At 66.5% G+C, this 57,042-nt stretch carries 52 protein-coding genes and 1 pseudogene (1 of these 53 only partly in view); 27 read left to right on the plus strand and 26 right to left on the minus strand.

Annotation, left to right across the window (positions count from 1 at the left end):
• The 3 genes in view from ACYVDA_RS12355 to ACYVDA_RS12365 are tightly spaced (each overlapping or abutting the next) and all read left to right on the plus strand, a layout consistent with a single transcriptional unit that may run on beyond the window.
• Positions 1-339 carry the 3' portion of a hypothetical protein gene (locus tag ACYVDA_RS12355; RefSeq protein ID WP_460818662.1) on the plus strand. It extends 108 nt beyond the left edge of the window, so only the last 339 of its 447 coding nucleotides appear in the window; its start codon lies beyond the left edge, outside the window; it ends in the stop codon at positions 337-339.
• A complete protein-coding gene (locus ACYVDA_RS12360; protein WP_460818663.1) occupies positions 339-635 on the plus strand; it encodes a hypothetical protein in 297 nt (98 codons plus the stop codon). Before ACYVDA_RS12355 ends, ACYVDA_RS12360 begins: the two co-directional genes overlap by 1 nt.
• A complete protein-coding gene (locus ACYVDA_RS12365; RefSeq protein WP_460818664.1) occupies positions 632-1,942 on the plus strand; it encodes a hypothetical protein in 1,311 nt (436 codons plus the stop codon). Before ACYVDA_RS12360 ends, ACYVDA_RS12365 begins: the two co-directional genes overlap by 4 nt.
• A 491-nt stretch (positions 1,943-2,433) precedes the next feature.
• On the opposite strand, the gene ACYVDA_RS12370 is transcribed toward ACYVDA_RS12365, so the two are convergent.
• Positions 2,434-3,342: a GIY-YIG nuclease family protein gene (locus tag ACYVDA_RS12370; protein WP_460818665.1), complete on the minus strand. Its 909-nt coding sequence runs from the start codon at positions 3,340-3,342 to the stop codon at positions 2,434-2,436.
• Between the two features lie 80 nt (positions 3,343-3,422).
• On the opposite strand from ACYVDA_RS12370, the gene ACYVDA_RS12375 reads away from it, so the two are divergent.
• From ACYVDA_RS12375 to ACYVDA_RS12395, 5 genes are all read left to right on the plus strand, one after another.
• A complete protein-coding gene (locus tag ACYVDA_RS12375; protein WP_460818666.1) occupies positions 3,423-4,997 on the plus strand; it encodes a type I restriction-modification system subunit M in 1,575 nt (524 codons plus the stop codon).
• Positions 4,994-6,250: a restriction endonuclease subunit S gene (locus tag ACYVDA_RS12380; protein ID WP_460818667.1), complete on the plus strand. Its 1,257-nt coding sequence runs from the start codon at positions 4,994-4,996 to the stop codon at positions 6,248-6,250. The genes ACYVDA_RS12375 and ACYVDA_RS12380 overlap by 4 nt, the downstream gene beginning before the upstream one ends.
• Positions 6,247-9,303, plus strand: a complete 3,057-nt coding sequence (locus ACYVDA_RS12385; protein WP_460818668.1) for a type I restriction endonuclease subunit R — start codon at positions 6,247-6,249, stop codon at positions 9,301-9,303. Before ACYVDA_RS12380 ends, ACYVDA_RS12385 begins: the two co-directional genes overlap by 4 nt.
• A 238-nt stretch (positions 9,304-9,541) precedes the next feature.
• Entirely contained in the window at positions 9,542-12,934 is a 3,393-nt protein-coding gene (locus ACYVDA_RS12390) for an NACHT domain-containing protein (protein WP_460818669.1), read from the plus strand.
• Between the two features lie 229 nt (positions 12,935-13,163).
• Positions 13,164-14,096, plus strand: a complete 933-nt coding sequence (locus ACYVDA_RS12395; RefSeq protein ID WP_460818670.1) for a tyrosine-type recombinase/integrase — start codon at positions 13,164-13,166, stop codon at positions 14,094-14,096.
• Between the two features lie 94 nt (positions 14,097-14,190).
• Here the strand turns inward: ACYVDA_RS12395 and ACYVDA_RS12400 are convergent, their stop codons facing one another.
• From ACYVDA_RS12400 to ACYVDA_RS12425, 6 genes are all read right to left on the minus strand, one after another.
• Positions 14,191-14,493, minus strand: coding sequence for a MerC family mercury resistance protein (locus tag ACYVDA_RS12400; protein ID WP_460818671.1), 303 nt, complete (start codon positions 14,491-14,493; stop codon positions 14,191-14,193).
• Positions 14,494-14,733: 240 nt separating this feature from the next.
• Positions 14,734-15,627 carry a cytochrome c biogenesis CcdA family protein gene (locus ACYVDA_RS12405; protein ID WP_460818672.1) on the minus strand — a complete coding sequence of 298 codons (894 nt, stop codon included), beginning with the start codon at positions 15,625-15,627 and terminating at the stop codon, positions 14,734-14,736.
• Positions 15,624-16,226 carry a TlpA family protein disulfide reductase gene (locus tag ACYVDA_RS12410; protein WP_460818673.1) on the minus strand — a complete coding sequence of 201 codons (603 nt, stop codon included), beginning with the start codon at positions 16,224-16,226 and terminating at the stop codon, positions 15,624-15,626. Before ACYVDA_RS12410 ends, ACYVDA_RS12405 begins: the two co-directional genes overlap by 4 nt.
• Before the next feature lie 441 nt (positions 16,227-16,667).
• A complete protein-coding gene (locus ACYVDA_RS12415; RefSeq protein ID WP_460818674.1) occupies positions 16,668-17,330 on the minus strand; it encodes an alkylmercury lyase family protein in 663 nt (220 codons plus the stop codon).
• 83 nt (positions 17,331-17,413) lie between these two features.
• Positions 17,414-18,766 (minus strand): dihydrolipoyl dehydrogenase family protein, encoded by a 1,353-nt coding sequence (locus ACYVDA_RS12420; protein ID WP_460818675.1) that lies wholly within the window; start codon positions 18,764-18,766, stop codon positions 17,414-17,416.
• Complete coding sequence (locus tag ACYVDA_RS12425; RefSeq protein ID WP_460818676.1) at positions 18,763-19,077, minus strand: thioredoxin family protein; 315 nt, start codon at positions 19,075-19,077, stop codon at positions 18,763-18,765. The genes ACYVDA_RS12420 and ACYVDA_RS12425 overlap by 4 nt, the downstream gene beginning before the upstream one ends.
• Positions 19,078-19,132: 55 nt before the next feature.
• Here ACYVDA_RS12425 and ACYVDA_RS12430 point away from each other — a divergent pair, with 55 nt between their 5' ends.
• From ACYVDA_RS12430 to ACYVDA_RS12450, 5 genes are all read left to right on the plus strand, one after another.
• Positions 19,133-19,543 (plus strand): heavy metal-responsive transcriptional regulator, encoded by a 411-nt coding sequence (locus ACYVDA_RS12430; protein ID WP_460818677.1) that lies wholly within the window; start codon positions 19,133-19,135, stop codon positions 19,541-19,543.
• Positions 19,544-19,646: 103 nt separating this feature from the next.
• The gene (locus ACYVDA_RS12435; protein WP_460818678.1) at positions 19,647-19,898 is read left to right on the plus strand and encodes an SHOCT domain-containing protein; all 252 of its coding nucleotides are present in this window, start codon (positions 19,647-19,649) and stop codon (positions 19,896-19,898) included.
• Positions 19,899-20,543: 645 nt separating this feature from the next.
• Positions 20,544-21,719 carry an MFS transporter gene (locus ACYVDA_RS12440; protein ID WP_460818679.1) on the plus strand — a complete coding sequence of 392 codons (1,176 nt, stop codon included), beginning with the start codon at positions 20,544-20,546 and terminating at the stop codon, positions 21,717-21,719.
• A 135-nt stretch (positions 21,720-21,854) separates the two neighbouring features.
• Entirely contained in the window at positions 21,855-22,595 is a 741-nt protein-coding gene (locus tag ACYVDA_RS12445) for a DUF3105 domain-containing protein (RefSeq protein ID WP_460818680.1), read from the plus strand.
• A gap of 95 nt (positions 22,596-22,690) precedes the next feature.
• A complete protein-coding gene (locus tag ACYVDA_RS12450) occupies positions 22,691-24,646 on the plus strand; it encodes a copper resistance CopC/CopD family protein (protein ID WP_460818681.1) in 1,956 nt (651 codons plus the stop codon).
• Between the two features lie 5 nt (positions 24,647-24,651).
• Here ACYVDA_RS12450 and ACYVDA_RS12455 read toward each other — a convergent pair whose 3' ends face one another.
• Complete coding sequence (locus ACYVDA_RS12455) at positions 24,652-25,326, minus strand: TlpA family protein disulfide reductase (protein ID WP_460818682.1); 675 nt, start codon at positions 25,324-25,326, stop codon at positions 24,652-24,654.
• Between the two features lie 258 nt (positions 25,327-25,584).
• Here ACYVDA_RS12455 and ACYVDA_RS12460 point away from each other — a divergent pair, with 258 nt between their 5' ends.
• The 3 genes from ACYVDA_RS12460 (at position 25,585) to ACYVDA_RS12470 (ending at position 26,633) form a co-directional block, all read left to right on the plus strand.
• Positions 25,585-26,061, plus strand: coding sequence for a TlpA family protein disulfide reductase (locus ACYVDA_RS12460; protein WP_460818683.1), 477 nt, complete (start codon positions 25,585-25,587; stop codon positions 26,059-26,061).
• Positions 26,062-26,163: 102 nt separating this feature from the next.
• Complete coding sequence (locus tag ACYVDA_RS12465) at positions 26,164-26,406, plus strand: hypothetical protein (RefSeq protein ID WP_460818684.1); 243 nt, start codon at positions 26,164-26,166, stop codon at positions 26,404-26,406.
• A gap of 41 nt (positions 26,407-26,447) precedes the next feature.
• Complete coding sequence (locus tag ACYVDA_RS12470; protein ID WP_460818685.1) at positions 26,448-26,633, plus strand: hypothetical protein; 186 nt, start codon at positions 26,448-26,450, stop codon at positions 26,631-26,633.
• Positions 26,634-27,139: 506 nt separating this feature from the next.
• Here the strand turns inward: ACYVDA_RS12470 and ACYVDA_RS12475 are convergent.
• The 6 genes and pseudogenes from ACYVDA_RS12475 to ACYVDA_RS12500 form a co-directional block, all read right to left on the minus strand.
• Positions 27,140-28,498 (minus strand): sensor histidine kinase, encoded by a 1,359-nt coding sequence (locus ACYVDA_RS12475; protein ID WP_460818686.1) that lies wholly within the window; start codon positions 28,496-28,498, stop codon positions 27,140-27,142.
• The gene (locus tag ACYVDA_RS12480) at positions 28,491-29,186 is read right to left on the minus strand and encodes a response regulator transcription factor (RefSeq protein WP_460818687.1); all 696 of its coding nucleotides are present in this window, start codon (positions 29,184-29,186) and stop codon (positions 28,491-28,493) included. Before ACYVDA_RS12480 ends, ACYVDA_RS12475 begins: the two co-directional genes overlap by 8 nt.
• 6 nt (positions 29,187-29,192) lie before the next feature.
• A pseudogene (locus ACYVDA_RS12485) lies at positions 29,193-29,957 on the minus strand (prolipoprotein diacylglyceryl transferase); the annotation flags it as partial.
• A gap of 91 nt (positions 29,958-30,048) precedes the next feature.
• Positions 30,049-30,384: a hypothetical protein gene (locus ACYVDA_RS12490; protein WP_460818688.1), complete on the minus strand. Its 336-nt coding sequence runs from the start codon at positions 30,382-30,384 to the stop codon at positions 30,049-30,051.
• 242 nt (positions 30,385-30,626) lie between these two features.
• Entirely contained in the window at positions 30,627-31,583 is a 957-nt protein-coding gene (locus ACYVDA_RS12495; protein ID WP_460818689.1) for a M56 family metallopeptidase, read from the minus strand.
• Positions 31,580-31,972 carry a BlaI/MecI/CopY family transcriptional regulator gene (locus ACYVDA_RS12500; RefSeq protein WP_460818690.1) on the minus strand — a complete coding sequence of 131 codons (393 nt, stop codon included), beginning with the start codon at positions 31,970-31,972 and terminating at the stop codon, positions 31,580-31,582. The genes ACYVDA_RS12495 and ACYVDA_RS12500 overlap by 4 nt, the downstream gene beginning before the upstream one ends.
• Positions 31,973-32,106: 134 nt before the next feature.
• Between ACYVDA_RS12500 and ACYVDA_RS12505 the strand changes: the two genes are divergently transcribed.
• Positions 32,107-32,937, plus strand: coding sequence for a cytochrome c biogenesis CcdA family protein (locus ACYVDA_RS12505; RefSeq protein WP_460818691.1), 831 nt, complete (start codon positions 32,107-32,109; stop codon positions 32,935-32,937).
• Positions 32,938-33,122: 185 nt separating this feature from the next.
• Here ACYVDA_RS12505 and ccsB read toward each other — a convergent pair whose 3' ends face one another.
• The 5 genes from ccsB to ACYVDA_RS12530 all read right to left on the minus strand — a co-directional run bounded on the left by ccsB (position 33,123) and on the right by ACYVDA_RS12530 (position 37,751).
• The gene (gene ccsB, locus ACYVDA_RS12510) at positions 33,123-34,133 is read right to left on the minus strand and encodes a c-type cytochrome biogenesis protein CcsB (protein ID WP_460818692.1); all 1,011 of its coding nucleotides are present in this window, start codon (positions 34,131-34,133) and stop codon (positions 33,123-33,125) included.
• Complete coding sequence (gene resB, locus ACYVDA_RS12515; RefSeq protein ID WP_460818693.1) at positions 34,130-35,764, minus strand: cytochrome c biogenesis protein ResB; 1,635 nt, start codon at positions 35,762-35,764, stop codon at positions 34,130-34,132. The genes ccsB and resB overlap by 4 nt, the downstream gene beginning before the upstream one ends.
• Before the next feature lie 51 nt (positions 35,765-35,815).
• Positions 35,816-36,073 (minus strand): hypothetical protein, encoded by a 258-nt coding sequence (locus tag ACYVDA_RS12520; RefSeq protein ID WP_460818694.1) that lies wholly within the window; start codon positions 36,071-36,073, stop codon positions 35,816-35,818.
• Positions 36,074-36,093: 20 nt separating this feature from the next.
• Positions 36,094-36,714: a peroxiredoxin family protein gene (locus ACYVDA_RS12525; protein ID WP_460818695.1), complete on the minus strand. Its 621-nt coding sequence runs from the start codon at positions 36,712-36,714 to the stop codon at positions 36,094-36,096.
• 107 nt (positions 36,715-36,821) lie between these two features.
• On the minus strand, positions 36,822-37,751 hold the full coding sequence (locus tag ACYVDA_RS12530) for a cytochrome c biogenesis CcdA family protein (RefSeq protein ID WP_460818696.1): 930 nt from the start codon (positions 37,749-37,751) through the stop codon (positions 36,822-36,824).
• 583 nt (positions 37,752-38,334) lie between these two features.
• On the opposite strand from ACYVDA_RS12530, the gene ACYVDA_RS12535 reads away from it, so the two are divergent.
• From ACYVDA_RS12535 to ACYVDA_RS12545, 3 genes are read left to right on the plus strand one after another with little or no spacing between them, the layout of a single operon-like run.
• Positions 38,335-39,030, plus strand: coding sequence for a DUF4956 domain-containing protein (locus ACYVDA_RS12535; protein WP_460818697.1), 696 nt, complete (start codon positions 38,335-38,337; stop codon positions 39,028-39,030).
• Positions 39,027-39,854: a polyphosphate polymerase domain-containing protein gene (locus ACYVDA_RS12540; protein ID WP_460818698.1), complete on the plus strand. Its 828-nt coding sequence runs from the start codon at positions 39,027-39,029 to the stop codon at positions 39,852-39,854. Before ACYVDA_RS12535 ends, ACYVDA_RS12540 begins: the two co-directional genes overlap by 4 nt.
• Positions 39,854-40,306 (plus strand): lamin tail domain-containing protein, encoded by a 453-nt coding sequence (locus ACYVDA_RS12545; RefSeq protein ID WP_460818699.1) that lies wholly within the window; start codon positions 39,854-39,856, stop codon positions 40,304-40,306. Before ACYVDA_RS12540 ends, ACYVDA_RS12545 begins: the two co-directional genes overlap by 1 nt.
• A 508-nt stretch (positions 40,307-40,814) precedes the next feature.
• Here ACYVDA_RS12545 and ACYVDA_RS12550 read toward each other — a convergent pair.
• The 3 genes from ACYVDA_RS12550 to ACYVDA_RS12560 form a co-directional block, all read right to left on the minus strand.
• Positions 40,815-41,786 carry an aldo/keto reductase gene (locus tag ACYVDA_RS12550; RefSeq protein ID WP_460818700.1) on the minus strand — a complete coding sequence of 324 codons (972 nt, stop codon included), beginning with the start codon at positions 41,784-41,786 and terminating at the stop codon, positions 40,815-40,817.
• The gene (locus ACYVDA_RS12555; RefSeq protein ID WP_460818701.1) at positions 41,753-42,532 is read right to left on the minus strand and encodes a tyrosine-type recombinase/integrase; all 780 of its coding nucleotides are present in this window, start codon (positions 42,530-42,532) and stop codon (positions 41,753-41,755) included. Before ACYVDA_RS12555 ends, ACYVDA_RS12550 begins: the two co-directional genes overlap by 34 nt.
• A gap of 469 nt (positions 42,533-43,001) precedes the next feature.
• Positions 43,002-43,385: an ArsR/SmtB family transcription factor gene (locus tag ACYVDA_RS12560; RefSeq protein WP_460818702.1), complete on the minus strand. Its 384-nt coding sequence runs from the start codon at positions 43,383-43,385 to the stop codon at positions 43,002-43,004.
• A 185-nt stretch (positions 43,386-43,570) separates the two neighbouring features.
• On the opposite strand from ACYVDA_RS12560, the gene ACYVDA_RS12565 reads away from it, so the two are divergent.
• From ACYVDA_RS12565 to chrA, 4 genes are all read left to right on the plus strand, one after another.
• The gene (locus tag ACYVDA_RS12565; RefSeq protein WP_460818703.1) at positions 43,571-44,485 is read left to right on the plus strand and encodes a cation diffusion facilitator family transporter; all 915 of its coding nucleotides are present in this window, start codon (positions 43,571-43,573) and stop codon (positions 44,483-44,485) included.
• Between the two features lie 274 nt (positions 44,486-44,759).
• Positions 44,760-45,257 (plus strand): Chromate resistance protein ChrB, encoded by a 498-nt coding sequence (locus tag ACYVDA_RS12570; protein WP_460818704.1) that lies wholly within the window; start codon positions 44,760-44,762, stop codon positions 45,255-45,257.
• A complete protein-coding gene (locus ACYVDA_RS12575) occupies positions 45,254-45,685 on the plus strand; it encodes a chromate resistance protein ChrB domain-containing protein (protein ID WP_460818705.1) in 432 nt (143 codons plus the stop codon). Before ACYVDA_RS12570 ends, ACYVDA_RS12575 begins: the two co-directional genes overlap by 4 nt.
• Entirely contained in the window at positions 45,682-47,058 is a 1,377-nt protein-coding gene (gene chrA / locus ACYVDA_RS12580) for a chromate efflux transporter (protein WP_460818706.1), read from the plus strand. The genes ACYVDA_RS12575 and chrA overlap by 4 nt, the downstream gene beginning before the upstream one ends.
• A 1,074-nt stretch (positions 47,059-48,132) precedes the next feature.
• Here chrA and ACYVDA_RS12585 read toward each other — a convergent pair.
• From ACYVDA_RS12585 to ACYVDA_RS12595, 3 genes are all read right to left on the minus strand, one after another.
• The gene (locus ACYVDA_RS12585) at positions 48,133-50,457 is read right to left on the minus strand and encodes an MMPL family transporter (RefSeq protein WP_460818707.1); all 2,325 of its coding nucleotides are present in this window, start codon (positions 50,455-50,457) and stop codon (positions 48,133-48,135) included.
• 160 nt (positions 50,458-50,617) lie between these two features.
• Entirely contained in the window at positions 50,618-51,496 is an 879-nt protein-coding gene (locus tag ACYVDA_RS12590; protein ID WP_460818708.1) for an NAD-dependent epimerase/dehydratase family protein, read from the minus strand.
• Positions 51,493-53,190 (minus strand): MFS transporter, encoded by a 1,698-nt coding sequence (locus ACYVDA_RS12595; RefSeq protein WP_460818709.1) that lies wholly within the window; start codon positions 53,188-53,190, stop codon positions 51,493-51,495. Before ACYVDA_RS12595 ends, ACYVDA_RS12590 begins: the two co-directional genes overlap by 4 nt.
• Before the next feature lie 181 nt (positions 53,191-53,371).
• Between ACYVDA_RS12595 and ACYVDA_RS12600 the strand changes: the two genes are divergently transcribed.
• The 3 genes from ACYVDA_RS12600 to ACYVDA_RS12610 all read left to right on the plus strand — a co-directional run bounded on the left by ACYVDA_RS12600 (position 53,372) and on the right by ACYVDA_RS12610 (position 54,863).
• Positions 53,372-53,902 (plus strand): TetR/AcrR family transcriptional regulator, encoded by a 531-nt coding sequence (locus tag ACYVDA_RS12600; RefSeq protein WP_460818710.1) that lies wholly within the window; start codon positions 53,372-53,374, stop codon positions 53,900-53,902.
• Between the two features lie 276 nt (positions 53,903-54,178).
• A complete protein-coding gene (locus ACYVDA_RS12605; protein WP_460818711.1) occupies positions 54,179-54,511 on the plus strand; it encodes a DUF433 domain-containing protein in 333 nt (110 codons plus the stop codon).
• Between the two features lie 109 nt (positions 54,512-54,620).
• The gene (locus ACYVDA_RS12610; protein WP_460818712.1) at positions 54,621-54,863 is read left to right on the plus strand and encodes a hypothetical protein; all 243 of its coding nucleotides are present in this window, start codon (positions 54,621-54,623) and stop codon (positions 54,861-54,863) included.
• A 135-nt stretch (positions 54,864-54,998) separates the two neighbouring features.
• Here the strand turns inward: ACYVDA_RS12610 and ACYVDA_RS12615 are convergent, their stop codons facing one another.
• Positions 54,999-56,162 (minus strand): tyrosine-type recombinase/integrase, encoded by a 1,164-nt coding sequence (locus ACYVDA_RS12615; RefSeq protein ID WP_460818713.1) that lies wholly within the window; start codon positions 56,160-56,162, stop codon positions 54,999-55,001.
• Between the last annotated feature and the right edge of the window lie 880 nt (positions 56,163-57,042).

The raw sequence follows: 57,042 nt of genomic DNA on the forward strand, positions 1-57,042 counted from the left end.
CGTGGAGCGCGAATCAAGGACACGGCGCGGCTCGCCCGCCGGAAGTGCCGGGATCTCACCGCCGCCCGGCAGTCAGTAGCAGCCATCGAGCTCGACCTCGGTCAAGCCCTTCTTCGCCTTCTCGGCCAAGGGATGTCGCGAAATGAGGCGTTCGAGCTGGTCGGGCTCAGCCGTCACTTTGGCCGGCGCTACCTCGAGCTCGCGATGTCTCCCCCGCCCCCACAGCAGACCGGCTTCTCCACAGAACTGGCCGGAGACGGAGGGGCCGGCCCTGCCGCAACGGATCTTGATGTCAACGGCAACCGCCCGAGCGCTGCCACGCCAGGAAGGAAACGCTGATGCTGATCTCTCACGCCGTCACCCTCGCCGAGGCCCGCTCGTATGTCGCCGCCCTCGCCGACAACGCCCACACGTTCGACGCCTCGGTGGAGTACGAGCACGTCCTCCTCGAGCTCGACACGATCCACGGCGGGGAGGTCCCGCCGCTCACCGAGGTCCTCACCGACGAGCGCGACGTCCTCTACACCGTCGCTGAGGCCGCCATCGAGGAGCTCGTCGAGCACGGCGTCGACGGGCTCCAGGTCGAGCTCGTCCTCGCCAGGCTGGAGGACGCCCGAGCGCTGGATCGGCCATGACCTACGGCGAGAACGGCCACCAACTTCGGTCCGAGCTGACCACATTGCTTCGCCAGCACCGCATCCAGCAGCGACTCGGCGGCTCGGGGACATACACCGTGCCCGCGTCGACTACCGCTGAACAGCGCGAGCTACTCGGCGAGCAGATCCAGCGGTATCGCTACGCGGCTCTTACGTGGTCCCTGCACGCGGTCGTCGCCGCGAACCCTGGGATGAACCTCGAACGGCCAGCCGAGAGGTCTCGCGGGCCGGCCGGGGAACTACGGTACCGACTCGCGCAGTCCATCAAAGCGTCGCATGCGGGCCTGCCACCTCTCCCCGAGCTGACCACGCCACAGGAGTTCCCGATGGTGGAGAGCTGGCGCCAGGTCGCCAAGGCCGCCGTTCTTGGCGAACACGACTTCGGCGGTCTCATGGACCACGGCCGACTCACGCCCGCGCAGTCCAGCACTGTCCTGAAGGACGCCGCCGAGGTCGCCAGGGCTCTCGTCGTCCTCGACAAGCGATACGAGAACATCCCCGGCTGGATCCCCATCCGCGAGCGCGGGCGGCTCGACCGTGCCGCCCAGGTGTGCGGTGTCTTCGCCGGGTACGGCGAGTCTGACTACTCGGTGGACCACAAGGGCTGGCGTCCTCCGCTGGCGACGATCGACGGTGGCCCGCTCCCAGGGATCGGCGGGGTCCTGCAAGCCGAGCACAACATGCTCGTCCATCTGAGCAGCTTCCCGAACACTCTCAACCTGCGCCGGGTACTGGACGGCCAGCGGATCCTGTCGCACGAGGCGGCCCGCCGCGGGCCCAACGCTGCGCCCGACCTGATCGACAAGTGGCTCTACCGGGAGCAGGTCTATAGGAAGCTAATCGACGAGACCCGAGACGTAGGCGGACTGGTCGGCAGCGGGGGATCGGCGGCTGCTGAAGCCGCCAACGCAGTCGGCCGACTTCGTCACATCCAAGCCCGCAAACTGACGATGGCCGAGCCGCTCCGAGACCTGAACAAGCTCTTCACTCGCGTCGACGCCCGGGTTGCGGCGATCATCGAGCAGGGCGTCGACGATCGGCTCTATTTCGCAAGCGTGAAGGTGCCCCGGATCGTCGATTCGGGCAGCGATCTGGTGAGCCCGGTCCGCGAGCGTTACGTCCCCATCGCGGCGCCGATGAACACTGGCCTAATCGCCATCACGCGCCAGGAGCTGCGACCGCCGCCCGTGGCACCGCCCGTGCCGGCCGGTGCTGCCAGTAGTCGGGAGGAGCTACGCGAGTCGATCGACCATCGACCCGAGAGACGAGCTGGACCGAGCATCTGAGGGAGAGTCTCAGAAGAGCGCTGCGAACTCCGGAAAGCCCCGGCCTGGCCGAGCGCTTGCCAGAAGATCTGGAAGACAGGATTCGGGCATGGCCCCTGTGTGAGGGAACTGGCCTGATGTGACCCCCGGCACTCGGCCGGATGGCATCAGACATGCGTCAGACGCTCGACGAGCGCCGCAACTTGATCGAACAGCGCGCTCGAACCTTGCTGACGAGGCGATTCGGGGGAAGGCGCCGTGATCGAGGGCACTCTGTCTGCGGCCCGCCGATCGAGCCTCATGCACCCGCTGGGATCAGGCCGCGATCAAACGTCGCCGCCTACCGCGACGGGTACAGCGTTGAGGACCGCACGCTCCTCGGCCCCAAGCCCGCAACCGACAGCCAGAGCCTCGACCGCGCACGAGCCCTCGCCTCGACACGTCGCGCCGAGCCGGAGGCCGCACCGGCGGCGCGAAACGATCCCGTCGCCGCGATGAGGCTCTGACCGTCCCTACGCATCCTGTGGGTCGACGCCGCGACTCTCCCAAGAGCCGAAGGCGGTGCCGTCATCGGCGATCCAGGAAATCCGCCCGTTGCACGATCGCCCTTGTGCGATAGCACCCGCCGTGGACGGGGAACCGAAGACGATGTCCTTGACCACCCGACCGAGACCGTTCTCGACAATGATCGAGCCGTCAGCGATGAGTTTGAGGTGCTGTGCTCGGTATGACTCGTACGCCTTGATCGTGCTGTCAGCTTTCCCGACGCCGTGCCAGTCGGCGACGACGGTGGACCCGGCGAGCATCGTGAACTCGCCGTCGATCTGCTGGGCGGTCGCGCCCACACCGAGCTTCTTGTTGACGAGGTGGAACACAGGGGAGACAAGCGCCTCCTGGCGTGTCGCCGGGAGCGCGACCGTCTCGCGCCCGCGGATGGCGTCGACGCCGAGGACAGGCAACACGATCTGGAGTTGATCGATGAAGTAGTCCATGTCGGAGGCGTGCGCTTCGGGCAGCGACTGAGGAGGCGGCGTCGTGCCGTTGTCGAGGACGACGCGTCCGGCCTGGAGGGCCAGGGAGACGAGTCGGGACTCCAGGTATCGCCCGTGGGCCTTGGTCAGGTTGGCGTCCTTCGACGTGACCACCACGACCCTGCGCCAGAACTCCTTGTTGGCGTCATGGTTGCGAAGTCGCGACCTGAAGTCATCCGTCTCGCCGATGTAGCAGCGGGTGCCACCCTGCTCGTCCGGACCCAAGAGCAGGTAGATGCAGGTGCCGGCGACCTCAGGTCGCCGAACGAGCGTGCTCATCTCGGAGCGGGGTGCGCTAAGGACCTGGCCGGTCCAGTTGAGGATCTCGGCCGTCGTCAACCCGCCAGGCGTGCCGTCGACAAGGAAGAGTTCGATGTGTTTGCCGCTCACAGCACGATCCTGTCAGCCAGGACCGACACGAAGCGGGCTGTTCGTCAGGAATCGTCGGATGGTGCTGGAAGAATGCCCCGGTGAGCGTTACGAGCAAGGAGTCCGAGCGGGCAGAACTCCACAAGACCATCTGGCGGATCGCCAACGACCTGCGCGGCAGCGTCGACGGGTGGGACTTCAAGACCTACGTGCTCGGGATGCTCTTCTACCGCTTCATCTCCGAGAACCTGACGGTCTACCTCAATGAGCAGGAGCGGTTGGCGGGCAACGAAGGCTTCGACTACCGCAACCTGGCAGGTGCCGACGCGGAGTTCGGTCGTGACGAGACGATCAAGGAGAAGGGGTTCTACATCCTCCCGCATGACCTCTTCGCGAACGTCCGCGAGAAGGCCCGCCACGACGAGAACCTCAACGAGACCCTGAGCCGCGTCTTCAAGAGCATCGAAGGCTCCGCCATCGGCGCGAACTCCGAGGAAGACATCAAAGGACTCTTCGACGACCTCGACGTCAACAGCAGCAAGCTTGGTCCGACTGTGGCCAAGCGCAACGAGAAGCTCGTCAAGCTGCTCGACGCCATCGGCGACCTTCCGCTCGGTGGTGCCTTCAGGGAAAACAACAACGATCTCTTCGGCGACGCCTACGAGTACCTGATGCAGATGTACGCATCGGCGGCCGGCAAGTCGGGTGGCGAGTACTACACGCCGCAGGAGGTCGCCGAGCTCCTGGCCAGGATCACCGTCGTCGGCAAGACCGAGGTCAACAAGGTCTACGACCCGGCGTGTGGCTCCGGGTCGATGCTGCTGAAGTACGAGAAGGTCCTCGGCCACGGCAAGGTGCGCCAGGGCTACTTCGGCCAGGAGGTCAACCTGACCACGTACAACCTGTGCCGGATCAACATGTTTCTACACGACATCCCGTACGAGAAGTTCGAGATCGCCCACGGCGACACGCTGATTGACCCGGCCCACTGGGATGAAGAGCCGTTCGAGGCGATCGTGTCCAATCCGCCCTACTCGATCAAGTGGGAGGGCGACGCCAACCCGCTACTGATCAACGACCCGCGATACGCACCAGCCGGCGTGCTCGCGCCCAAGTCGAGGGCCGACCTCGCGTTCACCATGCACATCCTAAGCTGGCTCGCCGTCAACGGCACGGCTGCGATCGTCGAGTTCCCCGGCGTGCTCTATCGCGGAGGAGCAGAGCAGAAGATCCGCAAATGGCTCGTCGACAACAACTACGTCGACACCGTCATCCAGCTCCCGCCGGACCTCTTCTTCGGTACGACGATCGCGACCTGCGTTCTCGTGCTCAAGAAGTCCAAGGCTGACAACAAGGTCCTCTTCATCGACGCATCCGCGGAGTTCACGCGCCACGGCAACAAGAACAGACTCACCGCGGATCACCAGCAGGCCATCCTCGACGCCTTCGAAAAGCGCGAGGACGTCTCAAACTTCGCCAAGTTAGTCGATCACGAGGTCATCGCGGACAACGGCTACAACATCGCGGTCACGTCCTACGTTGAAGCTGAAGACACCCGGGTCGCCGTCAACATCACCAAGCTTAACGCTGAGATCGCCAGGATCGTTGAGAGTCAGGCGAAGCTCCGCACCGGGATCGACGCCATTGTGGCCGACCTCGAAGGAGATGCTCGATGAGTCGACTCAGCCACTTGATCGCCGAGATGTGTCCGGGGGGAATCGAGTTCAAGGCTCTCGAAGACCTGGGCGTTCTCTACAACGGCCTGACTGGCAAGTCGAAGGCCGACTTCTCCGGTGGCAACGCGCGGTTCGTCACGTACGTCAACATCTTCAACAACCTGTCGGCCAATGTCTCGCCGGACAGCATGGTTCAGGTCGCGGAGGGTGAGCGGCAGAATCGCGTCCGCCGCGGCGACGTGCTGTTCACCGCCTCGTCAGAAAGTGCCGACGAGGTCGGTATGGCATCGGGGGTTACCGTTGAGCCGCCGGAGCCGCTCTACCTCAACAGCTTCTCCTTTGGCTTCCGACCTCACGATGTGCACGAACTCGATCCCGAGTTCACCAAGCACCTGTTCCACTCGGACGAGGTCCGTCGGCAGATCATCAAGACGGCCAACGGCGTGACGCGAATCAACATCTCCAAGCAGCGATTCCGTGTGATAAAGATTCCGGTTCCGCCGCTGGCGATTCAGCGGGAAATCGCCGAAATTCTCGATAAAATGAACAAGCTGCGAGCCGAGCTGGAAGCCGAGCTGGAAGCCGAGCTGGAATACCGTTCCCGCCAGTATGCGCATTATCGGGACTCGCTCCTTGGATTTGACGAGGAAAGCGGCGTGCCTTGGGCGGCCATGGGCGAAGTCGGCCAGTTCATTCGCGGTCGAAGATTCACGAAGAACGACATCGTTAGTGATGGAATCGCTTGCATCAACTTCGGCGAGATGTATACGCACTACGGAGCATTCGCTGACGAAGTAGTGTCACGAGTCCGGAAAGACTTGGCTTCATCTCTCCGCTTCGCAAGCTCCGGTGACGTCGTACTCGCCGGGGTAAGCGAAACCGTCGAGGACATCTGCAAGGCTGTTGCTTGGCTCGGTGATGAGGACGTCGCGGTTCACGACGACTGTTTCCTTTACCGGCACACTCTGAACCCGAAGTTCGTCGCCTACTTCCTCCAGACATCGAGTTTCCACGTAGAGAAGGCGAAGTACGTGGCCCGTGCCAAGGTGAAGCGCATCTCGGGTGCGAGCCTCGCCAAGATCAAGATCCCCGTGCCGCCGGCAAAGGAGCAGGAGCGGATCGTCGCAATCCTCGACAAGTTCGACGCGCTCGTAAGTAACCTGTCGATCGGGTTGCCAGCGGAGATCGCCGCTCGCCGCCAGCAGTACGATTACTACAGGGACAAGCTGCTCACGTTCGAGGAAGCAGCGTGACCGAGTTCCCCGAGCTTGGCGCGGCGGGCAGCGCCACCCACTTCGAACCGATCTCGGTCAGCGACGAGAGCACGGTCGTCGCGGAGTTCATGCCGGCGGACTCCAAGGAGAGCGGTTATCAGAGCGAGGCCGAACTCGAAGTGGCGTTCGTCAAGCTGCTTCAGGGGCAGGCATACGAATATCTGCCTATCGATAGTGCCTCTGCTCTGGAGACCAACCTGCGCGCCCAGCTCGAAACGCTGAACAAGATCGAGTTCACTGATTCAGAGTGGCAACGGTTCTTCAACGAGTCCGTCGCGGGGAAGAACGACGGGATCATCGAGAAGACGGCCCGCATCCAGGAAGACCACATCCAGGTCCTCGAGCGAGACGACGGCACGGCCAAGAACATCTACCTGATCGACAAGTCGAATATCCACAACAACCGGCTCCAGGTCATCAACCAGTACGAGGTCGACGGCGCCAGATCGAACCGCTACGACGTGACCGTGCTGGTCAACGGGCTGCCGATGGTGCACATCGAGCTCAAACGTCGTGGTGTCGACATCCGGGAGGCGTTCAACCAGATCAACCGCTACCAGCGGGAGAGCTTCTGGGCCGACTCTGGCCTGTTCCAGTACGTCCAGCTGTTCGTGATCAGCAACGGCACCCTGACGAAGTACTACTCGAACACGACCCGCGAGCGGCACGTCAGCGAGATGGTCGGGGGCAAGCGCGGCAGGAAGCAGTCATTCAACACTTTCGAGTTCACGAGCTGGTGGGCCGATGCCAGCAACCGGGCCATCGCGGACCTGACCGGGTTCACCAAGACGTTCTTCGCCAAGCACACCCTGCTCAACATCCTGACGAAGTACTGTGTCTTCGACGTCGACCGCAACCTGCTGGTGATGCGGCCTTACCAGATCGTCGCGGCCGAGCGGATCCTCCAGCGCATCGAAACTTCCACCAACTACAAGAAGCTCGGCAGCATCGGAGCGGGCGGCTACGTCTGGCACACCACCGGCTCGGGCAAGACCCTCACCAGTTTCAAGGCCGCACAGTTGGCGAGCAAGCTATCGAGCGTCGACAAGGTCCTTTTCGTCGTAGACCGGAAAGACCTCGACTACCAGACCCAGCGGGAGTACGACCGCTTCGAGAAGGGCGCGGTCGACGGCACCACCAATACCGCGCACCTTAAGCGAAGGCTTGAGGATCCGGCCTCGCGGATCATCGTCACGACGATCCAGAAGCTCGCCAGATTCGTGAGCTATGAGCGAGGGCACGACGTGTTCGGCTCGCACGTGGTGGTGATCTTCGATGAGTGCCATCGCAGCCAGTTCGGCGACATGCATATGGCCATCACGAACGTCTTTCGCCGCTACAACCTCTTCGGCTTCACCGGTACTCCGATCTTCGCCGAGAACGCTGGAGCAAGCGGCAACCCGCAACTGCGCACCACGGAGCAGGCATTCGGCGACAAACTCCACACGTACACGATCGTCGACGCGATCAACGACAAGAACGTGCTGCCGTTCCGCATCGACTACGTCAACACACTGAAGATCCCGGCGGACCTGACCGACAAGCAGGTCGCCGCGATCAACACCGAGGCAGCCCTGCTGAGTCCGGAGCGAGTCGGGGCGGTGACGTCGTACATCCTCGACCACTTCGACCAGAAGACCCGCCGCGACTCGACGTACCGGCTGGGGGAAAAGCGAGTCGCCGGCTTCAACTCGATGTTCGCGACCGCGTCCATCGACGCAGCGAAGCGTTACTACAAGGCGTTCGAGGAAGCGCAGCGTCGGCGCGAGGACGAACTCCCGGGCTACCAGCGTCTCAAGGTCGGCTTGATCTTCAGCTACGCCGCCAACGAGGACCTCGATGGCGGCATCCTGGGGGAGGAGGAGTTCGAGACCGGCGATCTCGATGCCAGCTCCCGCGACTTCCTCGAAGGTGCGATCCAGGACTACAACGGTCTGTTCGGCACCAGCTTCGACACCTCGGCCGACCGGTTCCAGAACTACTACAAGGACGTGTCGCAGCGACTGAAGAACCGCGAGCTCGATCTCGCGATCGTCGTCAACATGTTCCTGACGGGCTTCGACGCCACGACCCTGAACACCCTGTGGGTCGACAAGAACCTGCGCCAGCACGGCCTGATCCAGGCGTACTCGCGGACCAACCGGATCCTCAACTCGGTCAAGACTTACGGCAACATCGTCAGCTTCCGCGACCTGGAGCAGGCCACCAACGACGCGCTGTCGCTCTTCGGCAACAAGGACGCCAAGGGCATCGTCCTGCTCAAGCCCTACGCCGACTACTACGCCGAATACACCAAGCTCGTCGCCGACCTCACGACTCTGTTTCCTCTCGGACAGCCGATCGTCGGCGAGGCAGCGCAGAAGGAGTTCATCGCGCTGTTCGGTGCGATCCTGCGACTACGCAACATCCTGGTGTCCTTTGATGACTTTGGCGGTAACGAGCTCCTGACCGAGCGCGACTTTCAGGATTACCGGAGCATCTACCTCAACCTATACGCGGAGTTCCGCGGCCAGGACGCGGCCGAGAAGGAGTCGATCAACGACGACGTCGTCTTCGAGATCGAGCTCATCAAACAGGTCGAGGTCAACGTCGACTACATCCTGCTGCTGGTCGAGCAATGGCGCGAGGCTCGAGGTAACGGCTCCGACGTCGAGATGGCCGCGCTGATGAACATCCAGCGCGCGATCGACTCCAGCATCACGCTGCGCAACAAGCGCGACCTCATCCTGGCCTTCGTCGACTCGGTCAACGTCACCGGTGACACCAGCGAGGACTGGCGCAGGTTCGTGGAGGCAAAGAAGACAGAGGAGCTCGAGGCACTGATTGTTGCCCAGGGCCTCAAACCCGAGGAGACCCGCGCATTCGTCGCCGACGCCTTTCGTGACGGCGCCATCCCCACCGCCGGAACGGCCGTCACCAAGATCCTGCCTCCCGTCTCCAGATTCGCGGCCGGGGGGAACCACGCCATCAAGAAGCAGACCGTGCTCGACAAACTGGCGACGTTCTTCGACCGCTACTTCAGCTTGAGCTGAAGCGTCGACCGTGTCACCGGCCCTTCGCCCAGCACGGTGCCGCGCCGGCAGCACCGGCGTATCCAAGTCAAGAAGGACGGGTAGAGCATGTCTAAAGGGCTGCACACCGGCGCCCAGAATGACGGTTGCCTGGGCGCCACTCAGACGCACGCCCCGCCGCGTTGCCGAGGGTCTGATTCCGGTCGGTGGACGGCCTAGGTTGGATGAAGACGCAAAATCACTCGAGGGGTGCGGACCGTTGGCCGAAAGTCGCTTCAAGTACCAATACGAGGCCTTGGGTGATCATGAGTTCCAGCTAATGGTCAACGCGGTGCTTGCCCACCAGTTCAAGGATTACGTTCCGCTGCCTCTTCGCCAGTCCGACGGCGGACGTGACGGTCTGAGCGGCGACGCTCAATCCCTCGTCTACCAGGTGAAGTGGTCAGTGAATGGGCGAGAGAAGAACCCCGTTCCATGGCTGGACGCCATCGTGGTGGGCGAAGAGGAGAACCTGCGCCGACTGGCGTCGGAAGGCGCCAAGCGGTACATCCTCGTCACAAACGTGCCCAGCACCGGCAGACCCGGGACCGGGACGTTCGACCAGATTCACGAGCGGCTCACCGAGCACGCAGCCGAGTACGGGTTCGAGCAGATGACGTGCATCTGGCGAGAGGCGCTCGACGCGTTCCTTGATTCAGCTCCCGAGTCGCTGTTGTGGAAGTACCCCGCCGTCCTCTCCGGCGTGGACGCGATGCGCTACCTCATGGCTAGCGACTACGTCGGCGACGAGTCCGCTCTCAGGCAGCGACTGCGAACCGTCGCCACCGTCCAGTGGGACGAGGACGAACGCGTCAAGTTCAGCCAGGTGGACATAGACCGCGAACGCGTCGTTGACCTGTACATCGATGTGGGCGCAATGCGGCTCGAGCACGTCGGAAACCGTCGGTTCGAGAAGGTCAGAACAAGGGACACGTTCGCAGGCGCCGCCGCCTACCTCCTTAAGCCGCGGACCACTCATGAAACCCAACCGATAGGCACCCTCGTGCGCGGCGCGCCGGGCCAAGGGAAGTCGACTCTGTCGCAGTACGTCGCACAAGCTCACCGCAGCTCGTTCGTCCCCGACGACCTGCGCAAGGACAACCTCCCCGCGGTCGTCCAGCCTCTGTACCCCATCCGATTCGACCTGAGCGACTACGCGCGTTGGATGGCCGGCATCGACGTGTGGGACACCGAGGGCGACCAACCCAAGAGGTCCAAGCGCAAGGCCGCCGCACAAGCCACGATCGAGTGCTTCGTCGCGGACCTCATGACGCACGCATGCGGCGGCACCACTGTTACGCCCGACGGCGTGAGCGACATGTTCAACACCATCCCAAGCCTCGTGGTCCTAGACGGACTCGACGAGGTGGGCGTTCCCACCGTGCGAACCAAAGTCGTTACGGCGATCGACAAGTTCGCCTCCCGATGCAAGGGCTACGCGTACCCACCTAGGCTCATCGTCACCACTCGGCCGAGCACCAACGAGCTCGAAGAACCGTCGCTGGACAGTTTCGAGCTGCTCGTCCTCTTGCCGTTCGACGAGAAGCAACGCGATCAGTACATGCGCAAGTGGACGGCCGTTCGCGGTATCACCGGGTCGGACGGACGCAACCTGCGGAAGGCCTACCGCCAGAAGATCGCCGAGCCGTACCTGGCAGACCTGGCCACCAACCCGATGCAGCTCACCATCCTCCTAGATCTGCTCAACCGGCTCCAGGAAGCGACCCCGACCCAGCGGACGGCGCTGTACGACTCCTACGTCGAGCTCCTGCTCGCCCGCGAAGCGAACAAGCACCCCGACTCCGTCAAGAAGCACCAGGACGAGCTGAAGGAGATGATCCCGTTCCTCGGCTGGCACCTGCACGCTCGCACCGAATCGGACCCCACCAACTCGAAGATGACGGTCAACGACCTCAAAGCCACGATGCGCCACTTCCAGCGCACCTACGAGAAGCCCGAACAGGTCGTCGACGAGATGTTCGAAGCAACCACCGACCGCCTCTGGACTCTGACGAGCAAGACTGACGGCTGGTACGAGTTCGAGGTTCAGTCGCTCCGCGAGTACTTCGCAGCGCGGTTCCTGTACCGGTACGCCGGCGAAGGGCAACGCGGGTTCGACAACATCGACGTCTTTCGCGAGCTGCTCAAGCGGCCCTACTGGCTCAACACTGCACGGTTCTACGGTGGGAACGCAGCATTGGGAGAGGTGACCGACCTCGGGGACGGCGTCATTGAGGAGATGGCCGACGACCCTGCGCCGCCGTCCGTCATCGCCGGGTGGACCCTCCTCACAGACGGCGTCTTCACCGGCCGCCCCCGGGCCGCACGCAACGTCTTGAAGAGTCTGTGCCACGACGACAACCTCAAGACGCTCAACGACGCCCTCCGGCGCGGCGAAGTCGCACCGCTTCCGGAGCTTCCGCAGCCCACGGAAGGAGATGAAGACCCGACCTGGCTCCGACTCACCGCAGCCATCGCCGCAGGTCCAACTGACGAGGAAACGCGCCTCCGCGTCAGCACTCTGCGCGAGCTCATAGGCCAGAAGAAGGAGTTCGCCGCCTGGTGGCGCGACCAGATCCTCAACGTCATCGAAACCGGTGGCGATGCCACACCATGGCTGGAGATGGCCGCGGAGTGCGAAGCAGCTGCAGGACTCGAAGTCGATCTGACCGGCCTGGACCTCGAAGGCGAACTAGTCACCGTCCGGGTCCTCGACACTGGACTCGTACCGCCGGAGGGCAGCCAGTTCGAGTCCGACCTCATTGAGATGGTCCTCGGCGGGCACGCGCCGTACATCAGATCGACGAAGTCGCTCCCGGCACAGATCGCGGTCGCTTTCGCATCCGAGAGCTTCCTGGATCACGAGAGGGCGAGCTTCCCCGACCCGGACTATGAAACGACCAGACGCCGCCAAGAGGCGCACAAGTACCTCAAGCGTCGGCGACCCGACCTCGCAGCAGCAGCACGAAACCGCCGCTTCAAGGCCGGCCAGATGGGAAGCACGTTCCCCTGGTCAAACACGGCGTCCGCCGTCTTCGAGGCCGCCGGACCGTCCTGGCTCGCCTCGCACATCGCCATCATCGGAGCCGCCACCCCGATGAATCTCGGGTTCAACCGGAAGACCGGCACCACAGCGTTCGGCGCCAAGAGCCACCCCGCGACGCTCCTCCAGCAGACCCGCAAGAACTGCGCCGACACCACATGGTGGAAGACCCAACTCGACACGCTCACCAAACCGAACCAACGCGCCACCGAACGCGCACTCGCTGAATGGTGCGCAGCACTGTGGTGCCTCGCGACGCCCGAGGTCATCGAGAACCTCTACGACGACTGGACCGCGACATTTGCAGACCTCACGAGCTACGCGCGCCCAGTCATCGACCTGGTCCTGCGAACCAGCGCCCATGGGTACCTGCGGAAGTTCAGCACCGACCTTACCGCCACCGACCCAGCGGTCGTCGCCATGCTGACCTTCCGCAACCCCGGCTGGACGGCTCCCGCGTCGGACTCGACTTTCACCCCACACCCGGCACCGGTCGAGCACCCTGCCCTCATCGAAGTCGCACGATCCAACAACTGGTTCAAGGTCGACTCACAAGGCGCGTACCGATAGGCGATGCATCTAGGGCTCCGACCAGCCCAGCACCTGCTGCGTGGGTCCCCTCGCCGCGAGTGCCGCTCGCAAGGCCCGACCACAATTCGAGCCGTGTCCACTTAGTGACGGGTTTCCCGGACACCCCGGGCAGCCGAACCCGGCCCTCCCGAGGGTCAGGTGCACCGCCACCAGCCCATCACTGAGCCCGGGCACCACCACCGACGAGGGTTGGCTGTGCAGTGCGGCCATGACCCACCTGACCGACCTGTCCGCCACACACGCCCTCGACCGCCTCGCCGACTGGCAGACCGCCCTGTGCGCGGAGAACAAGAGCCCCGGCACCCTCGCCGTCTACACCGACGGGACCACCCGCTACCTGCGCTGGTGCGCCGCCAACGACCACCTCCCGATGAGCCGCGCCTCCCTCAACCACTGGGTCGCCGGCCTGCCTGACGCCGGCGCCGCACCCGGCACCGCCCGCATCCGGCAACAGGCCGTACGCCGCTTCGCCAACTGGCTGACGGCCGCCGGCGAGATCCCCATCGACCCGTTCCCCGGCGTGAAGGCACCCCGCGTCGAACCAGCCCTGGTCGAGCCGCTCACCGACGACGAGCTGCGCGCCCTCATCGCGACCTGCGCCGTGCCCGAAGATCAAGGACCGATGGGGGACCGGCTGCACCATCGCCGCGATGAGGCCATCATCCGCCTCATGTTCGAGACCGCGATCCGATCCGGCGAGGTCGCCGACCTCCAGCTCGACGACATGGACCTGATCGAGCGGCTGATCACCATCCGTCGTGGCAAGGGCGGCCGCGGCCGAATCATCCCGATCGGACAGGCCACCACCGACGCGCTCCTTCGCTACCTCAGCGAACGCGAGCAGCACCCGCTCGCGGACACCCCGGAGCTACGGCTGGGCGGCCGCGGCAAGCGATTCGGCCGCGAAGGCCTCGCCCGTTCGCTGCGACGCCGAGCCCAGCGCGCCGGCGTCACAGGGTTCCGACCCCATCGGCTCCGCCACACCGCCGCTCACCGCTGGCTCGCCGCCGGCGGCTCCGAGTCCGGCCTCATGGCCGTCGCCGGCTGGACCCGCACCGACATGCTCGTCCGCTACACCCGCGCCCGCGCCTCCGAACGAGCCGCCCAAGAAGCCAGGCGCCTCGATCTCGGGGCCATCTGATCTGTCCGTTGGGGGGACATACTTGCCGAGTACGAAGAGACTGCCCCTGGCTTGGGCATCGTGTCGCCGGACCGTGCAGCAGACCCAACCGTCCTCACTTGGGGAACGCAGTCTCTGCGGCATCGGGTCGTGCCACTCGACAGCGCCGAATCAGAATGAGGTCCCAGATCTGAACACCGAGAAAGACCGCAAGGCCGGCCCACACAACCGGGTGCGGCGTGCCGCCGATGGTGAAGATGAACAGGAAGACCCAGGCTCCGGCAACTGCGGTCAGGATCAGGGGCAGTGGATTGCGGTGGCGCCGGTAGGTGAGCCCGCTGCCCACCAGGGTGAAGATGATGGTGGCGACGAGGAGGGGTTTGAGAGTCGCGTCCCTGGTCAAGAAAGTCGCGCCCACCGCGAGGCGAGCGAGAGCGCGGCCGTGAAGCCCAGGCAGCAGAGCGTGGTGAACGCTGCTGCTACCGCGCCGACGCGGGGTAGCAACCGCTGCCACAGGGGGACGTGCGCCGCGGAAGGTGAAGTCGGGTAGCCCCGAGCTTGTGGTCTCATGATCCCGTTTCCTTCACCTGTCGGTCGAGCACCAGCGGACGAGCGCTGGGTCGTTGCTCTGGTTCTGGTCCGAGACGTTTCAACTTCTTCATCGGGGCCGCTTGGTGTCGGACATCGTGCGAGATCGCGGTGTGCTGGGAGCCCGGGTGTGCGACGCGAGAAGCGTGGCGGCCGCGGTGCCGGCGACGATGAGACCGGCGACGAGAACGACGGCCAGCTGGTGCGTGCTCAACCAGGTGGACACCTGCGCGGACAGCGTAGAGACGCCACGATCGGAGGGGCGAGCTGAGCCGAACAGCTGGGGGAGCCAGTAGTAGAGAAGGTAGAGACCGCTGAGCGCGAGCAGCGCCCCGGCGATGCGGGCGGCGTGTGGGGCGATGGCGCGCAGGCTGCGTGCCAGGGCGGTCGCGGTTCCGGCGGCGAGCAGGGCGAGGCTGACCAGCAGCAGGGCGGATCCTGCAGCGTAGGCGGTGAACACGGCAAGCACGCCGATCCAGGTGGTGGCGGCGGCCTGGGTGACCACGGCGAGGAGGACCGCCAGGGTGCAAGAGGCCGAGGCGATCGCGTAGCCGGAGCCGAACGCGACCAGTCGCCGGGTGCCGGTGACGTGAATGGGGTCCGGTTGGCGCCCCGGCAGCCGGAGCGCGGGGTGCCAGCCGGCGAGCATCGCCAGACCGATCAGGGCGAGGACGGCGCCGAGGGCGGCGGCAACCCAGGGGACCAGGGTGATCACCGCGCGGACCCCGACGGTGAGGAGCAGTCCGATGATCGTGAAGGTGGCGGTGAATCCGAGGGCGAGGGCGAGACCGGCACGCAGCCCGGCGGTCAGTCGCCTCACGGTGCCCGCGGTGCCGCCGGAGTCGTCCGAAGCGCTGAGGCCGCCGGAGGTGGCGGTCAGTACGGCCGGAAGCAGTCCGAAGCCGCAGGGGTTGACGGGGGCGAGCAGCCCGGCACCGAAGGCGAGCGCGACGAGGCCGCTCACTCGGCACCGGCCTGGGTCAGGGCGGAGCGGATCTGGGTGGCGGTGGGGTCCACGCCGCGGTACACCTCGGTCCCGGAGGTGTCGAGAACGACCGCGGTGGACAACTGGGCGAGCTGGTAGGCCCGGGTCAGTGCTGCGTCGGTGTCACGGGCGTAGGCCAGGGTGTCGGCGTGGTTGGCGGTGAGGAACTCCCGCACAACGTCGACGGACTCGCTGGGGTCGATGTCGACGGCGACATAGTTGACGTTGGGAGTGCTGGTCTGGGCCTCGGCCAGGGCGCGCGCGCCGGGGCCGCAGGAGCCGCAGCTGGCGGAGAAGAAGAACACGACGCTGGGCTTGTCGCCGGGCACGGCGACCTGGTCCCCGGACAGCGTGGTGGCGGTGAACGCGGTCGCTGCTGGGCTGCTGGACCCAGAGGTCGAGGACGCGGCACCAGCAGCCGGAGCCGGCTGGGAGTGGAACGCGGTGTAGGTGACTGCGAACACGAGCAACGTAACCACCGCGGCACCCACGACTACCAGCCAGCGTCGCCGGGTCCGGCCCACAGGCCCCAGGCCGGAGGCCGGCGGGGGAGGCGTGGAGGTCGGGGTGGTGGTCATGGTTGCCGCTCCTGCGTCGAGGTCGAATGAGGTCTCAGACGGGGATTACCCGCGCGCCGCGGGTGCCGGGGAGACCCACGGGCGTTGAGGCTCGGCGGACGAGGTGGCATCAGCAGCATCGGTCGCGTGCCGATGTGGTGGCCGGGGAGGTGCCGGCGGGGCGGGTGCTGTGTGTGCGGCGCCGCATCCCCCAGACGCCGAGGACAACAGCGCCGATGAGCATCAGGACGGCTCCGGCGACCCCGCCGAGGACGGCGCCGCTTCCGGCGCTCACGCCGGCCGCGAGCAGCAGGGGCAGACCGCAACAGGCGATGGGCAGCAGGGCCAGGAGCCCAAGCCACCAGCCGGAGGGTCCTCGCCGTGCTTCCTGGTTCCGGGGCGTGCCTGTGTCATCGAGCGGGTACGGCGTTGGGTGCTGCCGATCAGTGCGCGAGGGCTGGGTCATGCGACGTCCTTCCGTGCGTTGAGGAGCCCGCCGAAGATCAACGTTCCGGCTTCCACCGCGTCCGAGAAGGCGAGGACAACACCGTCTAGGGCGTGCGTGCGCTGGTAGGCGAGGGCCGTGTCCCGGGTGGTGAAGAAGTTGATCACCGGACAGCAGGTCTCGGTGAGACGTCCTTGGCCTGAGGAGCCGAGGAACACGACTGCGTCGACCGGTTGCCAGGTCCAATGCCCGGAACGGCTGCTCGCGGTGACCGGCTCACCGGTCAACGGGTCGAGCGACTCGACGTCGACGTCGCGGCCGAGCATGGCCGCGATGCCCAGGGCGTCGACGGCGCAGTTCGCGGACACGGTCGGACCGTCAAGGATCCGGACCCGGTGCGCTGTGGGTCTGGCCGCGAACGGGACGCCGCCGGTGATCTCTCGACCGGCGGGGTCCAGGAACACCAGCTCTGTATCGGCGAGGTGGCGCAGAGATGCGTCGAGGTCGATGTGGAGTTCCCTGGCCCAGGTCTCGAGCTGATGACGTGTCGGCGGCTTCCCGCTCTGCCCCAGGGCGAGCAGCGTCTGCCGGTGCAGCATTTGCAGCGACTCGGGAAGCGAGGCGCGTTGGATCAGCAGGTTGTCCGCCGGTAGGCCGGCGGCCTCCATGAGGGTCTTCACTGGTGAAGTCATTGAACTCCGTTCGTCGTGTCGCGGCCGGCCTGTCGAAGCACCCGACCTTGTGGCAATGGGTCAGGTCGGGTTCAGAGCATGGAGCCGAGATCTGAGCCGACCGTGGGGTAGGCAGCGGTCATGGACTTCAGCTGACGGCTGGTCAGGTCGAGCTTCATGGCGAGGGCGAGGAAGTTGATGAGTTCGCCGTATTCAGGCCCGAGCAGGTGCGCGCCGACGACCCGGTCGCTGGACCGGTCGATGAGGATCTTGGCGGCGGCAGTGGTCTCACCGATCCGATAGTTGGAGTACCAGCCGCTGGTGTCGCTGTAGCGGACATTGACCTCGATGCCCTGGTCCGTGGCGTCTTGTTCGAGCATCCCTACCCGGGCGAGCTCGGGGATCGTGAACACCGCGGTCGGGACACCGGCGTAGTCAGGGACGGTCGTGGTTCCTTTGAGCATGTTGGACGCGGCGACCTTGCCCTCGAAGACCGCGACCGGGGTCAGCGGCATCCCGGGGGTGTTGGCTGAGTCGCCGGCGGCGTACACGGCCAGGTTGGTGGTGCTCTGCAGGTGAGCGGCGACCTGTATCCCGTGCTCGTCCCACTCGACGCCGGCAGCGTCGAGGTCCAGGCCGGAGAGCTCCGGTGTGCGGCCCGCGCCGTGGACGACGAGGTCGAACTCCAGGGTCTCGGGCTGGCCGGATCGTTCGACGGTGACCTGGTAGCCGCTCTCGGACTTCTCGATCCCGGTGATCGTTGTCGATCGCTGGAGTTCGATGCCGGCCTCGGTGCCCCGGGTGATCAGGAGCTCGACGAGGTCGGGGTCGAACCCCTTGAGAGGACGCGGTCCGCGGTCGATGATGGTCGGGGTACTGCCGGCACGCGCCGAGATGTGCGCGAACTCGAAGGAGATGAACCCACCCCCGACGAACAGGATCCGCGGCGGGAGCACCTCCAAATCGAGGAAGTCGGTGCTGTCGACCAGGTGCTCGTGGCCTGGGAAGTCCAGCGGGCGTGGGCGTGCACCGGTGGCGATCAGGAAATGCTTCGCCTCGTAGCCGGTGCCGCCGATCTCGATGGCGTTCGTGTCCGTGAACCGGGCAACGCCGTGAAGAGTGTCGATGCCGTTGCGGGTGAGGCTGTCCTCCATGTTTCGGGGGACTGGGTCGGTGAAGCCGTGCTTGTGTTTCATCAGGTCGGCCCAGTTGATCGACAGCCCGGCATCGTCGATGCCCTTGCCGCGCATCAACCGGGCGCTGTCGATGATCTCCGCACCACGGCGCAGGATCTTCTTCGGGTCGCACCCACGCAGCGCACACGTACCCCCGTAGGGCAGCGCGTCGACGATCGCGACGTGCCAGCCCTGCGAGGCGCACTTGTTGGCCGCAGGGACACCGGCCATGCCGGCGCCGATGACGATCAAGTCGTAGCTGCGCGTCATCGCATGGCCCCGTTTGTCACGGCGAACGCTGCTCGGAGCTGCTCGAGCGTGGGCGCGCCGGCCGGGCCGTCGGGTGTGCGGTAGACCCGACACGACAACCCGACCCCGGCGTCTGGCTCGGCGAAGACGTCGACGCCGTCTACCAGGATGCTCGGCGAGCCGTGGAAACCCACTCGTTCGGCTTCGTCGATCGTGTCGACCAGGTGACGCGACACCGTGAGGTCGGGGCGTTCGGCGGCGATCGCGGCAAGACGCTCGTCGGCGATCTTCCAGTTCGGGCAGTCGTCGAAGTAGAGCAGGGCGATGTCCATGTCAGCGACCGTAAACCTTGATCCATGGTGCAAGGTCAAGCGTTAGGGTGGAGAGATGTTAATCGGAGAGCTCGCCGACGCGGCTGGCCTACCTAGCCAGACCATCAGGTTCTACGAGCGAAAGGGCCTCCTACCCGAACCCGAACGTGGAGCCAACGGCTACCGCACCTACGCCGCCGCCACACTCGCCCGGTTGCACTTCGTTCAGACCGCCCAGGCAGCCGGCCTCACCCTTGCCGAGATCGGCAGCATCATCGACCTCCGCGACGACGGCAACGTCCCCTGCGCACATGTCGCGACCCTCATCGACACCAAGCTGGCGAACGTGCGTGTACGCATCAGGAACCTCTCCGCGCTCGAAGCAGAACTCGAAGGTCTCATCGCACGCAGCCGCCGCATTGATCCCGCCGACTGCACCGACGCCGATATCTGCCACATCCTCTCGGCCGCTTCTCGCAGCGGGTAGTGAAGCCGACCCAAGAAGGTCCCGGTCGTCGTGCCTTCTTGGACCAACGACTGCTATCTAGCATAGTAGGAAGTGAACGCCGCTGTAGAACGAGTCAACACCGATGGTGAAGGAGAAGCAGATGATGGATGGCATGGGCGGCATGATGATGTGGATGTTGTTGTGGGGAATCGTCGGCTTGGTCCTCATCGGCCTGGCAGTTGTTGGAGTTGTCGCGATGGTCCGGCGCAGTGACCGCGAGCGAGATCGAATCCCGGGAGCGGAGTCGCCTGACGAGGTGTTGAAGCGGCGGTACGCCGCGGGTGAGATCGGCGAGGACGAGTATTTGAGTAGGCGGGCTGGGTTGAGGGACTAGTTCAGGAACCTCTCGGGCGTTGACCCCCGGTCCGGACCCGACGGTCGGGCAAGTAGCTGTTGTTGGATTTGACCCGGCGGGTGGTGAGGCCGAGCTTGATGGCCATGCCGAGGGTTTAGGCACCTCGCCGCGCTCGGGCCTGGAGGAGATGGGCGCCGACGATCTGGTCGTTTCGCTTGGGCGACGCGGATTTTCGCGGCTGCGGTCGTCTCGCCTATCCGGTAGTTGGAGTACCCGTCGCTGGCCAGGATTGCGGTTCGCACGTATCTGCCTGGCGCGACCGGCACCCCCGTCGCGAGGCAACCGCGAAGTTTACCCTCCAGGTCACCACGCAGGACACAACCCCGGTCGGGAGCCGTTCACATGAACTCTCACCGACATGTGCTCTCGGACAGAATCGAAACTTGTGACTGCAAGCTCGCCGGGCTCTCGCTCCAGTCGTTCCGCGCCCCAGGACTGAGGGTGGCCCAGACCGCGGATGAAGGCGGCGAATGGCCATGAGTGAGGCCGGAGAAGTCGAGTGCAGGCGCGGTCGCTGGCGGACTTGCCCGCCAGCCGCACAAGGAATGAACCGACGGATACCCATCGAGACGGAGACCTGAGCTGAGCGGCAGTGGAAGCTCCGCCGGACCGGGACTTCGCGAGGTGTTTGCGGATCCGGGCTACCGCCGGTTGTGGTCGGCCCGGACGGTGTCGCAGTGGGGGGACACCTTCAACGTCGTTGCCCTGGCGCTGCTGGTCTACGACCTGACGGGTTCCGGGCTCGGTGTCAGCGGGGTCGTGGTCGCCGAGATCCTGCCGGTGCTGCTGCTTGCGCCCTTCGCGGGGCCGTGGGTGGACCGGTGGCCCCGGGTGCGGGTGATGGTCGGCTCAGACCTGTTCCGACTGGTCCTGGCGATCGTCTTGGCGGTGTGGCACGACGCCCCGGTCGGGGTGTACGCGGTCGCGTTCGGGATGTCCCTCGGCGCGGTTTTCTTCAACCCCGCCGCGTCCTCGGTCCTGCCGGCGCTGATGAAGAAGGACGCACTGGTCGCCGCGAACAGCGGCATCTGGACCGCCGCAGTCCTCTCACAGGTCGTGCTCGCGCCGCTCGCGGGTCTTCTGGTCGTGGCGCTCGGCTACGGTCCAGCCTTCGCCGTCAACGCCCTCTCCTACGCGATCAGCGCCGTGGTGCTGCGCGGCCTACGAGTGCCGGGGCCCCCCGGACACGTGCAGCGACGCCGGTTGCTGGCCGAGGCCCGGGAAGGTGTCGCCGTCCTCGTGCGCCATCGCTTGCTACGTGCCCTCGCGGTCGGGCAGTTTCTCGCCGCGCTCTCGGCGGGCGCGACCAGTGCGCTGCTGGTGGTCCTCGCTCAGGAGCACCTTGGTGTCCGGGGACGCGGCTACGGACTGCTCATCGCCGCGATCGGGGTCGGAGCGGCCCTGGGGCCGCTCGTCCTGCTCCGGCTCGTCCGCCACCCGGCCCGCCCACTGTTCGTGTTCGGCCCGTACGGCCTCCGAGGGTTCGTCGACCTGGCGCTCGCCTCGGTCACCGCCGTGCCTGTAGCTGCTGGCGCGCTGGCCCTTTACGGGGTCGGCACCTCCACCGGCGCGGTGACGTTCAACTCTGTGCTCCAGGCCGAGACGCCCGAGCACGTCCGTGGACGCGTGTTCGCGGCCATGGATGTCCTCTGGCAGGGCGGCAGGCTTCTCTCCCTAGCGGTCGGGGGCACGCTGGCGGACCTGTACGGCATTGAGGCGGTCTACTACCTCGGCGGGGCGCTCCTGCTGGCCGCCGCGGCCGCCGGACTGGTCGCGAACCGGGGCGATCCCACCACGTGACAGCGACGGCCTGACAGCACACCCGGCGGACTCACCGCCCGCAGGACCGATACCGACGCCTACTACTATGTTCCTTCGTACCCAGGGGATGTCGTCCCCGTCGCACTGCTGACGCAGACTGAGAAGGGCTGGACATTGGCCAAGAAGCTAGAGGCCCGCGAAAGCCGCAAGGCGCGCGTGGACCAGCTACGAAAGGATCAGCAGAGGGCGGAGCGCAGACGCACGATCCTGGTCGTGGCGGCCTGTGTTGTGGTGGGAGCCGTGATCATCGGATTCGCCGCGTATCCATTGGTCAAGCGAAGTCGAGCTCAGAGTCAGTTCAATGGCAAGGCCCTGGATCAGATCGGTGCGGCAGCCTCCTCTGCAGGTTGCCAGCCTGTCGCGACGCAAGACGCGACCGGTAGCGCGGATCATCGGCAGGTTGGTACGGCGATCACGTACTCCACTGCCCCGCCGGCTTCTGGTCCTCACTGGGCGGTGCCCGCACCTTTCTCGCAGAAGTTCTACACCGGGCAGGACCGGCCCGGAGTCCCGACGCTGGTGCACAACCTGGAGCACGGCTGCACGATCCTGTGGTACGACGAGCGTGTCGCCAAGGACGCGCAACAGGTCGCTGAGGTTCGGGCGATTGCGAGGGTTTACGAGAAGGACGGTGGCGGCGCCGGCAAGTTCATCGCCGCTCCCTGGACTGCCGAGGACGGCGACCCGTTTCCTGGCCGCGCGCATGTTGCCATGAGCCACTGGTCTGCCGGCACGGGCGGTTCAGCGGCACAGGCCGGGGTTCTTCGGTACTGCTCGAGGGTCAGCGGCGAGGTGGTCGGCACCTTCGTCAAGCGGTATCCCTTCTCCGACTCTCCGGAACCGGCTGCAGGTTGATCGTGCAGATGATGAGGACTCCGAGACGACGCCATCGTGCGCAGCGTTCACCTCTCGAGATCGCCCCAAGGCTCGTCCGGCTTTTGCGGCGAGCGGTGCCCGCTCTGGGCCTGACAGTCCTGGTGCTGCTTGCGGTGCCAGCGGCTCCCGCGTCTGCGCACGCGACGCTCCTGTTCACCACCCCCACGGTGGACGGGGCAGTGCCGCATTCGCCGGGTCAGATCCAGCTCGTGTTCGACCAGCCAGTCATCCCTTCGCCCTCCGGCATCCAGTTGACCGACGATCACGGAGCCTCGATGGCGGTCGGGATGCCGAAGGGGAACGGTCAGACCTTGACGGCTCGGGTGCTGGCGACGCTGCCGGTGGGCGAGTACACCGTGCACTGGCAGGGGCTCGCACGAGACGGTGACGCGATGCTGGGCGAGTTCCATTTCGCGGTCGGTTCGGACTCCGGTCTGACCGTCGGTGCCGGCGCGACCTCAGCGACTCGGGGGCTGCGGGTCACAGCGCTGTTGAGGTGGATGCTGTTCGCGGGCCTGGCGCTGGGCCTGGGTGGACTAGCCGGCGACGTGATCTCCCGGCGCCACGCTGAGCTCCGGCCGGTGTCGACCACGATCAGACCCTGGTTGTTAGCGGGGGCGGTTGTCGGGCTCCTGGCCACGCTGGGGCTTCTCGTCGCCCTTGCGGGGGATGGCTCAGTGCTGCGGGGTCTCGGGAGCGCCGATCTCGGACACGTGGTGACCACCGTGCCCGGACGGGTAGCAGCCGTCGAAGTGCTGGCGTTCGCTGTTGCCGCCGTGTTGTTCGTGACCCGACAACGGTTGCTCGGTGGCGTGGTTCTGAGCCTCGTCGCCGTCGCCGAGGGGTTTCGCGCCCATCCCCAGGCCGTGGTCCCCGGACTGGGCGCGGTCCTGACTGGGGTGCATCTGCTCGCAGTCGCCGTCTGGGTGGGTGCCCTGGTGCACGTGCTGCGGGTGGGGTACGCCGCGCGGCGGCGTGGGCTGCGGGCGGCGCCCATCGTGGCCGCGTACGCGCGGCTGGCCGTCTGGTTGTTCCTGGCGGTGGTGGTGTCGGGCACCGTCTCTGCAGTGCTGCTGATACCTGGCGACAGCTGGGTGCCTACGTTGTTCGGCACCGGATACGGCCTGTCGTTGGTGGTCAAGCTGGTCATGGTGGCGGCCGTCGCGGCGTTGGCTGTGGCTGCGCGACGCAGCCTGCGAGCACGCCCCGACCGAGCGCAGCCCCGCGCCGCCGCCCGGTTCGAGGCGGTCGGTCTGGTGGTCGTCCTGGGGTTGTCCGGGCTGCTCACGGCGCTTGCCCCTCCGGTCCGGGAGAACGGTCCGCTACCGTTCCCACCACCACCGGTGGGGTCAACCGAATCCCTGGGTGCACGAGCCGGGTGGATCGGCATCGGGACGACCCTCAGCGAGGGACAGCTCGTGGTCCGCCTGACCACGCCTGACTTGAACAAGTCCGTGCTGAAGGGCAGCGGCGCCCACTACGAGCTGGTCGGCGACCTGGCCGGGCCACGGGGTGGCGAGTCACACGACCTGTCCTTCCGGGCATGCGGGTCGGGATGCTTCGTGGCTCCCGCCCAGTGGACCCGGGGTTCCAGCACACTCACCCTCAAGGCGTCTTCGGACCGGTGGCAGGGCGGAAGCACCGCGATCCCGATCAGCTGGCCCGGTCGGCCCGCCCTGGGACGTCTGCGGCACATCGTCACCACGATGCGTCGGGTTCCCGCGTTCACCTTGCACGAGCAGGTCACGAGCAACACGAACCAGGGCGCGGGCCGACTCAACCGGCTACCGATGTCAGGTGAGGACTTCCTCAGCCGAGAGTCATATGGAAGCGGATCAGCGCCCACGGTGGTGCTGCTCGAGGAGCGTGCTGGCGAGACGACCTTGGCCCTCGCCTACCCGGGGGAGGGCACCTACGTTCGTCTTACAGTCGATCGAGACGGGCGGATTCTGCGGGAGACGTTGTCGGCCGCCAACCACCTCACCTCGCGCACCTTCGTCTACCCCGAAGGTGACGACGGCGAGCACTGATCGGCTCAGGGATTGGCCACCCGGTCGAGCACGGCATCGAGGTCTCGCGCCTCGAAGGCTCCGATGTGACGTTCCACGACAGCGCCGTCCGCGCCGATGATCACGGTCACCGGCAGGCCCGGGATCCGTAGATGCTTGAGCAGCATCGCGTCGGAGTCCGCCAGCTGGGGATAGGTGACCCCCACCTGGGTCAAGAACGCGGCGGCCGCCTCGGCACCATCCGAGGTGTCCACCCCGACGAACTGGACCCGTTGGCCATACCGGGTGTCAGCGGCTTGAAGGATAGGCATCTCCTGGCGGCACGGCCCGCACCAGGACGCCCACAGGTTCACCAGGACGGGTTTCCCGTGCAGCCGCGACAGGTCCACCGATGGCCCCCCGGTCAGGCACGGCAATGGCGTCGAGGGCAGATCGGACTGGGGATCTGACCGAGCGGGAAGCACAAGCCGGGAAAGCAGGCCACACGACTTCACGCCCTGGATACGAACAGGATCCTGCTTCCCCATGGACTGCTCGGCCGAGTCGTGGTTGCGACCCGGTGCCGAGGAGTCCGGCGGCGCGGCGCATCCCGTCAACGTCGCCAGCAGCGCCAACGGCAGGCATGCCAGGCGGGAGCGACGTCGCGACCATGGCGGGTCGGCGTTGGCGCGATGAAAGAGCTGAAGGTGGCTGCTGCGCATGTTCGTTTCGGACAGGGGGTCCGTCGCGACCCGCTTGGATGGTGTGCCGTCTACGATACGACATAGTAGAGACGCGTCGGGGTCCGACCTCCTCGCTCTGTCCGTGATGGAAGCCGTGGAGGGCGCATGAGAGTCAATCGAGGGCATCGTCACGGCGTTGGCCTGGCCATCGTCGTGTCCGTCGCGCTCCTGGCCTCCGCATGCGGGGGTCCAGGGGGCACCTCCCAGGACAAGGGGTACGTCGAGGGCGTCGGTGTCGTGGAACAGATCAAGCCCGTCGACCGGGTCAAGGTGCCTCCGGTCCAGGGACGGACGCTGGACGGAGCGCACTTCGAGAGTCGCGATCATCTAGGCAACGTGCTCGTCATCAATGTCTGGGGATCATGGTGTGCGCCGTGCCGCGCCGAGGCCCCGGTCCTGCGGAGGGTCTCCTCGGAGACCAAGAGGCAGGGCGTCCAGTTCGTCGGGATCGACGTGCGGGACAACGACGCCGCCGCCATCGCCTTCGAGCGCCGGTACAAGATCACCTACCCCAGCATCGCCACGGCGGACGCTGGGCAAGCGATCCTGGCGTTCGGCTCGATGCTTCCTCGCAATGCCATTCCCAGCACCTTGGTCGTCGACCGAGAAGGTCGGGTCGCGGCACGAGTCGTCGGCCGGACCACCTACGCCACCCTGCACACGCTCGTCTCGGACGCCGTGGCGGAAAGCAAGGGTGGCACGTCGAGACCATGACCCCGGGCGTGGCGCGAACGGACGGAACAGCCATCTACGATGTAGAGTAGTAGCCACAGGAGAAGGCCTTCCGAGTGCCTTCCTCGACAGAAGGACGACCCCATGGCCCAGCTTCTCTACCCTCTCGCAATCCTCGCCTGCCCCGTCGGGATGGGGCTGATGATGTGGATGATGATGCGCGGCGGCAAGTCCACCGACACAGCCGCCCAGGACCCCACCCGCACCGGTGCCGACGAGCTGACGCGTCTGCGCGCCGAGGTCGACCAGCTCCGCGCGGAACAGCGCGGCAACAACGGCAGCTCGAGCACCTACTCCGCGGGTGCCGGAACCGCGGATCGCGGCTAATGGAGACACTCCTTCCGCTTGGGGTGGCTGGAGCCGCCCTCGTGCTCACCTACTTCACCTGCCTTCGGCCGATGCGACGCGGTCACTGCATGATGATGCCCAGCAGGCAGGAGTCCGTCGAGAACCGCGCCGTCTCGGACGAGGCCGCACGGCTCCGCGCCGAGATCGCGGCCCTGCGAGGCGAGAACGTGGACGACGCCACCGCGGATCAAAGCCCTACGCGCTAGCAGTTGGTCTCGCACGCGAGGCGCCTGGCAACCGGATCCATACACAGAAAGGAGCCGTCATGCGTCGGTTCCAGACTCCCCTACAAGTGCAGCTCGCCCCCTCCGGACGCCTCGACCAGACGCCTACGCGCGCGAGCGGCAGCTACGGCCCCGCAGCCCTTGGGCGGAAGCGTTGAGCGACTTGAGTACGGCGAATGCTGGCGGGATGAATCAGTGGATGGCCCGGACCGAGACCGTGTTGGCGGCCTTCCCGGCATGGTCTGCGGGCGTGCGCTGTTTGGATCTGACCGAGGAGTTGGGCGAGCTCGCTCGCGCGATCCTGATCGCGGAGGGCCGCAAATCGGCCACCGAGAGCGAAGAGCCTGTCGCACAGGCTCTCTGCGGGGTGTTGTTCGATGTCTTCGCTCTGGCCCAGCACTACGGGGTCGACCTGGACGCCGAGTATGGCGAGCAGGTGACCCTGTTGGCCGCCCGGCGTGCTGAGGAGGGGGTACCTCGTGACCCGTCTACGGCTCGTCCACAGCCGGAAGTCGCACCAGGAAGGACGCCCCTCCTGCGGAGCGGTTGTGTGCGCTGACCTCGCCTCCGTGCGCGTGCACCAGGGCGGCCACCACGGCGAGTCCGATACCCGACCCGCCGGTTCGGACCTCGTGGCCCCGGTAGAAGCGCTCGAAGACGTGCGGGAGGTCCGCTGCTGCGATCCCTGGGCCGTCGTCGTCCACCCCCAGCTCGACCCATCCGTTTGCGTATCGCGTCGAGACGGTCACGGATCCTCCGCCGGGCACGAACTTCAAGGCGTTGGTCAGCAGGTTGGTGACGACCTGCTGAAGTCTCGTGTCGTCGCCTAGGACGACGGTCGGTTCCGTGGCCAGGACCAGGTTCAGCCGCTGTTCCTCGAACCGGTGTCTGAGCCCTGAGGCAGCGCTTTCAACGATGCCGGCGAGATCGATCCTCTCGCGGCGCAGATCGAACTCGACACTGTCGGCCGACGTCATCGTCTCCAGGTCAGCGGTCAGGCGACCAAGACGCAGCGTCTCGTCGTGCAAGGAGTCGAACACCGCCGGGCCCGGCTCGACGACACCGTCCTGCATCGCCTCGACCTGGCTACGAAGCACCGCCAACGGTGTCCGCAGCTCGTGTGCCACGTCCGCCGCGAACGCACGGCGTACTGCGTCCTGTCTCGCGAGCGAATCGACGAGATCGTTGAAGGCCCGGGCCAATTGTGAGATCTCGTCATCGCCGGGCACCTCGGCTCGTCGACTTCGCTCACCGGCTTGCAGGTCACGAGCGGCGTGGGTGAGCTCGGTGATCGGTCGGACGGTCCGACGGGCGACCAGCACGCCCGCTCCGACCCCGATGGTTCCCCCCAGCAGTGCCCCGAGGGCCAGGAGCCAGTTGACGGAGCGACGGAATCCCTGATCGACCAGGGGGACCGTGCCCTTCGGCTGCGCGACCAGGAGCTCACCGATCACTCGTCCGCGCACTGTGAGGGGGATGTGCTGTTGAGGAAGGAGAGGGCCGGCCGCGGTCATCTCGCGATGCATTCGTGCCATCCCTGGTCCCATCTGGCTATCCAGGGACCACACCGGCTTTCCTGACGGGCCGACGAGGCGTACGTCCGCACCGGTCATCGCAATCGCCGGGGCCAGCCGGTCCAGCCGGGCGGCCTGCCATCCCCGCCCTGGCTCGTAGGCCGAAGTGAAGGCGCTGGCCAACTGGCTCTCACGAGCCGCGCGTTGCTGGCCCAAGTAGGTGTCGAACCGGCCACCGAACGCCAGGTTGATCAGGACCGCGGTCAGCAGTGCCGATCCGAAGCCGATCACGACGAACGATACGGTCAGTCGCCGCGCGAGGCCGCTAGTCATCAGCGGTCTGGTCGAACTTGTAACCGATGCCGGGCACGGTTCGGACGAACTCGGGGCGGCGGGGATCGTCCCCGAGCTTGCGTCTGAGGTTCTTGACGTGCGCGTCGACGGTCCGCTCGTAGCCGTCGTAGTCATCGCCCTGGAGCCGCGTGACGAGCTCGAACCGGGACCAAGCGCGTCCAGGGCGAGACGTGAGCGTGGTGAGCAGATCGAACTCTGTGCGCGTGAGCTCGACCACGACTGACTCCAGGGTCACTTCGCGGCTGTCCAGGTCCACGACCAACCGCCCCTGTCCGTAGGACGCCTGATTGGAGCGGAAACCTCCCGCTCGACGCAGGACGGCCTCCACCCGAGCGACGAGCTCACGCGGGCTGAACGGCTTGGTGACGTAGTCGTCGGCCCCGAGCTTGAGGCCCGCGACGCGATCTCCCTCGCTTGCCCGCGCGGTCAACATCACCACCGGCACATCGGAGGTGCGACGCACCAGCCGGAGAACCTCTTCTCCCGGCAGGTCCGGAAGCCCCAGGTCCAGCACGACGAGATCAGGCTGGAGACGTCGGAAGATGTCGACGGCGTCATTCCCGGTCCCGGTGTCGAAGACCTGATACCCCTCGCGCTCCAAGTATGTGCGCACAAGGGATCTGATCTTCGGCTCGTCATCGACGACGAGGATCGTTCCGATGGCCATGCCTGATTATCTCGTCGCTAAGGGCGAAGGGGCCGACTCCTGGTTGTCGACACCGTGATCCCTGCGCGCATCGTCCGGGTAGGGGACCAACCCAGCACCGTCACCCGACCGACGTCGGCGGGGGATGAGCAGGTAGGCGCCTACAGCCACCAGGACCAGGGACCACAGTTGCGGCTGGGTCATCCCCAGGATTACCTCCTTGTTGATGCGCACCTCCTCGACCAGGAACCGCGCGGCCCCGGACAGCACCGCGTACAACCCGATGACCGTCACGGGTGCGGTGCGCTTGCGCACCCACCACAAGAACCCGGCGAGTACGAACGCGAAAGCCGATTCATACAGCGCGGTGGGGTGAACCGGGACCAGCGTCGGCATCGTCCCGTTGGGGAAGGCCATCGCCCAGGGGAGGTCCGAGGGTTTGCCGTAGGTGCCGTCTCCGGCCAGGAAGCAGCCGATTCGTCCGATGCCGTAGGCAAGGGAGAGCGGGGCTGCGACGATGCCGGCGAGCTGCCTCCAAGGGAGTTGGTAGCGCCTGGCCATCACGACCACGGTGATGATGCCGGCGATCAGGCCGCCGTACCAGGTGAACCCCGAGGAGCCGAAGTCGTGCCGGGTCATATCTCCCGCGTGCTCGGCCAGGTAGTAGAGCTTGCCGCCGCCGAAACCGAGCACGGTGGCGGCCAGCACGATGTTCCAGGCGCGCTCGGGGTCCCACCCGAGCCGCCGGAACTCACGGCCCAGCAGGTAGGCCGCTACCAGGGCGGCCAGTGCCTTGCTGACCCCCTAGCTGTTGATCGGGAAGCCGAAGATCTCGAACAGGACAGGTCTCACGTGGACTCCTTACCTTGTCACTGAGTCGTGACTACTTGGAGCCGGGCGTCATTGGTCGCATCCGGTGCATCCCCGAGAGACCGTGGGTCGACTTCTCTCCGGACATTCCACCCATCTTGGGCATGTCACCCATTGCGTCCGACATGAGCGTGCGCATCTGCTGGCGCATCTTCGCGTCGTCCATCATCTTCGACATGGACTCGGTCATCTGCTCCTGGGACTGCTTGTTGTTCATCATCGACGACATGCCGGGTCGTGACGGGGAAGTGGTGTCGTGCGTGCCGGCGGTGGCCCAGGTAGGAATGCCCACCAAGGCAGCCCCTGCCAGTACCCCTGCGGTCACCTGTACCAGTGAACGGATCGCCATCTCAGTCTCCTTCTCATCGCTGACGTGCGGTTCGCTTCGAGCTGCTTGACGTCTACGACCATGTCGCGCCGGTGTGAAGGAACGATGCGATTGATGTGGGTTCCTGATGCTCATTGGAACCGTTGGCACGCGCTCGAGGACAGGGGCCTGCAGACCGAGGAGGGCTCGGTATTGCCTTGCTCGCGGTGTGCTTGGCAGAACGGCTCCTTGGAGCGTCGATCCGCCCGCGAGCCGGAGCGGGGTCAGGTGGCCAAGGAGACGGGGCAATAGCCTGCTGAGACGACGGCCAGGGCCGGGGCGGCGGCAACGGCGAGGGGCGTTATTAGGATCAGGGCGACGCCAGCCAGGGTGGCCAGTCTTCGCAGCGGGTTCAGCGGGGCCGCAGGGTCGACGAGACGTCGAACGCGGACCAAGGCGGTCGAGCCCCCGGCCCCCAGCGCCCCAGCCGGCGTGGATCCTTCGGCCAACCGGACCAGAGCCGTGGCGAGCGTCAACCGGTCGACCGTGCGCATGGCAGCATCATCGGCGGCCATCTCGGTGAGACGGGCGACTTCATCCTCGGCATGGCGGAACGCCGGCACGAACGGGAACGCGGCACGCAATGAAGCCGCAAACTGAATCACCAGATGATGCCGCCCGCGGAGGTGGGCCCGCTCGTGGGCGAGCACGGCGGACATCTGCTCAGGGTCAAGGGCGTCCCGAGCGGCGGTGGTGATGACGATCTGACCGGCACGACCCGGGACGCAATAGGCCGCACAGGAGGCGTGATCGAGAACAACCACGTCTGGCTCCTTGTCAGGCCGAGCGATCAACGAGAGCTGGGTGCGCTGCCGGGCGCGTCCGGCTCGGGCAGTACGCCACGATTCGACCAGGCACTGCGCAACTCGACCGAGGACCACGAGGGACACCATCAGCCCGACCGTGCTCACCGCAGCTCCGCCGGGAGTCGAGTACTGGGCGCGCAGCAACATGACACACGTGTCCAGCAGACCGGCCAGGTCCGAGGTCACCAGCGAGACCGGCACCGCCAGGGAGAGTCCGGCCAACACCACCGAGGCGACCAGCGACCCCGACAGGGCCTGCCAGGCCACGATGCCTAGCCGGGGGGCACGCTCGGCCCACCGAGTCCGACGCAACAAGGACACCCCGAAGGTGCCGGCGAGCACGGCGTAGGCGATCAAGGCCACGGACGCGATCATTCGGCCGGGTCCTTCTTGCGCCGCCGACGCGAGATGACGGCTCGAAGCGCGGCGAGCTCCTCGGGGTCGATCTGTTGCACGAAGTGCATCAACGTTGCCGAGCGATCGCCACTGGAGGCCAGGACCTCCTCCATGAGCTCTGCGGTGTGCGCCTCGCGGGACTGCGCGGCGCTGTACCGGTAGGCGCGGCCCTCGCGCTCTCTAACCAGCAGAGCCTTGCGGTGCAGGTTGTCCATCACCGTCATCACGGTGGTGTAGGCGATGGTGCGGTCCCGCTGCAGGTCCTCCAGAACCTCACGCACCAGCACCGGGCGCTCCCACGACCACACCCGGTTCATGACTTCAGCCTCGAGCTGCCCAAGCTGACGCATAGACCCTGCGCTCCTCATCCGCCGCGGACCCGCAGCCCTCCATGCAATTCCTATACGTCATAGTAGATCATCCGGGGCGCCGGGCGCCCCGCCGCCGTGATCGTCCCACGCCCTCTTCGTCGAGATCACATTCCGTACAGCGAGGTTGACAGGTGATTGCGCTTGAGTCCATCGGTGCCGGCGCCCAGCAGGTGGTGCTGGACGGGCCCCTCCTGGTTGCTGGCCTGATCGCGGTCGTGGCCGGCGCACTGTCGTTCTTCTCCCCGTGCTGCCTGCCGTTGGTTCCCGGCTACCTCTCCTACGTCGCTGGCCTCGCTGGGAGCGAGATCGCCGCTACGGACAAGGCGGATCCAGACCGAGCATCAGGGGCGGTCGCGGTCAAGACTCGGGCATCGACGCGACGGCGAACGGTGTGGGGCGCCTGCCTCTTCGTCGCTGGTTTCGCCGCGGTCTTCACCAGCTACGGAGCTTTGTTCGGTTCCTTCGGTGGGCTGCTGATCACTCACCAGGAGACCCTCATTCGGGTCCTGGGTGTCGTCACCATCCTGGTCGGACTGGTCTTCACCGGCCTGCTGTGGCGACTGCCGCTGGCGGGTCGCTCATTCCGGCTGACCTATCGACCCCGAGCCGGTCTCGCCGGCGCCCCCGTCGTCGGTGTCCTGTTCGGTCTGGGGTGGACCCCCTGCATCGGGCCCACGCTGGCAGCTGTCCTCACACTCGCCACCAGCTCGGCCGGCGCCGGACGCGGCGCCGCACTGTCATTCGCCTACAGCGCGGGCCTCGGCATCCCCTTCATCGTGGCCGCGTTCTCGATGCACCGGTTCATGCGCTCCGTCGGGTGGGCACGCCGCCACGCCCGAGCCATCACACGCACCGGCGGTGCGTTGCTGATCCTGCTGGGCCTTCTCCAGCTCACCGGGGTATGGACGGATCTGATCTCGCGCATGCAGGGGCTCATTTCCGGGTGGACCCTGCCGCTGTGAAGCCGAGCCCGACCTGTGAAGGATCGGTGATCGGTTCGGGAAAGCCGCTGACCGGTTACGTGTGGAGGCTGGGACTATCGAACAGCGTTTCCTGGGTCGCGTTGGTGCACCGGGGTGATCGATGGCAGACCCCAGCGGATCAGGCTCGAAGGGCGAAGCGTTGTCTGGCCGCTGGCTTTGCGAGCTCAGCCGGAGTAGGAGTGCAGGCTGCCTGAGCCGAAGAAGTAGTTGATGCCGACGAAGTTGAACAGCAGGGACGCGAAGCCGACCAGGGCGATGACCGAGGCAGCCTTGCCCTTCCACCCGGCGGTAGCCCGGGCGTGCAGGTAGGCGGCGTAGATCACCCAGGTGATGAACGCCCATACCTCCTTGGGGTCCCAGTTCCAGTAGCTGCCCCAGGCGTACTCCGCCCAGATCGGCCCGGCGACCAGCGCCGCGAACGTCCAGATCGGGAACCCGAACGCGTTGAGCCGGTAGCCGACCCGCTCGAGCGCCTCGAGCGAGGGCAGCCGACTGAGGTAGCCGCCCGGCCGGACCTTGCCGCGGCGCGTGGCGCGGTCCTTGACCAGGAACAGGCCCAGCGCCAGGGCTCCGGTGGCGAACGCGCCGGAGGCGATGATGGCGGCGAGCACGTGGATAGCCAGCCAGTAGGAGTGCAGTGCGGGCACGAGCGGTCCGGCGTTCTGGTAGAGCACCAGCTGGTCGAGCATCAGCACCACGACGAGGAAGCCGGTGACCGCGACGCCCATCCAGCGCAGGTGGTAGCGCTTCATCAGCACCAGGTACATCAGGCTGACCCCGAACGTGCCGGCCAGCGTGAACTCGTACATGTTGCCCCAGGGCACCCGGACCGGATCGCTGGCCAGGCCGCGGGAGACCAAGCCTGTGACGTGCAGCAGACAGCCGAGCGCGGTGAGCGCGAGCCCGATGCGCCCCCAGAGCTCGACCCGCACCTCCGCGCTACTCGACCCGTCAACCGAGCCGTTGGCGGCGGTCCCAGTGGGGGCTGCGTCCCCACGGCTCAGGTCGGCGGCGCCACCGACCCCCACGAGCGCCATAGCGCTCTCCTCGATCGGCAACGGGACCGAGCGTAGGAAGACCCATTCGGTCAGGTGGGCCAGGTACGCCAGCACGTAGACGATCGAGGCGAACATGATGGCGTTGTCGCTGAAGTCGGCGAAGTTCGCGGCCGTCATGGCTGCTCCTGCGGGGGTTGGGAGGTCATTGGTTGCTCCTCGAGGCGTCGTTGTATCCGTGCGCTCAGATCGTCGATGTCGCCCTGGAGGTCGTCTTGCTGACTGCGATCCAGCCCGGCGACCTCCAGGACTGTCCGTCCGTCTGCGGTCGAGGTACGCGCCCACACTCGGCGAGGGCGGATGTAGAGGGAACCGAGCAGGCCCACGATGCCGATCAAGGCGCCTGCGAGGACGATTCGTTTCCCGGGTGATTCGCTGACCTGGAGCTTGACCCAGCGGTCCACGCGGTCGAACGAGATGGTGCCTCCACCGTTGGGCAGCTTCATGGTCCGTCCAAGGGCGAGGTCGACGCGGAAGTCCTTGCCGTCGGCCTTCTTGAAGGGCCTCATGTGGGTCTTGTCCAGGTCGTAGACCGACTGGGGTCGTCCGTCGTCGATGCCGAGGTTCCCGTGGTAGCTCAACAGCGTCAGTGCCGGGTTGAGGGCGTCGGGGAACGCCGAGTACGGGCCGGACTGCATGGTGAAGGCGTAGGTCGGCAGGAACTGTCCTTCGAAGCCGAGCTGTTCGGGCTGCGCATCCGGGGCCTTGATCACGCCGTAGGAGGCGAAGGTGGCGTCCTGTGGGAGAAAGTTCACATGGCCCTGGTAGGCAACGTCCCCGTTGCCGTCCCGGACGGTGATGAGGGGCGCGTACCCGTGTCCGACCAAGAACACGCTGGTCCCATTGACCGTCAGGGGGTGGTTCACCTCGAGCCTGTACGCACGCGCCGGTGAGCGTCCCTCACCCCGGTAGGTCACGTCGGCGGCGAAGGAGAGCGGTTGTCCGGCCTGCGGGCCATCCCGCAGGAACTTGACCCGAAACTTGTTGACGTCGAGGTTGAACGGTGAAAGCCCTGCGGGGTCGAACAGGGCTCCGGGAGTGAACTCGTCGTATTGACTGACCGAGTTCGTGAAGGTCTCGCCGGTCACCACGATGACGCCGCCGACGAACCCGAACAGCTTGCCGTAGGCGAAGGTGATGAGAACCAGTAGGACCGAAGTGTGGAAGAGCAGATTTCCTGCCTCTCGGAGGTAGCCGCGCTGGGCCGAGATCGACATCCCCTCGGCGGCGACCCGAAACCGACGGCCGCGCAGTTCATCCTCGGCGGCTCTCAGGGCGACCTCTGGCGTGGTCGGGACCGTTGTCCGGCAGTAGGCAGGAAGTCGGGATAGATGCCGTGGGGCACGCGGCGGCCGCGCCCGCATGGCTGCCCAATACACGCGGAGCCGCGGCAGCACGCAGCCGACCAAGGACACCATCAGCAGTAGGTAGATCGCGCTGAACCACGCAGACCGGAAGACCGCAAACAAGCCCAGCTTGTCGTAGACGGGGGTGAGCCGCGGGTGGGCTGCCTGCCAGCGGATCACTGCTGAGGGGTCGATGCTTGTCTGCGGAATGACCGAGCCTGGCACCGCGGCCAGTGCCAGGAGCAGCAGGAGCAAGAGAGCCGTGCGCATCGAGGTCAGCTGGCGCCATGCCCAGCGCGCGAGCTGCGAAGGTGACAGGGACGGAATCGACTTCTGCGGCGCCCGCAGTCTCGGGCTCGCGTCGCGCTCAGATGTTCCCGTCGCGACGTCGACTGGCTGCGTCATCGCCCACTCCACCCTGGGGTCATGGTCATCACGACGCGATTGATCCCTCGGTCAGCGATCTACTTCGCCTGTGGTGGTGCGCCGCAGGAGTTCCCTGCGCAGGCGACGCTCGGACAGCCGGCCGAACCCGAATGAGTGATCGTCCAACAAGACGCCCGGGGCGAACAGGATCCCGTGGGTGGCGGCCAAGCCTCGGCCTTCGGGGGTCTCCAGAGCGATCTCGCGCAGGTGGAGTGGGTAGTCGTCTCCGACCCGAGCCAGCACGTCCTTGGCGTGGTCGCACTGGGCGCAGTCGGACTGGGTCAGCAACGTGACCTGAGTGGGGGAGGTCATCCTCTGCGGCCGGTCTTCAGCTGCGCGAGCAACCGGTCCACAGGGACGTACATGGTGTAGTTCGGGGCGCCTCCGTAGTCGGCGCGCCACAGGATCTTCCCGTCCGGTCCGATGAGCAGGAACGAGTGGCCGTCACGGGAGTCGCCCATCATGCCGAACTGGTTCATCTGGTACTTCTTCGACACCGCCAGGTCGGTGTCGGCGAGAGTGGCCGAGTCCAGCTTGTCGTCGCCGAGCTTCTGCTTCAGGGCGTCGACCGGACCAGAGGTGATCGAGACGAACTCATCGATGCCGGCCGCCTTCAGCGCGGGCCGGCTGGCCTCCAGGCTGCGGATCTGGTCCCAACACGGTTGGCAACCCAGCCCCTCATGCCAGTAGGTGAGCACGGTTTTGCCCGCGAAATCCGACGGGCTGACGGTGCCGCCCTGCGTTGAGGGCAACGAGAAGGGTGGGGCCTGGTCGCCGGGTCCGGGTCTGCCGACCTGGTAGACGTACTTCCCGGTCCCACCCGACGCCTCCGAACCTGCTGCGCTCGAATCCACCGCGGTAGAGCGGTAGATCGCGAACAATCCACCGACCACGACGAGGACCGCAACGATCGCTGCTGCGCGGCTCACCAACCTTCGACGCCGGACAGACGCGGAAGCGACCTGGGCCTCGGACTTCGCGCGCTCCTCGCGCTCCTCGCGGAGGGAGTCAGCAGACTTGGCTTTTGACGTCACAGTCACATCTCCATCGGTGAGGAAAAACGAGAGGGCTCAGACGCCGGCGTCGAAGGGGCGTCGCCCGTGGCGGAGCGGAGTCGATTCAGTGGGCGAGTGCCGCGCCAGATCAACCAGGCGAGCGCTGCCAAGATGAGCAGTCCTGGGATCCAGGGCGGCATCCAGGACAGGTCGCGTTCCACGCTTGAGGCGACGTGCCCGAGCCACGCCGTGAGACGCACCTGCCAGCCATCAGTGGGCATCGACGGGCCGCGTACCGCCAGGACGACGGTGAGTATGCCCATCGCCACCATCAGGCCACCGGACAGGACACTAGCCAGCGGCAGCTGCCGTCGGAACCGGCCGAAGCCGAGGCTGAGCTGATGAGCCGACAGGAGTCTGCTGCTGCCCCAGTCACGACGATCCCAGACCAGCGCAAGCACGGTGAGGGGGGCAACCATCCCGAAGACGTAGGCCACACCGACGATCAGGGAGGGCAGGAACGAGGCCGTCGCCGCGGACAGCGCCACGACCCCGGCAAGAACAGGGGCACAACACGAGCTCGCGACACCGGAGAAGACGCCCAGTGAGTACACCGAACCCACCCCAGTCCCACTCTTTCCGCGCATGCCGGGCATCGGGAGCATGAACTTCCAGCCGGCCAGGATCGCCAGTCCCCCTAGGATCATCGCGGCCCCCCCGATCGAGAACACGACCGAGTGATGTCCGGAGATGAGCCGGCTCAAGAAGGTGGCGCCCAGTCCGATCGGGAGGATGACCGTACCGACGCCGGCTGCGAACACGAGCGTCATCGCAAGGATGTGCGTGCGGCTACGGAAGCTGGACGCGAAGTAGGCCGGGAGCATCACCGAGACGCAGCACGGCGCCAGGAGCGCGACGACGCCTCCCAAGAACGATGCCAGGATCGTCGTCGAGAACAGCAGCTGTCCCACCTGTTGCAACTCCTGACAATCGAGAGGTCCCGGATCCGGCCAACCAGGAACAGATACTAGGCAGCATAGTATATCGACAAGGCAACCGATGATGTCCCGCCCCACAGGTCCACGGAGTCCGTAGGTCCACGGAGTCCGTCGACCCGTCCCCACGGCTCGGTCTCACGGTGTCGTGGGACTCATGCGACAGGTATCGGTGGGTCGCCGGGTTTGCGATCGCGGGCCTGCTGGCGGCCGGCGTGATGGCGGTCGCCGGCCTCCCTCCGGTGGATCTTCATCCGCCCCGGCGCCGCTTCGGTGTGATGGACCCGTTGTGTGCGGGAACCCGTGCGGCGCGGCTCACGGTGCAGGGGAGGGCGTGGCCTGGAACTACAACCCTCTGGGGGTTCTCACGATCTCGGGCATCACTATTGGGGGTCAGTGAGGCTTTTCAACCTATTTGTCAGAGAGGAGTACAACTTCGGATCGCCCGGGTTACCGTGTGAACGCTTGTCAAACAGATGGGTAACAATCAGCGCTACTCGCAACATGTGGTGCGTAACCGCGGCGGCCCCGTGCGGCCGCAATCGCAGGGAGAGTCTGAATGGACGTTGCGCCCCTGGCGTTGAACCCATTCTTCTGGGAGGACTGGTTCAGCCGCCGCAGCGGAGCAGTACTGCACTCGCTGGTGGTCGACCTGATCACGATCTTGGTCATGGCCATCGCCATCTACTACCGCCGCCATGGACGGTCCGACCTCGTCCTGTCGTTCGTTGCGCTGAACGTGGGTCTGTTCGCCGTAGGCGTCTTGATCGTCAACCAGTCGCAGATCGGGGTGGGCTTCGGCTTCGGGCTGTTCGCCCTGCTCTCTATCGTCCGTCTGCGGTCCGATGAGGTCGCGCATGAAGAGGTCGCCTACTACGTGGTCGCTCTGGTGATTGGCCTGCTGAACGGCATGACGTTCCATGACCGATGGCTGGTCAACCTGCTCAACGTCACGGTGGTCGCGGTGATGTTCTTCCTCGACAACAGCATCGTGCTGCCTCGCTCGCGGCGCCAGATCGTCACCCTCGACACCGTGCACGCAAGCGAGGAGGACCTGCGGGCCGACCTGGAGGAGCGCATGAACTGTAAAGTGCTTCACGTCATCGTGCGTCAGGTCGACTACGTCCGCGAGGTCACGGTCCTCGACCTGCGGATGCGGCCCCGGCCCGGGAAGCCCGCCGCTCGCAGCGTCGATGCCAACCTTGTCGCCGCGGCCCGCGCCACTGAAGCGTCACCCGCTCTGGACACGCTGTGAACGCCACGGCAGTCGTCGAGGACGCCGTGGCTGGGTTGGTCGGTCTCAGCTTGGAGCAGGTCAATGAGCGCGCCGCTCTGATGACGCGGGTCGACCGGAAGTACTTTGTCGACGCCGCCACCCTTGCTGCGTTCTTCGAGCGCACCGAGGGTCGGTTTGCTGTCCTCGACATCGAGGGCCGTCGACTCATGGGCTACCACTCGACGTACTTCGACACTGCAGACATGGACACCTACCGCGACCACCTCAAGGGCCGTCGACGCCGGTACAAGGTCAGGCTGCGCACGTACACCGATACGGGAACCCACTTCCTGGAGGTCAAGCACAAGGGGCTCCGGGCGGTCACCCGCAAGACCCGCGTCCCCTACACCGGGGACCTCGACCTGTCAGCTCCGCCGCCGGTTCTCGGCGACAGGGGGCACGCGTTTGTATCGACCATCGTCGACGGGGCCTACCGACAGCGACTGCCTGGACGACTGTCGCCCTCCTTCTCGACGACGAACCGGCGAGCCACACTTGTCTCGCTGGTCGACGACGCCCGGGTCACCTTCGACGTCGACGTCTACCTGACCGACAGTTCCGGTGTCGCCGGGTACGCCAACTTGCGGTCGGGCTACGCCATGGTCGAGACAAAATCCGGGCGCGGTGCATCGTTTGCTGACCGCGCCCTACGCGAGCTCGGAGTCCGTCCGGTCAAGGTGAGCAAGTACTGCGCCGCCGTGGCCTTGCACCGTCGTGACTTGCCGTCCGCGCCCTGGCGCCGGGTGGTCCGCACCTATTTCACGCCCGTGAATGGGCACAAGATCAAGGGGGCTGTTGCCTGATGAAGAAGACCCTGATGGCGTCCCTGATGACGCTTCCGCTGGTGCTCGTTCTCGCCTTCACCACCCCGGCCGAGGCAGCCTCGTCGGTCCGGATCACCAAGATCCACTACGCGCAGACCGGCACCAACCTGAACACCGAGTACATCGTGTTCAAGAACTACAGCAGCACTGCGAAATACATCAGCGGCTGGAAGATCTGGAGTTCGCCCGGCACCGACAACCAGTACTACAGGTTCCCCACCACGAAGATCGCCGCCGGTGCGTCCGTGACCCTGTACACCGGCCGTGGCACGAACACCGCGACGAAGCGCTATTGGGGTCGCGTTGCGACCGCGACGTCGAACGGCGCAGTCTGGAACAACGACGGCGACTACGCAGTGCTCCGCAACTCCGCTGGCACGACCGTGGACACCTGCCGCTATGCCGGTGGAGGCACGACCCAGTACTGCTGACGGACGCGAACTGTGCTGCATCCCGGCTATCACCGAGCAGATCGCAGCCAATACATGGGCGCCATCCTCGATGGTCATCGTTAGCGCGTCGACCAACGACAGGCCCGTAGGTTAAGAAGGGTTCTGGTTCCCCCGAATCGTGGATGGCTTCTGTATGCGGCTTCCCGGTCGGGAGCCGCGCTGTTCTCGTAGTGATCGGGCTCATCATGCCCGCCGAGCTGTGCGGGCGGTCGTAGCACCCGTAGCACCCGTAGCACCAGTCCAGCCCAACGGCCTGGGCCTGGCAGGTGTTCTTGAACTCGTGTCGTGAGAGGACCTCCCGCTTTCCCAGGAGCCCCGTCACGGGCCAACGTCGCTGGTGGCCCCGATCAGGCCGGGGCACCCGCACGAGAACCACCGGGCGCATGAGCCCGACGCCCGAGGGTGGTCGTTCCTGCGGGGATTCGGGGTGCGGCGGTCGCAGACTTTGTCGCGACGTTCGCCGCGGCGGTTGGCGAGAAGCGGGGGGTCAGTCCCCGACGTACCAGTTTCGTTCCCAGCGGTGCTTCTTCACCGTGTCTACCTGTGCGGCCGACAGTCGGCGGCCGTCCATGGTCGCGGCGTTGCGCTCGACGTTGCGGACGGTGCGCATGCCCGCGATCACCGTGGACACCGCTGGCGACTCCAGCACGTAGCGCAGGGCCAGATCTGCCGTCTGGTCCGGTGAGATCTCAAGGTCCTCATTCAGCGCGTTGACGCGCTGCTCGATCTGCGCGGGCCGGTCGCCGCGGAAGTAGCCGCTGCGGAAGTCGTCGTCGGGGAACCGGGTGTCCGCGGTGATGCGGCCGGTCAGACCGCCCTCGTCGAGCGCCACCCGCACAATCACGCCGACTCCGTGCTCGGCACAGGCTGTAAGGAGCCGCTCCTCCGGCTGCTGGTGGAAGACGTTGTAGATGACCTGGACGGTGTCGACGACGCCGGACCCGAGAAGTTCCAGCGCACTGTCCGGCTGGAAGTCGTTAACCGAGACACCGAACGCGCGGATCTTTCCCTGCTGCTTCAGATCGCTGATCGTCTCCAGCCAGTCACCGCGTCCGAGCCACTCGTCGCTCCAGACATGGAACTGGAAGACGTCGAACGCCTCCAGGCCCGAGACCCGCATGCTTTCCTCGAGGTTGGAACGGATGTGGTCCCCAGGGAACGCCTGGGCCGGGTCGAGACCAGCCGGTGCGGGGAAGGTGCCGTTCTTCGGCGGGACCTTGGTCGCGACGTACAGGTCCTGGCCCGGGTGGCGCCGTACCACTTCCCCGACGAGCCGCTCGCTCTCGCCGTAGCCGCGTGCGGTGTCGATGAAGTTCACGCCGAGCTCGATGGCCCGTTCCAGGGCTCGCAACGACTCGTCGTCCTCGGCGCCGACCCACCCGGCGCCGCCGATCCCCCAGGCGCCGTAGCCCAGCGCGGACACTTTCAAGCCGGTCTTGCCCAGTTCCCGATACTGCACAGCGATCTCCTCTGGCCATAGTTTCCTTGCTGCGATCCTTGCAAGCCGAGGGAAGGGCGCGCGAGGCGCCCACCATATGAGCGCATGTCTAATCGACGTCTTCGGACGTCGTGCGCCGCGCACCGAGGAGCTGTCACCGGGTAGCGCTGAGCAACCTGAAGGAACTCATGAGGCCTCAGCCAAGCAGTTGGTTCAGGGTCTGGCTGATGAGGAGCTCGCCTCGCTCGCGGATGCGGTCCTCGTCGTCGGGGGTGGATGACGACGACCCAGACCACCAGGCGTTCATCGTCGCGTTGTTCGGGGTCGCCGGTCGGGGTTCGGATCTTGTAGCCGAGCCGATTCCCGGCCTGGCGGCCGGAGCGGCGGATCTGGGCGCCGAGGTCGTGGTTCCAGGCTTCGACCAGGCGGGTGTATCGATGTTCGAGTTCGAGTTCGAGTTCGAGTTCGAGTTCGAGTTCGAGCACGGGGAGGATCTTCTGTACCAGTGCCTTGTCTGCTGGGTCGTGCAAAGCCTGCTTCCCTGCTCGAGTGGACAGTATCGCCGCCTCCTCAGTCGGGCTGCTCTGCTGTCTTCTGCGGCGCGCTCGGGCGAGGGCGTAGAGGTTCTTCTGGTCGGCTTCGGGCAGCGCGTGCAGGTACGTCTGGGTGGTCTGGATCTGGGCGTGCCCCATGCGTTCCATGACGCTGCGCAGGTCGGATCCTTCGGCGAACAGCCAGAAGGCGGAGGCATGGGGCAAGTCGTGCATCCGGACGGCGAAGTTGACGACGCTAGTGGACACACGTAGGAGCGCGAGCCAAATCGACCCGGGTGACGGTAGTCAGTAAAGGTAGACGTCGACCACAGGGCTGGACAGGGCGGCCAGCAGCGCGACGCCAAGCCAAGCCAAGCACACCGAACCACGACAGCCGCTTGACGGGTTACGCCCCTGGGATATCTAGAGCCACAGGATCCGTCTGGTGAGCTGGGCGGTGCGATCTGGGTCATCGACCACGACGGCGGCCTACAGGAGTCCGCCGGCGATGGCCCACGAGGCTGCTCCTCATCGCTGCTGCCAGACGTGTCGTACCCGAACGTGGCCGTCTTGGGGTGGGGCGACTGGTGCTGGGCCGCGCGCGAGGCGGTGCGCTGCGCGGACGTTGAGTTTGGTACTCACCGATTCGTAGAGGAGGAGCTCAAACACAACTGGGGGCCTCAGCGTCCTGACAGTCGGAACGTCAGCGGACCGCCGCGGTCGCAGAACGGCGGGTCCCGTGGCTGTGGGGAACTTCGCTGTCCAGGCCCCGATCGGTGTGGTCGGCGTGGAAGAGCGCCTCGTCAAGGAGTGCGCGCACGTGGCCGCTGCCGGCCGCGTAGTACATGAACGTGCCCTCACGTCGTCCGGTCACCAGCCCTGCTAGGCGCAGCTTGGCCAGGTGCTGGCTGACCGCCGAGGGCGACGATTCGACCAGCTGGGCCAAGCGGTTGACCGAGGTCTCGCCCTGGAGCAGCGCCCACAGGATCCGGATCCGGGTCGGGTCTGCCAGCAGGCGGAAAGCGTCGGCGGCCATCGAGACCTGGCGTTCGTCGGGCATGGCGAAGTTGGGCAGCTCGTCGTGCATGGGCATAGCCTAGCGTTTGCGTATATGCGCGCCCATGCAAATACCATGGTGTCATGGCAGCCCACGACCATCCGCACGAGCACGTGCCTGCGGACGCACATCCTCATGATCACGAGCGCGACGGCGGGTTGCTCGCAAAGCTGAAGCACCTCGTCAAGCCACACAGCCACGACGCCGCTGACTCCGTGGACAGCGAGCTGGAGGGCAGTGCCGACGGCATCCGCGCGGTGAAGATCAGCCTGGTCGTGCTCGGGCTCACCGCCCTCGCTCAGCTGGTTGTCGTCTTCCTGACGAACTCGACGGCCCTGCTGGCCGACACGATCCACAACTTCTCCGACGCGTTGACCGCCCTGCCCCTGTGGGTGGCCTTCGTGCTGAGCCGCCGCGCCGCCACCCGTCGCTATACCTACGGGTTCGGCAGGGCTGAGGACCTCGCCGGGATCTTCATCGTCGCGATGATCGCGCTCTCGGCGGTCTTGGCCGGGTGGGAGTCGATCGACAAGCTGATCAACGGGGCCACCGTCTCCTACCCGTGGGTCGTGGCCGCTGCCGGTGTGCTCGGCTTTATCGGCAACGAGCTCGTCGCCGTGTACCGGATCAGGGTCGGGCGACGTATCGGCTCCGCTGCGCTCGTCGCCGACGGCCTGCACGCGCGCACCGACGGATTCACCTCCCTGGCAGTCGTCTTCGGCGCCCTGGGTGTCCTACTCGGACTCCCGTTGGCGGACCCCCTTGTGGGCCTCCTGATCACCCTCGCCATCCTCGTCGTGCTGCGCGGCGCCGCCCGCGACATCTACCGACGCCTGATGGACGCGATCGACCCGGCCGTCACCGAGGCCGCTGAACACACGCTCCTAGCCACCCCCGGGGTCGCTGGCGTCGAGCGGGTCCGGCTGCGCTGGATCGGACATCGGATCTCCGCCGACGCTGGCATCACCGTCGACGCGAGCCTCGGGATCATCGCGGCCCACGACATCGCCAACGAGGCACATCACCGACTTCTGCACGAGGTCCCCAAGCTCTCGGACGTCACGATCCACGTCAGCCCCGAACCGGCGGACGACAGCGCTCACCACGACCTGCTCGACCACCACGCGTAGGGCGAGGGGTAGCCAGCTCACGGTCAAGGCGTCAGGTGCAGCCAGCAGCCCGGCCAGGTCCGCAGGTACCGCACGAGCGAGACCCTTCGAAACCAGCGCAGGCGGCGTCGAAGTCCGCATGAGGGGATCGCTCCCGAGGTAGGCGTTTCTGAGCGCTACCCGCTTGGCGGGCTCCGGCCAAGGACGCGGTCCAGGGCAGGATGGCCAAGGTAGGAAAGCAGAGGACACGACTCCTGGATTGACCGCATCACCTTCAACTGAGCAGAATGCAACCGTGGTTGCACAGGACGGTCGGTGTCAGTGGGTGCTGTTGAGCTACCGCATCCCGCGAGAGCCCTCGACACCGCGGATTGCGGTGTGGCGCAAGCTCAAACGCCTGGGTGTGGCCCAGATCGGCGACGGTCTCGCCGCGCTGCCGGCCGATGCCCGCACGGTGGAGCAGTTGGAGTGGTTGGCTGAGGAGATCGACGAGGCCGGCGGGTCGAGCACCTTGTGGCGTGCCGAACTCACCAGCGCTGCCCAGGAGCGCAGCATCGTGGCCGAGATGACGGCGGCCAGAACAGCGGAGTACGCCGCCATCGCCGACCGGGCACGCGACGCGGGCAGAGGGTCGATCGGATCAGCGGAGGCGATGAGGTCGTTGCGATCGTTGCGCCGCGAGTTGCATCAGGTCCAGCGCCGCGACTTCTTCCCGCCGCCCGAACGGGAGACCGCCCGAGCTGAGGTGGCCGAGTTGTCACGCGTTGTCGTGGATGTGGGGGTGGAGTCATGAGGTGGGCCACGAGGGCGGGCATCCACATCGACCGGGCGTCATCGGCCTGGTTGATCCGCCGGTTCATCGACCCGGACGCGGTCTTCGAGTTCGTCACCGACCTCGGCGCGGTGACCCGGGGTGCGGTGCCGTTCGACATGCGGGGGGTGGATTTCGGGCACCACGGTCACGACTGTACCTTCGAGACGCTACTGCGCAGACACGACCTGGCCGACCCGGTGTTGTGGCGGATCGCGGAGATCGTCCACGAGGCCGACCTCGACGACGAACGTTTCGACGCACCCGAAGCACCCGGCCTCGACACCGCCCTGCGCGGACTGTCGATGGTCTGCGACGACCCCCAGATCCTCGACATCACCAGGCCGGTGTTCGACGGCCTCTACGAGTTCTTCAAACGCGAACTCCTTCTGGGAAGAGAACCCTCATGAGCCCTCCCGACGCACGGCGCGACGACGTGATCTCTCTGCGGGAGGCGACCCGGGTGTGGTTCGCGATCTCCTTGCAGACATTCGGTGGCCCGGCCGGCCAGATCTCGATCATGCAGACCACCCTGGTCGACGAGAAGCGCTGGATCGGCCAGCAGCGGTTCCTGCACGCACTGTCCTACTGCACCCTTCTGCCCGGTCCCGAGGCCCAACAGCTCGCGATCTACATCGGCTGGCTGCTCAATGGCGTCAAGGGCGGACTGATCGCCGGCACCCTCTTCGTTCTCCCCGGGGTCGTCGCACTCCTCGGGCTCTCCGCGTTGTACGTCGGAGCCGGCGACACGACACTGGTCACCGCCATCCTGGCCGCGGTCGCCCCGGCCGTGTTAGCCATCGTCGCGCAGGCCGTGGTCCGCGTCGGTGGCCGAGCGCTCGGACACCCGGCCCTGATCGCCCTGGCCGTGGCCGCGTTCCTGGCGCTGTCCGTCTTCGCCGTGGCCTTCCCGCTGGTCATCGCGGCCGCCGCGGCCATCGGCTGGGCACTGGGCCGGTGGGCTCCGCACATCATGGCTGCGAAGGAGGCCCAAGGGGGAAGCGATGAAGGTCCGCCGCCCTTGATCCCCGATGACGCCCTGCACGCCGAACGCCCCAGCCGCGTCCACGCCCTCACGGTCGTCGCACTGGGCGTGGTTGCCTGGGCGGTCCCGGTGGGTGCGGTCGTCGCCTTGACCGGTCGAGACAGTGTCTTCACCGACCAGGCCCTGTTCTTCTCTGGCGCCGCTCTCGTCACCTTTGGCGGTGCGTACGCCGTGTTGGCCTACGTCGCCCAGAAGGCCGTTGAGGTCTACGGCTGGCTCGCCCCCGGTGAGATGGTCACTGGGCTCGCGCTCGCCGAGACCACGCCTGGCCCCCTGATCATGGTGGTGCAGTTCGTGGCGTTCGTCGGCGCCTACCGCGACCCCGGTGACCTCAACCCCTGGGTGGCCGCGGTGCTGGCCTCGCTGCTGGTCACCTGGGTGACCTTCGTCCCGTGCTTCGTCTTCGTCTTCGTCGGCGCACCGTACGTCGAGCGCCTCCGCGGCAACCACGCCCTCTCCGCAGCCCTGACCGGCATCATGGCGGCCGTCGTCGGCGTCATCGCCAACCTCGCGATCTTCTTCGCGGTCCACACCCTGTTCCGCGAGGTCAACCTTGTTGAGTGGGGACCTGTCCACCTCCAGGTCCCCGAGGCCGGAACGCTGAAGCCCCTCTCCCTCGCGATCGCCCTCTTCGCCGGCTACCTGCTCTTGAGGAGAAAGTGGAGCGTCCTTCGAACCCTCGGCATCTGCGCTCTCATCGGCCTCGCGGCCGGCCTCATCGATCTGGCGCTACGGTGACGGCAAACCGTCGACACCGTGCGGGCACTCGCACTCGTCGACGTGCTGAGAACTCGTTCGTGCTCGGTGGTCATCCGTGCCTTGCTCCTCGTCAGACACTGCGAGCTATGCATGCCGCTAGACCTTGACAGCGGAAAACAGCAGGAGCGCCACGAGTAGCGGGAGCACCACGTACTCCGGGACGGCGCCCAGCTGTAGACCGCCGGCTACGGAGCCGCTGACGGACCCGACGGCCATCGCCGCGACGAATCACTTGTCCGAAGCCACGACGAACGGCTGGTCCCGGCTGTAGCTGAAGAGCGTGACCAGCCTCGTTGGAAGCGAGCCCACCGGATAACAACCTGGCGACGGTCTCTGGCCCGGCGTCCAGGCCGCATCGGCCAGTTCCGTCCGGATCCGCATAATCGGATCGACACTTCGGGCGCCAGGGGTCCCGGGGGGATGCCCCGCTGTGTGCGGCCGGTTCGTGGTGGGTTCTCGGCCTCGGCGGCTCAGTTCGTCGTGGTTCGGTGGCCCCTGACTCGTTCGTCCAACCCTGCGGCCAGGCCTGCGATGGTGAGCAGGTCGATGAGTTCACCTGCGGTGTCGACCAGTCGTTGTCGCTTGATAGGCCCCAGTCGTAGCCGTAGATGCATGCGCGTTCGGTGGTGCTCGACTGGGGTGAGTCGGATGGCCCAGCTGATGTCCATGCGGCCTCGCCGCGATGTGTAGACGAGCACCGATCCCGGGACCAGCTGGTTGACGGTGAAGGTTGCGTGGCGGCCGCCGTAGTCAGGGATGACGTCACCGGTCCGTAGATCCTGCCATCGGGGGTCGATGTGCCTGATCGCCCGGCGGGAGGGCGGGAGAAGCCGTTCAAGTCGGTGGGGGGAGGTACCAGCCTGCGCGGTGCTTTCCGAGTTGTAGGAGCCAGGGCCACAACTCGGTCGGGGCGGCGTCGATGGTGAAGGCGCGATCCATCACGGAGCCAGGCTGGGAAACGATCTCGTCGCCTGGCATGGCCGTTGCAACTTCAGGGGCACTCGCCTGCACCTGGCGGAACCAGCGTCCAATCCTCGGCTGTTGCATGCGTGCTCAGGACTTCTGGGCGGGGACGTCGACCCGTTGCAGGTCCGTGGTGGCGCTAGTGGGTTCGAGCCGGACTTGGGGGAGGAGTCGGTCAAGGTGCTGTGGCATCCACCATGCGTATCGTCCGTGCAACTTCATGATGGCTGGGACGAGGGCCATCCGGACGACGGTGGCGTCGACGAGGATCGCGGTGGCGAGGCCGACTCCGAGGAGCTTGAGGGTCAGGTTGACGCTGGGGACGAAGGAGGCGAACACGGCGACCATGATGGCGGCGGCGGCGGTGACGACCCGTCCGGTCGAGGCGAGGCCGGAGGCGACGGCGGCGTCGCTGTCGCCGTGGTCGGTGTAGTGCTCGTGCATGCGGCCCACCAGGAAGACCTCGTAGTCCATGGACAGCCCGAACAGGATCGCGAAGACCAGGACGGGGATGTAGGCGGGTAGGGGTGTGGGGTTGTCGATGCCGACGAGTTGACCGAGCCATCCGCCCTGGAGGACGAGTGCGATGACACCGTAGGCCGCACCGATGGAGAGCAGGTTCAAGACGGCCGCCTTCGCGGCGATGGCGATGCTGCGGAAGGTGAGGAGCAGCAACAACAGGGCGAGGGTGACGACCCCGATGATCAGCAGAGGGATCCTGTTGGCGATGTCTTCGTTGAAGTCGATCGCGGCGGCGGTGGGACCGCCCACGTAGACCGTGCTGTCGGTGCCCTCGATGGCGGCGGGATTGAGGGTGTCTCGGAGTCGGTGGACGAGGTCGGTGGTCCTCTTCGACTGGGGTGAGTTGCGCGGGATGACGCTGAGTACCGCGGTCTGCCCGTCGGGGCTGGTCTGGGGCGGTGAGACCGCGGCGACATCTCTGTCGGCGGCGATGCTGTTGGCCAGGTCCGTCAGGACGACCTCACCGCCCTGAGAGTCACCCTGGGAGTCGCCCGGGGAGTCGCTCGGATCGTCGTCGAGGGAGACGGCGAGGATCAGGGGCCCGTTGGTGCCTACCCCGAATGCTTCGGTGGTCCAGTCGTAGGCCTGGCGGGTGGTGGTGTCGGTGGGGTCGGTGTGGGCGTCGGGGAGTCCGAATCGGACCCCGAAGATCGGCAAGGTGAGAGCGATGAGCACCAGGGTGCCGAGGATGGTGGCGGGCCAGCTGTGTCGTTGGACGAGTCTGGCCCAGGCGGTCCACCGCGAGGAGGCGCCGGCCGAGCGGCTGGCCCAGGGCAGGGCTAGCTTGTCGATCCGGGTTCCGGTGATCGCCAGGAGTGCGGGAAGGAGGGTGAGTGATGCGGCCATGACGACCAGGATCGCGAGCATCGCGGAGACAGCGGCGCCTTGGAGGTAGGACAGTCCGGTCAGGACGAGGCCGAGGAGGCTGACGATGACGGTGGTGCCGGCGACCATGACGGATCGGCCGGCGGTGTCGATGCTGGCCAGCGAGGCTTGTCTGGGTGGCAGGCCTGCGTGGAGGTTCTCGCGGTGGCGGGTCACGATGAGCAGGACGTAGTCGATGCCGACGCCGATGCCGAGCATGGCCGCCAGTGCTGGGGCCCACGGGGGCACCGACAACATGAGGGCGAGCAGGCCGATCAGTGAGCTACTGATAGCGAGCCCGGCCACGGCGATCAGGACGGGTAGGCCGGAGGCGATCAGGGAGCCGAAGGTGAGCAGCAGGATGACCAGTGCCGCGACCAGTCCGATGACCTCGGGTCCGCCGCTGCCGTTCTGTACGTCGGCGACGACTTGGCCGTTGACGGCGAAGGAGACGGCTGACCCGGAGGCTTCCTCGACGGCGTCCATGATGGCCTGGGTGTCCTCGGTGGGCATCGCCGATGGCCGGTCGACGTCGAGCCTGATCTGGGCGAGGGCGGTCGACTTGTCATCCGAGATCTGCTCAGGGGCGTCGTAGGGCGTGCTGATCGACTCCACGTGAGGCAACGTGGAGAGCTGGTCGATGAGGTCCTCGGTGGCGGCTCGGGCTGCGCCCGAGTCGACGTCGTCACCCCGGGCGAGGAGGGTGATGACCTCCGCCGAGGCTTGGGGCAGCTGCTCGTCGAGGAGGTCCCGCGCTGCTCGGGAGTCCGACCCGGCGGCGGTGTAGTCGGCGTCGTACTCACCGGCGGCTGCCCCGGAGACGATCACCAGCAGGATCAGGGCGGCGAACCAGCCACCGAGAGTGAGCCAGCGACGCCTCGAGGCACTGTGCGCCACTCGGGCGAGGAACCCTACGGCGCCAAGTGTGGACGGGGTGCCCTGGGCGGCCTCGTGGGTTGAGGGTTCGGCGTCCTGACTCGGGGTGGGGGTGCGGGTGTCGTCGACGTCGTCGGTGGGTGGGTCATTCAAGGTCTCCTGACGAGGCATGGGCGTGGTGCCGGGCGGATATCGCGATGGGGTGTGGGCCGGAGGCCAGAGGCAGGAGCAGTGCCCCGGCGCTGCGGCGCGTAGGCGGCCGCTGGCGACCTCGCGTGGGCCGGTGCTCAGTGCCGGTGTTCTGTTTCGCTGGTCAAGTCCGGGGGTCGGTGGCACGGAGGCCGATGGCGTGGGAATGGACGGCGGGGACGAACCCGGCCGCAGTGAGGGCGTCGGTGGCCAGGCGTAGGGATCCGCCGAAGACGGGGGCGCCGGGGTCGGTGCTGATGTCGACGTCGGTGTGGGTGGCTGCAGCGGCAGCGTGGGCGAACGCGATCTCCCGGACGGGGATGCCGTCGCTGACGTTCCACACGGCGTTGGGTTCGGTGGTGCTCAGGGCGAGCTCGACGGCCTGGGCGGCGTCGCGGGGGTGGATCAGGGAGAGCCAGCGGGTGCCGTCACCGGGCAGGACGATTGTGCCGGTGGCTGCGTGGGCGAGCAGGTCGTCGCTTTGGGTGCCGGCACCGTAGAACTGTCCGAAGCGCAGCGTCATGTGCTCGACGCCCTCCAGCGCTGCCACTGTCTGTTCGAGGACGGCAGCGGAGACGAGCATCGGCGGCAGGGTCGTGCTCAGTGGGGTGGGTTCGTCGACCCAGTCGTCGCCGTGGTCGCCGTAGAGGTAGTGCACGCTCTCGGCCACGAGATGGCGCACGCCGGCACGCGAGGCCGCGGCACACAGGTTGGCGGTACCGTCGATACGGATCTCGTCGTTGCGGTCCCACGCCCCGGGTGCGGTGGGATCGGCGGGGATAGCGGTCGCGAGGTGAACGATCGCGTCGACGCCTTCGGCCGCTGACTGCACCGCTTCGCGGTCGAGGACGTCTCCTCGGACCGCGGTAGCACCCATGCGTTCGACCACGGCGGCGGCCTGGTCGCTGCGTGCCAGCCCCGTGACGTCGTGGCCGATGCCGAGCAGGTGCGGCACGAGTGCGCGACCCGCGACACCCGTGGCGCCGGCGACCAGAATTTTCATGACTTCTCCTTCGATGGGCTCTGTGAGTGGTGGTGCGAGGTAGGAGGGACCGGGTCGCTTCGCGGGTCCGCCGTGCGCGCCGAACCCGCCGTGCCCGCGTGGTCGTCTGCGGTGCGGACCCGGACGACGTCTGGGGTGCGGACCCGGTCGACGCGTGGGGTGCGGGTCCTGCGTCGGTCGAGTGCGGCGGACATCGCCACCGACACCAGCGCGAGCGCCACGGTCACGGCGGCGATCAGGGAGATGACCGCGAGTGCGTCGACGTAGGCGGAGGTGGCCGCGGCCGTCAGGGTGCGCGCCTGATCTGTGGGCAGTCGGGCGGCGACCTCGAGGGCGTAGGGCAGTGACTCCCGCGCGTTCTGGACGACGCCATCGGACAGAGCGGGCCCGACATCGAGCCCGGTCCGGTAGGTCGAGGCCGCGACGCTGCCGAGGACCGCAACACCCAGCGCGGCGCCCAGTTCGCGGCTGGTGTCGTTGATCGCCGATCCGACGCCAGCCATGCCCGGGGGCACGGCTGCCACGATCAGCTCGGTCGCGGGAGCGGTCGTGAGGCCCACCCCGAACCCGATCAGGGCCAGAGAGAACAGGAACCTCAGCAGGGACGAGTCGGTCTCTAGGCGGGTTGCCACCGCGAACCCGACGCACATCAGTGCGAGTCCGGCGGCGATCACGGTGCGGGCGCCGTACCGGCGGGCCAGGGCGGGTGCCGCACCCGATCCCACGCCGATGCCCACGGAAGCGGGAACGATGCACGCCCCCGCGGCGAGGGTCCCGTAGTCGAGCACCAGCTGCAGGTACGGGGAGGCAAGGAAGATGAAGCCGATCAACGCGAAGAACGCGGCCAGGATGGCCCCTGCTCCGGCACTCAGCCGGGGGCTCTTGAAGACGCCGAGGTCGATCATCGGCTCAGGCGTGGAGCGCTCCCGGATGACAAAGGCGGCCATCGCGACCAGACCAGCGGCGGCCACGCCCAGCGTTGAGGGCGCAGTCCAGCCCCATCGTGGGCCTTCGATGACCGCCCACACGATGGCGGTCAGGGCGACGGTGGACAGGACCATCCCCACAACATCGGCGGGCCGCCGGGCTTCGGTGCGGGTCTCGGGAACCCAGCGCACCACGCCGACGAAGCCGAGCACGGCGATAGGGACGTTGACCAGCAGCACCGAACCCCACCAGAAATGCTGGAGCAACAGTCCGCCGACCAGGGGACCACTCGCCACGGCGAGACCTGCTACCGCGGTCCACGCCCCGATGGCCTTGGCCCGGTCGGTGGGGTCGAGGTAGACGCGGGTCAAGATCGCCAGCGTCGAGGGGAAGATCATGGCCGCGCCGATGCCCATTGCGACGCGGGCTCCGATGAGGAGCCCGACGTCGGTAGCGAACGCGCCCACCAGCGCGAACGCGCCCAGCACACCGAGGCCGCAAAGCAGCACGAGGCGATGCCCGAACCGGTCGGCCGCCGCACCGGCAGCTATCAGAAGCGCCGCGAACGGCAGCGCGAACCCGTCGACCACCCACTGCAGATCCGTGATCGACGCCTCCAGTTCGGCGCCTGCCGTGGGCAGCGCCACGTTGAGGATGGTGTTGTCGACGTTGATCAGAAACACCGAGATGCACACGGTGGCCAGGACCAGGGTGCGTGCGCGACGTCCGGACTCGGCCTCGTGGACATCTTCGAGCGTCACGCGCACCTGACCTCCGACCTACATCAGCGAGTAGTTGTGGACACTCGTTCCTTTCAAGACAACTGTCTTGGAACTAGCGTGAGTGAGAAGGCCGGTCCGGTACAGGTGTAAAACCGGGGCCGGTGACCACTACGGGACATGTGTGGGCAGATTGTCTTGGACGACGCCCTGTCCGGAAGGAGGCGGAATGGCCCCAGCGGAGGATCGACGCAAGCGACGCACACAGGCGGCGTTGCAGGGCGCACTGCGCCAGCTCATCGTCACCAAGCGATACGAGACCATCACGGCCGCGGAGGTCATCCGCGTCGCGGACGTGGGCAGATCCACCTTCTACGCCCACTTCACCGACAAGGACGACCTGCTGCTGAGCGCCCTGGACCACATCAACGCCGGCTTGACCAGGCCCGGGTCCGGGCACGGTGGGTTGAACCTGGAAGTCCTCTTCACCCACGCAGCAGAGAACCGGGACCTCTACCTCGCTCTCTCGAAAGGAAGAGCAGGACAGCTCTTCCTGGATCGGCTGCGCGACGACCTCGAGAAACTCCTCATCCAGCCTGCCGGGCACGTTGCCCGCGCTGACCGGGCTGCCCTCGCCTGTCGCTACGAAGCCAGCGCGATCGTCGGCGTACTGACCTGGTGGCTGGACTCCGGGACACACCTGACAGCACGCCAGGCCGCGCGACACACCGAGCGACTCGGCACAGCGTTGGAGCGCTAGATAGACGGCGACATCCTGCACCGCCCGCAGCGTGTGGCGCTCTGTCGACACCAACGCAGGATCCCGAGGAACATGAGCACTGAAGCATCCTAGGTTTGCTGCCGCATCCGTCTGCGTTGGAGGGATGTGAACCATTGTCGACAACCATGTCGCAGGAGTTGGATCCACAGGGATGGGCGCCTCAAACGGTGGGACACGATCCCTGGCTAGAGAGGCTGGAAATCAACCTGACGCCCAGGCGGGTGCCCGGTATCCTCTCGGGGGAGGAGGTGCATCGTGGGGACTGCTGTGGCGATCGAACCTGAGCCGGTTCCGCTGGTCAGGGACCAGGCTGGACGGTTGATGGTGCCGGGCACCCGCGTCTTCCTCGATGTCTTGGTGGCCGCGTTTAAGCGGGGTGACTCGCCTGAGGCCATCCACGAGAACTACGAGACGGTGTCGCTCGCGGACGTGTATGCGATCTTCGCCTACTACCTTCGCCACCGGGGCGAGGTCGAGGACTATCTGGCCGAGCAGGAGCGGCTCGGCGCAGAGCTTCAGGCGCGCGTCGAGGCGATCGACCCGCCTGAGGGCCTGCGTGCCACACTGCTCGCGCGACTCGACAGGTGACTGTCCGGTTCGTCACCGACGAGCACATTGCGCGGGCGTTGATCGTCGGGCTTCGACGCGAGTTCGAGGCGATCGACATTGTTCGCGTCCAGGACGTGGGTTGAGGACCATGGACGACCCGACGATCCTCGGGTGGGCGGCCGATCAGGGCCGGGTGCTGATCACCCACGACATCAGGACCATGCCCGATTTCGCGCACCATCGAGTCGCGGAGCTCTCGTCGATGCCCGGAGTGCTCGTTGTGCCGACCGCGATGCCGATCGGCGCCGCTATCGAGGAGCTGTCGGCAGTTGCGGCCGCCAGCGAACCCGACGAATGGGCTAACCGAGTGGTGTACCTCCCGCTGCGCTGAAGTCGTCGCAGGAACGTGTTTTCCGCTTTCACCTGCACGGCCCCCCGGGATCTCCGGCGGTTGGGTGAGCGGTCTTGATCCGCGCGGGCGTGGTTGTCGGTTCGTCGCTGCGGACGCGCTTGAAGGGGTGTGACGTCAACTGGTCGGCTCCTGGCCGGACCCGGTGTCGGGTTCCTGTCTGCTGGGCGGCTGCTGGGGCCTGCGGATTCGGTCGAGGGCGGTGAGGTTCTTCGCGTCGGCGCCGGGGTGCGAGTGCAGGTATTTCTGGGTGGTGGTGATCTGGGCGTGGCCGAGGCGGTCCATGACGGCCTTGAGGTCGGAGCCGCCGGCGAGGAGCCAGGAGGCATGGGCGTGGCGGAGGTCGTGCACGCGGACGGCGAAGTCCACCCCCGAGGCATGGACGGCCGGCAGCCAGATCCGGGTGCGGAAGGTGTTCCTCGAGATCGGGGTGCCGTCGCGGGTGGCGAACAGCAGATTATCCGGGCCGAGCCGCCGCTCGGCGATCCAGGCGGTGAGCTGGTCTACGAGTTCGGGTGGCAGACCCAGGGTGCGGGGTTCGTTGTCCTTGGGGTAAGGCTTGGTGATCATCCGCTGCCCGGTGGGGGAGTTCTTCAGGGAGACCTCGACGATGGTCTCCTCCACCGTGAGCCTCCCGGTCTGGAGGTCGAGATGCCGGGGTTTGAGCGCGATGAGCTCGCCCCAGCGCAGGCCAGTGTCGATGGCGGTCTCGATCATCAGCCGGTGCTGGGCGGGCAGGGCGGTCAGGAGCGCCTCGTACTCGCCGGGGGTCAGTGTGCGGTTGGTCTTCTTGACCCGCTTGGGGAGCTCGGTGTGGGCGCAGGGGTTGAAGGTGATCACCCGGTCGACCAGGGCGCGTTCGAAGACCGAGTGCAGCATGGTGTGGTACTTCGCGACCGACGCCGCCGACAGGCCGCCCTCGGACGCGGTGGTCACCCAACGTTGCACCTCCGAGGGGAGGATCTTGCCCATCGGCCGGCGGCCGAAGACCGGGAAAAAGTGCTTGTCGAGGTAGGAGCGGTAGGCGGCCAGGGTGGAGGTCTCGACTTGCTTGGAGGGCAGCCACACGGTTTCGACGTACTCGGCGAAGGTGACCTGGCCGCGGGAGTGGTCATGCCAGGCGCCCTCGCGGACCTTGGCCTCCTCGCGGTGGGCGGCGCGTTCGGCGGCCCGCCGGGACGTGTAGGTGCCGGCAGAGCGTTGCCGGCCTTCGGGGTCGCGGTAGCAGGCCACGAACCGCTTGTCGCCGTCGTCGGTGGTCCTCACCTTGATCCACGCCATGGCTGCCTCCCGAGAACCGCAAACGTCGATGTCCGCACAGTGTCCGCGAACGTTGCCCCGAATGATGGCGAAAGGAGGCGAAAGTCGACGGAAACTGAATACGGCTCTGACCTGCGACGTTACGCTCAACACGGCTCACATGTCCATCGGAAGTGAGGCATCTGGTGAGGCAGTTGGTGGGTTAGTACGGCACTCATAACCCAGAGGTCGCAGGTTCAAATCCTGCCCCCGCTACAAAGAAAAACCGCAGGTCAGAGCCGGGTTCGTGGGTTCCACGAGCCCGGTTCTTGCGTTCCGTGTCAGCACGACGTCTGCTGACACTTTCGAGATGGACGCCAGAGAGGTCTTCGGGCGAAGAGCCGCGAAGCGGGGCGAGGCGTAGCGGAAGGTGGATGCGGCCGACCTCTTTGCCATTGACCCAGAGGTCGTTATGCTGGAAACCGTCGCATCCGGCTGCAGGCGGCCGGCTCCGGACCACCATGCGCGCCGGCCCCCGCGGACACGCCGCGTTCAGGAGGCGGCGGTGGCCGGTGCTCGGGGCCTCATGGAGTTCGACCGCATCAGCGGCGTCGGGGGTGTCTGTCCAGCTGCCAGGAGATTGAGCGCGTCGTGCGTGTTGAGCCGAACTCGAAGGGGATGTCCAACTGCTCAACGCGGGGCCTGTCAGCACTGTCGATCACTTGTTGCCAACTCGATGTCACGTCTCAGAGGCCGGGGCCCCGGGGGATTCGAAGGGGACAGTTCGAGCCGTAGTCGGTTCAGCACGTCTCGGTTGCAGGTCTTCGCTCTGCCGAGTGGCACCTGCAACAACGGCGATACCTCGTCGCAGGCGTAGCCGCCAAGGTAGTCCGGCTCAACGGCGTGCCGCTGAGGCCCCCAA

This window comes from Nocardioides korecus (assembly GCF_054778395.1).

What these genes read in the sequence shown, in the direction of transcription:
- ACYVDA_RS12360 (WP_460818663.1), top strand. Translation starts at nt 339, where the DNA reads ATGCTGATCTCTCACGCCGTCACCCTCGCCGAGGCCCGCTCGTATGTC.
- ACYVDA_RS12365 (WP_460818664.1), top strand. Translation starts at nt 632, where the DNA reads ATGACCTACGGCGAGAACGGCCACCAACTTCGGTCCGAGCTGACCACA.
- ACYVDA_RS12380 (WP_460818667.1), top strand. Translation starts at nt 4,994, where the DNA reads ATGAGTCGACTCAGCCACTTGATCGCCGAGATGTGTCCGGGGGGAATC.
- ACYVDA_RS12395 (WP_460818670.1), top strand. Translation starts at nt 13,164, where the DNA reads ATGACCCACCTGACCGACCTGTCCGCCACACACGCCCTCGACCGCCTC.
- ACYVDA_RS12410 (WP_460818673.1), bottom strand. Translation starts at nt 16,226, where the DNA reads ATGACCACCACCCCGACCTCCACGCCTCCCCCGCCGGCCTCCGGCCTG.
- ACYVDA_RS12420 (WP_460818675.1), bottom strand. Translation starts at nt 18,766, where the DNA reads ATGACGCGCAGCTACGACTTGATCGTCATCGGCGCCGGCATGGCCGGT.
- ACYVDA_RS12425 (WP_460818676.1), bottom strand. Translation starts at nt 19,077, where the DNA reads ATGGACATCGCCCTGCTCTACTTCGACGACTGCCCGAACTGGAAGATC.
- ACYVDA_RS12430 (WP_460818677.1), top strand. Translation starts at nt 19,133, where the DNA reads ATGTTAATCGGAGAGCTCGCCGACGCGGCTGGCCTACCTAGCCAGACC.
- ACYVDA_RS12435 (WP_460818678.1), top strand. Translation starts at nt 19,647, where the DNA reads ATGGTGAAGGAGAAGCAGATGATGGATGGCATGGGCGGCATGATGATG.
- ACYVDA_RS12455 (WP_460818682.1), bottom strand. Translation starts at nt 25,326, where the DNA reads ATGCGCAGCAGCCACCTTCAGCTCTTTCATCGCGCCAACGCCGACCCG.
- ACYVDA_RS12465 (WP_460818684.1), top strand. Translation starts at nt 26,164, where the DNA reads ATGGCCCAGCTTCTCTACCCTCTCGCAATCCTCGCCTGCCCCGTCGGG.
- ACYVDA_RS12475 (WP_460818686.1), bottom strand. Translation starts at nt 28,498, where the DNA reads ATGACTAGCGGCCTCGCGCGGCGACTGACCGTATCGTTCGTCGTGATC.
- ACYVDA_RS12480 (WP_460818687.1), bottom strand. Translation starts at nt 29,186, where the DNA reads ATGGCCATCGGAACGATCCTCGTCGTCGATGACGAGCCGAAGATCAGA.
- ACYVDA_RS12490 (WP_460818688.1), bottom strand. Translation starts at nt 30,384, where the DNA reads ATGGCGATCCGTTCACTGGTACAGGTGACCGCAGGGGTACTGGCAGGG.
- ACYVDA_RS12495 (WP_460818689.1), bottom strand. Translation starts at nt 31,583, where the DNA reads ATGATCGCGTCCGTGGCCTTGATCGCCTACGCCGTGCTCGCCGGCACC.
- ACYVDA_RS12500 (WP_460818690.1), bottom strand. Translation starts at nt 31,972, where the DNA reads ATGAGGAGCGCAGGGTCTATGCGTCAGCTTGGGCAGCTCGAGGCTGAA.
- ccsB (WP_460818692.1), bottom strand. Translation starts at nt 34,133, where the DNA reads ATGACGGCCGCGAACTTCGCCGACTTCAGCGACAACGCCATCATGTTC.
- resB (WP_460818693.1), bottom strand. Translation starts at nt 35,764, where the DNA reads ATGACGCAGCCAGTCGACGTCGCGACGGGAACATCTGAGCGCGACGCG.
- ACYVDA_RS12535 (WP_460818697.1), top strand. Translation starts at nt 38,335, where the DNA reads ATGGACGTTGCGCCCCTGGCGTTGAACCCATTCTTCTGGGAGGACTGG.
- ACYVDA_RS12545 (WP_460818699.1), top strand. Translation starts at nt 39,854, where the DNA reads ATGAAGAAGACCCTGATGGCGTCCCTGATGACGCTTCCGCTGGTGCTC.
- ACYVDA_RS12555 (WP_460818701.1), bottom strand. Translation starts at nt 42,532, where the DNA reads ATGCACGACTTGCCCCATGCCTCCGCCTTCTGGCTGTTCGCCGAAGGA.
- ACYVDA_RS12560 (WP_460818702.1), bottom strand. Translation starts at nt 43,385, where the DNA reads ATGCACGACGAGCTGCCCAACTTCGCCATGCCCGACGAACGCCAGGTC.
- ACYVDA_RS12575 (WP_460818705.1), top strand. Translation starts at nt 45,254, where the DNA reads ATGAGGTGGGCCACGAGGGCGGGCATCCACATCGACCGGGCGTCATCG.
- chrA (WP_460818706.1), top strand. Translation starts at nt 45,682, where the DNA reads ATGAGCCCTCCCGACGCACGGCGCGACGACGTGATCTCTCTGCGGGAG.
- ACYVDA_RS12590 (WP_460818708.1), bottom strand. Translation starts at nt 51,496, where the DNA reads ATGAAAATTCTGGTCGCCGGCGCCACGGGTGTCGCGGGTCGCGCACTC.
- ACYVDA_RS12600 (WP_460818710.1), top strand. Translation starts at nt 53,372, where the DNA reads ATGGCCCCAGCGGAGGATCGACGCAAGCGACGCACACAGGCGGCGTTG.
- ACYVDA_RS12610 (WP_460818712.1), top strand. Translation starts at nt 54,621, where the DNA reads ATGGACGACCCGACGATCCTCGGGTGGGCGGCCGATCAGGGCCGGGTG.
- ACYVDA_RS12615 (WP_460818713.1), bottom strand. Translation starts at nt 56,162, where the DNA reads ATGGCGTGGATCAAGGTGAGGACCACCGACGACGGCGACAAGCGGTTC.